The organism is Mesorhizobium sp. CNPSo 4688, from assembly GCF_057784295.1.
Map to the genome: position 1 here is coordinate 1 of NZ_JBWLUY010000029.1, position 41,814 is coordinate 41,814.

General features: G+C 60.8%; 39 protein-coding genes and 4 pseudogenes. 24 read left to right on the plus strand and 19 right to left on the minus strand.

The window, feature by feature from the left end; translation table 11 throughout:
- From AC04SH_RS31510 to AC04SH_RS31525, 4 genes and pseudogenes are all read left to right on the plus strand, one after another.
- Positions 1–133: pseudogene (locus AC04SH_RS31510) on the plus strand (5-aminolevulinate synthase); the annotation flags it as partial.
- A 123-nt stretch (positions 134–256) separates the two neighbouring features.
- On the plus strand, positions 257–691 hold the full coding sequence (locus tag AC04SH_RS31515; RefSeq protein WP_488577765.1) for a DUF2267 domain-containing protein: 435 nt from the start codon (positions 257–259) through the stop codon (positions 689–691).
- 3 nt (positions 692–694) lie between these two features.
- Positions 695–1,429, plus strand: a complete 735-nt coding sequence (locus tag AC04SH_RS31520; RefSeq protein WP_488577766.1) for a phosphoribosyltransferase — start codon at positions 695–697, stop codon at positions 1,427–1,429.
- An 11-nt stretch (positions 1,430–1,440) separates the two neighbouring features.
- Positions 1,441–1,887, plus strand: a complete 447-nt coding sequence (locus tag AC04SH_RS31525; RefSeq protein WP_488577767.1) for a pyridoxamine 5'-phosphate oxidase family protein — start codon at positions 1,441–1,443, stop codon at positions 1,885–1,887.
- Positions 1,888–1,964: 77 nt separating this feature from the next.
- On the opposite strand, the gene AC04SH_RS31530 is transcribed toward AC04SH_RS31525, so the two are convergent.
- Positions 1,965–2,801, minus strand: coding sequence for a universal stress protein (locus tag AC04SH_RS31530; protein WP_488577768.1), 837 nt, complete (start codon positions 2,799–2,801; stop codon positions 1,965–1,967).
- Between the two features lie 300 nt (positions 2,802–3,101).
- Here AC04SH_RS31530 and AC04SH_RS31535 point away from each other — a divergent pair, with 300 nt between their 5' ends.
- From AC04SH_RS31535 to AC04SH_RS31555, 5 genes are all read left to right on the plus strand, one after another.
- On the plus strand, positions 3,102–4,955 hold the full coding sequence (locus AC04SH_RS31535) for a heavy metal translocating P-type ATPase (protein ID WP_488577788.1): 1,854 nt from the start codon (positions 3,102–3,104) through the stop codon (positions 4,953–4,955).
- 28 nt (positions 4,956–4,983) lie between these two features.
- Complete coding sequence (gene trxC, locus AC04SH_RS31540; RefSeq protein WP_477237665.1) at positions 4,984–5,433, plus strand: thioredoxin TrxC; 450 nt, start codon at positions 4,984–4,986, stop codon at positions 5,431–5,433.
- Positions 5,434–5,445: 12 nt separating this feature from the next.
- Positions 5,446–6,699, plus strand: coding sequence for an MgtC/SapB family protein (locus AC04SH_RS31545; RefSeq protein ID WP_477237663.1), 1,254 nt, complete (start codon positions 5,446–5,448; stop codon positions 6,697–6,699).
- Between the two features lie 84 nt (positions 6,700–6,783).
- Complete coding sequence (locus AC04SH_RS31550; RefSeq protein WP_477237661.1) at positions 6,784–7,170, plus strand: hypothetical protein; 387 nt, start codon at positions 6,784–6,786, stop codon at positions 7,168–7,170.
- 32 nt (positions 7,171–7,202) lie between these two features.
- Entirely contained in the window at positions 7,203–7,793 is a 591-nt protein-coding gene (locus AC04SH_RS31555; protein ID WP_488577769.1) for an NAD(P)H-dependent oxidoreductase, read from the plus strand.
- Positions 7,794–7,823: 30 nt separating this feature from the next.
- Here AC04SH_RS31555 and AC04SH_RS31560 read toward each other — a convergent pair whose 3' ends face one another.
- The 3 genes from AC04SH_RS31560 to AC04SH_RS31570 all read right to left on the minus strand — a co-directional run bounded on the left by AC04SH_RS31560 (position 7,824) and on the right by AC04SH_RS31570 (position 10,333).
- Positions 7,824–9,233, minus strand: coding sequence for a protein kinase domain-containing protein (locus AC04SH_RS31560; protein ID WP_488577770.1), 1,410 nt, complete (start codon positions 9,231–9,233; stop codon positions 7,824–7,826).
- A gap of 20 nt (positions 9,234–9,253) precedes the next feature.
- Positions 9,254–9,997, minus strand: coding sequence for a metallophosphoesterase family protein (locus tag AC04SH_RS31565; RefSeq protein ID WP_488577771.1), 744 nt, complete (start codon positions 9,995–9,997; stop codon positions 9,254–9,256).
- A gap of 87 nt (positions 9,998–10,084) precedes the next feature.
- Positions 10,085–10,333: an exopolysaccharide production repressor protein gene (locus AC04SH_RS31570; RefSeq protein WP_488577772.1), complete on the minus strand. Its 249-nt coding sequence runs from the start codon at positions 10,331–10,333 to the stop codon at positions 10,085–10,087.
- 215 nt (positions 10,334–10,548) lie between these two features.
- Here AC04SH_RS31570 and AC04SH_RS31575 point away from each other — a divergent pair, with 215 nt between their 5' ends.
- Together AC04SH_RS31575 and AC04SH_RS31580 are read left to right on the plus strand one after the other, a co-directional pair.
- Positions 10,549–11,196, plus strand: a complete 648-nt coding sequence (locus tag AC04SH_RS31575; RefSeq protein WP_477237653.1) for a helix-turn-helix domain-containing protein — start codon at positions 10,549–10,551, stop codon at positions 11,194–11,196.
- Between the two features lie 71 nt (positions 11,197–11,267).
- Positions 11,268–11,783 (plus strand): GNAT family N-acetyltransferase, encoded by a 516-nt coding sequence (locus AC04SH_RS31580; RefSeq protein ID WP_488577789.1) that lies wholly within the window; start codon positions 11,268–11,270, stop codon positions 11,781–11,783.
- Positions 11,784–11,887: 104 nt separating this feature from the next.
- On the opposite strand, the gene AC04SH_RS31585 is transcribed toward AC04SH_RS31580, so the two are convergent.
- The 4 genes from AC04SH_RS31585 to AC04SH_RS31600 form a co-directional block, all read right to left on the minus strand.
- On the minus strand, positions 11,888–13,078 hold the full coding sequence (locus tag AC04SH_RS31585) for an acetate/propionate family kinase (protein ID WP_488577773.1): 1,191 nt from the start codon (positions 13,076–13,078) through the stop codon (positions 11,888–11,890).
- 51 nt (positions 13,079–13,129) lie between these two features.
- A complete protein-coding gene (locus AC04SH_RS31590) occupies positions 13,130–15,550 on the minus strand; it encodes a phosphoketolase family protein (RefSeq protein ID WP_488577774.1) in 2,421 nt (806 codons plus the stop codon).
- A gap of 122 nt (positions 15,551–15,672) precedes the next feature.
- Positions 15,673–17,274 (minus strand): MBL fold metallo-hydrolase, encoded by a 1,602-nt coding sequence (locus tag AC04SH_RS31595; protein WP_488577775.1) that lies wholly within the window; start codon positions 17,272–17,274, stop codon positions 15,673–15,675.
- A gap of 11 nt (positions 17,275–17,285) precedes the next feature.
- On the minus strand, positions 17,286–18,113 hold the full coding sequence (locus tag AC04SH_RS31600; RefSeq protein ID WP_488577790.1) for a universal stress protein: 828 nt from the start codon (positions 18,111–18,113) through the stop codon (positions 17,286–17,288).
- A 1,205-nt stretch (positions 18,114–19,318) separates the two neighbouring features.
- Here AC04SH_RS31600 and AC04SH_RS31605 point away from each other — a divergent pair.
- Positions 19,319–21,499 (plus strand): adenylate/guanylate cyclase domain-containing protein, encoded by a 2,181-nt coding sequence (locus AC04SH_RS31605; RefSeq protein WP_488577791.1) that lies wholly within the window; start codon positions 19,319–19,321, stop codon positions 21,497–21,499.
- Positions 21,500–21,817: 318 nt separating this feature from the next.
- On the opposite strand, the gene AC04SH_RS31610 is transcribed toward AC04SH_RS31605, so the two are convergent.
- The 6 genes and pseudogenes from AC04SH_RS31610 to AC04SH_RS31635 all read right to left on the minus strand — a co-directional run.
- The gene (locus tag AC04SH_RS31610; RefSeq protein WP_488577776.1) at positions 21,818–22,393 is read right to left on the minus strand and encodes a universal stress protein; all 576 of its coding nucleotides are present in this window, start codon (positions 22,391–22,393) and stop codon (positions 21,818–21,820) included.
- A 34-nt stretch (positions 22,394–22,427) separates the two neighbouring features.
- Complete coding sequence (locus tag AC04SH_RS31615) at positions 22,428–22,574, minus strand: hypothetical protein (RefSeq protein ID WP_488577777.1); 147 nt, start codon at positions 22,572–22,574, stop codon at positions 22,428–22,430.
- A gap of 126 nt (positions 22,575–22,700) precedes the next feature.
- Entirely contained in the window at positions 22,701–23,822 is a 1,122-nt protein-coding gene (locus AC04SH_RS31620; RefSeq protein WP_488577778.1) for an ABC transporter permease, read from the minus strand.
- A gap of 1 nt (position 23,823) precedes the next feature.
- Positions 23,824–25,749: an ATP-binding cassette domain-containing protein gene (locus tag AC04SH_RS31625; protein ID WP_488577779.1), complete on the minus strand. Its 1,926-nt coding sequence runs from the start codon at positions 25,747–25,749 to the stop codon at positions 23,824–23,826.
- A complete protein-coding gene (locus AC04SH_RS31630; protein ID WP_488577793.1) occupies positions 25,746–26,165 on the minus strand; it encodes a hypothetical protein in 420 nt (139 codons plus the stop codon). Before AC04SH_RS31630 ends, AC04SH_RS31625 begins: the two co-directional genes overlap by 4 nt.
- Positions 26,166–26,223: 58 nt before the next feature.
- Positions 26,224–26,544 (minus strand): annotated as a pseudogene (locus AC04SH_RS31635) (efflux transporter periplasmic adaptor subunit); the annotation flags it as partial.
- Positions 26,545–26,684: 140 nt separating this feature from the next.
- On the opposite strand from AC04SH_RS31635, the gene AC04SH_RS31640 reads away from it, so the two are divergent.
- From AC04SH_RS31640 to AC04SH_RS31650, 3 genes and pseudogenes are all read left to right on the plus strand, one after another.
- Complete coding sequence (locus AC04SH_RS31640; RefSeq protein WP_488577780.1) at positions 26,685–26,951, plus strand: hypothetical protein; 267 nt, start codon at positions 26,685–26,687, stop codon at positions 26,949–26,951.
- A gap of 123 nt (positions 26,952–27,074) precedes the next feature.
- Entirely contained in the window at positions 27,075–27,245 is a 171-nt protein-coding gene (locus AC04SH_RS31645; RefSeq protein WP_488577781.1) for a hypothetical protein, read from the plus strand.
- Positions 27,246–27,991: 746 nt separating this feature from the next.
- Positions 27,992–28,114, plus strand: a pseudogene (locus AC04SH_RS31650) (transposase domain-containing protein); the annotation flags it as partial.
- 148 nt (positions 28,115–28,262) lie between these two features.
- On the opposite strand, the gene AC04SH_RS31655 reads toward AC04SH_RS31650, so the two are convergent.
- A complete protein-coding gene (locus AC04SH_RS31655) occupies positions 28,263–29,009 on the minus strand; it encodes a spermidine synthase (protein WP_488577782.1) in 747 nt (248 codons plus the stop codon).
- 251 nt (positions 29,010–29,260) lie between these two features.
- On the opposite strand from AC04SH_RS31655, the gene AC04SH_RS31660 reads away from it, so the two are divergent.
- Genes AC04SH_RS31660 through AC04SH_RS31690 form a run of 7 tightly spaced genes read left to right on the plus strand, consistent with a single transcriptional unit; the run spans position 29,261 to position 36,701 of the window.
- On the plus strand, positions 29,261–29,572 hold the full coding sequence (locus AC04SH_RS31660; RefSeq protein ID WP_477237641.1) for a helix-turn-helix domain-containing protein: 312 nt from the start codon (positions 29,261–29,263) through the stop codon (positions 29,570–29,572).
- Positions 29,569–31,587: a hydrogenase 4 subunit B gene (hyfB, locus tag AC04SH_RS31665; RefSeq protein WP_477237639.1), complete on the plus strand. Its 2,019-nt coding sequence runs from the start codon at positions 29,569–29,571 to the stop codon at positions 31,585–31,587. The genes AC04SH_RS31660 and hyfB overlap by 4 nt, the downstream gene beginning before the upstream one ends.
- Positions 31,578–32,534: a respiratory chain complex I subunit 1 family protein gene (locus AC04SH_RS31670; protein WP_477237637.1), complete on the plus strand. Its 957-nt coding sequence runs from the start codon at positions 31,578–31,580 to the stop codon at positions 32,532–32,534. The genes hyfB and AC04SH_RS31670 overlap by 10 nt, the downstream gene beginning before the upstream one ends.
- Complete coding sequence (locus tag AC04SH_RS31675) at positions 32,534–33,196, plus strand: hypothetical protein (protein ID WP_006200993.1); 663 nt, start codon at positions 32,534–32,536, stop codon at positions 33,194–33,196. The genes AC04SH_RS31670 and AC04SH_RS31675 overlap by 1 nt, the downstream gene beginning before the upstream one ends.
- On the plus strand, positions 33,193–34,644 hold the full coding sequence (locus AC04SH_RS31680; RefSeq protein WP_488577783.1) for a hydrogenase 4 subunit F: 1,452 nt from the start codon (positions 33,193–33,195) through the stop codon (positions 34,642–34,644). Before AC04SH_RS31675 ends, AC04SH_RS31680 begins: the two co-directional genes overlap by 4 nt.
- Positions 34,645–34,664: 20 nt before the next feature.
- The gene (locus AC04SH_RS31685; RefSeq protein WP_488577792.1) at positions 34,665–36,179 is read left to right on the plus strand and encodes a hydrogenase large subunit; all 1,515 of its coding nucleotides are present in this window, start codon (positions 34,665–34,667) and stop codon (positions 36,177–36,179) included.
- Between the two features lie 12 nt (positions 36,180–36,191).
- Positions 36,192–36,701, plus strand: coding sequence for an NADH-quinone oxidoreductase subunit B family protein (locus AC04SH_RS31690; protein ID WP_488577784.1), 510 nt, complete (start codon positions 36,192–36,194; stop codon positions 36,699–36,701).
- Between the two features lie 40 nt (positions 36,702–36,741).
- Here the strand turns inward: AC04SH_RS31690 and AC04SH_RS31695 are convergent.
- The 3 genes and pseudogenes from AC04SH_RS31695 to AC04SH_RS31705 form a co-directional block, all read right to left on the minus strand.
- Positions 36,742–37,134 (minus strand): annotated as a pseudogene (locus tag AC04SH_RS31695) (Arm DNA-binding domain-containing protein); the annotation flags it as partial.
- 428 nt (positions 37,135–37,562) lie between these two features.
- Positions 37,563–37,958, minus strand: a complete 396-nt coding sequence (locus AC04SH_RS31700; protein ID WP_488577785.1) for a hypothetical protein — start codon at positions 37,956–37,958, stop codon at positions 37,563–37,565.
- A gap of 162 nt (positions 37,959–38,120) precedes the next feature.
- Positions 38,121–38,666 (minus strand): ATP-binding cassette domain-containing protein, encoded by a 546-nt coding sequence (locus AC04SH_RS31705; RefSeq protein ID WP_477345011.1) that lies wholly within the window; start codon positions 38,664–38,666, stop codon positions 38,121–38,123.
- Between the two features lie 619 nt (positions 38,667–39,285).
- Here AC04SH_RS31705 and AC04SH_RS31710 point away from each other — a divergent pair.
- Both AC04SH_RS31710 and AC04SH_RS31715 read left to right on the plus strand, forming a co-directional pair.
- Complete coding sequence (locus AC04SH_RS31710) at positions 39,286–40,362, plus strand: sensor histidine kinase (protein WP_488577786.1); 1,077 nt, start codon at positions 39,286–39,288, stop codon at positions 40,360–40,362.
- A gap of 563 nt (positions 40,363–40,925) precedes the next feature.
- On the plus strand, positions 40,926–41,378 hold the full coding sequence (locus AC04SH_RS31715) for a GFA family protein (RefSeq protein ID WP_488577787.1): 453 nt from the start codon (positions 40,926–40,928) through the stop codon (positions 41,376–41,378).
- 7 nt (positions 41,379–41,385) lie between these two features.
- Here the strand turns inward: AC04SH_RS31715 and AC04SH_RS31720 are convergent, their stop codons facing one another.
- Complete coding sequence (locus AC04SH_RS31720) at positions 41,386–41,526, minus strand: hypothetical protein (RefSeq protein ID WP_488577794.1); 141 nt, start codon at positions 41,524–41,526, stop codon at positions 41,386–41,388.
- Positions 41,527–41,814: the final 288 nt, after the last annotated feature.

The window sequence follows — 41,814 nt, forward strand, 5'->3', positions numbered from 1 at the left end:
GATTGCAGGACTGCAGGATGCGCTGGTCGAGACCTGGGATGCGCTCGGCATTCCCTACGGCTCCGCCGGACGGCCCGCTGTCGCCAAGAGCGACCGGATTGTTCCGCTGTTGGTGCCGAAGTCGGGCGGCTGAAGCCGCCGCCTGCTCAGCTCAAACAGTCTTCAGCCCCTTTTGCCTGAGCAATTTGATCCGGCTCAAGGCTCGAAGCTTTTCGACGCCTTAGGAATGGAACTCAAATCTTCGAGGAGCATCGCCATGGGTCATAGTTCACACACGTCCTTTGCTGACTTTACGCACGCTGCTCAACAGGCGCAGCAATGGGTCAGGGAACTCGCTGCGGACCTCTGCTGGAGCGAACCGAGCGCGTGCCGACTTCTGAGGTGCGTTTTGCACACGATCCGAGACTGGCTGCCGGAATCGGAAATGGCCGATCTTTCAGCGCAATTGCCTGTTCTGGTTCGCGGCATGTACTTCGAAGGCTGGAACCCGTCGGGGCCTAGTAGCGACCGCAAGAAACGCGATTTCGTTCTCAGTGTCAGAAGTTGCTTCGGCTATGATGACGACGTCGATTTCGATGTCGCGGTCAACGCCGTGTTCAAGCTTCTCGACCGTCACATTTCGAATGGCGAGGTCGTCCAGGTCAGAAACTCGATGAAGAAGTCGCTGCGAAAACTGTGGCCGGTGGATTGACCGATGTTCCGCGACCGGAAAGACGCTGGCGTGAAGCTTGGCGTGGAACTGAGCAGGTTGCAACTGCATCAGCCCATCGTGCTGGCATTGCCGCGTGGCGGGGTGCCTGTCGCAGTGGAGGTGGCCAAGGCCCTCGGCGCACCTCTTGATCTTCTTATCGTCCGCAAGGTCGGCGCTCCGGGCAATCCCGAGTTGGCTGTTGCCGCGATCGTCGATGGCGACCCTGGCGAGGTCGTCTTGAACCGTGAGATTGTCGAGACCTACGCGCTCGACGAAGGCCAGCTACGTGTCTTGATTGCAAATGAGCGACCAGAACTCGAACGCCAGCGCGCTGCCTATCGCGCGAAGACCAAACCGATCTCGATTGCGGGAAAAACCGCGATCATCGTCGATGACGGGGCCGCAACCGGTACGACCATGAAAATCGCGATCCGCGCCCTCAAGCGCCGGTCACCGAGGGAAATCGTCGTGGCAATTCCCGTTTCACCGCAAGAGACGGTCGTTGAACTGGCGCGGGAAGCGGATCGCGTGGTTTGCCTTAGTCAGCCAGGACATTTCCGTGCTCTGAGCTACCACTATTTGTGGTTTCCTCAGCTTACGGACAGCGAGGTCGTCGCTGCGATGGGCGAGGCCGTCCTGTCGCGATTGGGCCGGCAGGTCCGCGATGCGCAACACGCAGCCGGCCCCGGCCTGAATGCCGCCACGAAATCAATGCCACGGACCAACCGAGAGCAATAGGAGATGATGTCATGCTGATCCGCACGCTTTCAGCCTTGGAATGCACGAAAATCCTGATAGCCAATCGCGTTGGTCACCTGGCGTGCGCGAAGGACCGGCAACCTTATGTCGTGCCCTTCTACTACACCCATTCGGACGCTCACCTTTACGCGTTTTCCATGCCGGGCAAAAAGGTCGAGTGGATGCGAGCCAATCCGCTGGTGTCCGTCCAGGTTGACGAACATGGCCAGGGCAGAGAATGGAGAAGCGTCGTTGTCGACGGGCGATACGAAGAACTGCCTGACCGGGTCGGCCACAAGCTGCAGCGGGATCATGCCTGGTCAGTGCTGAGCAAACACGCCGACTGGTGGGAACCTGGCGCGCTCAAGCCCATCGTTCCTTTCACAGCCGACAATGAACCGCACGTTTTCTTTCGGATCCTGATCGAGCAGATGTCCGGACGGGAAGCGAGCGAGTAGTCGTCCCATCGGATCTCGCGAGAAATGGAAAAGGCCGGCGAAATCTGCACCGGCCCTTTTCTCCTTTCCTTGAATTGTTATCGCGCCATCAAGACCGGCAGCGACGAGCCCTCAAGCATCGACTTGGTCACCCCACCGAAGATCCGCTCGCGCAACCGGGAATGACCATAGGCGCCCATGACCAAAAGTTCGGCCGCAACGTCGCCGGCATGCTGACGGAGCACGTCCGCGACCGAATGGTTCGAACTCGGCAGCCGCTCGACCGTAACCCTCACACCGTGCCGGGCGAGATAGGCCGCGGCATCCGCACCTGGCTCCTCGCCATGATGGAATTCATTTTCAATGGGATCGACGATGACAAGGCGCACATCTTCGGCGCCTTTCAGCATATCGAGCGACTCGCGTACGGCCCGCGATGACTCAAGGTGGCCGTCCCATGCAACGAGGATGCGTTTCGGCTTCAGCGTCGGCCGCGAGCCCTGGGGAACGAGCAGAATGGGCTTTCCCGATGAGAACAGCGTGCCTTCGATGACTTTGTCCTTCAGCGTATGGCTTGCCAGCAAATCCGGTCCCAGAATGGTCAGATCGGCGTAGCGGGCACGCCTTCCGATAACGTCGTCCGCCCATCCCATGTCGGGATAATCGTCGCTCAGATCGGCGGACACGGCGCTCTGGGAAAGAAAGCCGGTGACGTCAGAAATTCGTTTCTCGAGCCTTTTCAGCTCGGCCTGTCGCTCCTCCAGCCAGGCTGGTGAGACAACGGCAGCATATTCGCCGCCTGAGGGCGGCGCGGCCAACTCGAGAACGAGCACGGAGAGATGGGCACCGATCTGTTCGCATAGCGAGGCGGCCAGCTTCAGATCGCCCTCGCCCTGGTCCGGCCCGGTAACCGTAAGCAGTGTCCTGAAAGCCACGGCAACAACTCCTCATTTCGAGTGAATCTTCAATCGTTGCTGAAGTGTAGGCGGGAGAGGCAGGCGCGTTCATTGCGCTGAATCAAACACCTTGCGTGCGGGCCGATGTTGTCGGAGACCACCTGGCCAAAGGAGCCGTCGTGCCTCCTGTTGGCGGCGATGATCGCCCGTCGATCCTGCCCGTTCGTTGCGTTGGATCAAAGCGTTCTGCGGTTCTCGCGATTAGCTGTTGCCCGAGTTCGACGCGCCGGTCGGCGCTGGCGGAATTTGGCGAGCATCGATCAGATCGGAAGGCATCGCATGAACGAGTCCACCCTGCGACGCGCATTGCTGGTCACTGCCATCCTGGGTCTCGCCTTTGGGATCGGAGTGTGGCGAACCGGGCTCGGCCCCCTTGAGGCCGACACGATCTGGACGCTGGCAACCTTGCCGGTGGTGGCTGCTCTCGCCCTCTCCATTCTGCGCGATTTCTGGATTGGCCGCTTCGGCGTCGATGCAATTGCACTGGTCTCGATGTCCGCTGCACTCTTGCTCGGACAACCCCTTGCAGCAGTGGTGGTCGCGATCATGTATGCCGGCGGTACTGTGCTAGAGGATTTCGCCCGCGGCCGCGCGGAACGGAACCTGAAGGCATTGACCGACCGGTCGCCGCGTGTCGCCCATCGGACGTCAACCCGGGGGACAGAGACCATCTCCGTCGAGGACGTAGCCGTCGGCGATGAGCTGTTGGTGCGTGCCGGCGAACTGCTTCCTGTCGACGGCACCCTGCTCGATCCTTCGGCCTCTCTCGACGAATCGGCAGTGAGTGGAGAACCCCTGCCGGAACGTCGGACAGCGGGCGACATGCTGCGCAGCGGCACGATCAATGCGGGCGAGCCCTTCAGCATGCGGGCTTCTGCCTTGGCGGGGCAGAGCACCTATGCCGCGATCGTACGCATGGTCGCCGCAGCGCAGACCGCGAAATCCCCGTTCATCCGCATGGCCGACCGCTTCGCCCTGTTCTTGCTGCCAGCAACTTTGCTGGTTTCCGGTGCCGCCTGGTACACTTCCGGCGATCCAATCCGGGCGCTGGCCGTGCTGGTGGTCGCTACACCTTGCCCGCTCATCCTCGCGGCACCGGTTGCCTTCATCGGCGGTGTGTCCCGCGCCGCGCGCGCCGGCATCCTGATGAAAGGCAGCACGGCTCTGGAGGCCCTTGCGCAAGTCCGAACCGCGATCTTCGACAAGACGGGGACCTTGACCATCGGCGGCGCCGAGCTCATCGAAATCGAAGCCGCACCCGGCCGTGACGCAAACCATTTGCTGCGGCTCTTGGCTTCCCTGGAACAGGCCTCGCACCATGTGCTCGCCGACTCGATCATCCGGGCGGCGCGCGGCAGACAGCTGATGCTTTCGCATCCGCGTGATGTCTGCGAGCATCGCGGCGCTGGCCTGAAGGGCCGGGTCGACAACATGGTGATCGCGGCGGGATCGCGCGCTCTCGTGCTCGCCGACAAGTCGCTGCCCGGCTGGGCGAAAGGCGGCGAAGAAAGATACCGGGACGAGCCGGTGCTCAGGGTTTTTATCGCACTCGCGGGAGAGCTTGCAGGTATTTTTACGTTCGGGGACGCCGTGCGTGTCGATGCGCGCGACACACTCGGCAAGCTGCGCTCAGCCGGCATTGCACGCATGGTCATGCTCACGGGCGACGACAGAGTGGCAGCCAAGCGCATCTCCACCTTGCTCGACCTTGACGCCATCGTCGCCGATGCGGCCCCTACTGAAAAAGTCGCGACGGTCGAAGCCGAGAAAGCCCTGGCGCCGACGATGATGATCGGCGACGGCATCAACGATGCCCCTGCCCTGGCGGCGGCAACGGTCGGTGTCGCCATGGGCGCACGTGGTGCGACCGCCTCCTCCGAGGCGGCGGATGTCATCGTGCTGACCGACAGGCTGCGGCCCATCGCCGATGCTGTCCGGATTGCACGGCGAACGCGGTCGATCGCCTTGCAAAGCATCATTGCCGGGCTGGCGCTGTCGGGACTGGCAATGATTGCAGCGGCCATGGGGCAGATCACCCCGGTTGCCGGAGCGCTGCTTCAGGAAGGGATTGACGTGGCGGTTATCCTGAACGCTTTGCGGACCCTTGGCGATGGCCATCTGTGGCGCGCATAGTGGTCGAGAGCAAAATGGGTGATAGGCCATGGCAGAGCAGCATCTGGTGGTTTGCAGCAAATGCGGTGGCGTCAACCGCCTGCCGCCGGGTCGCAATGCCACGGAGGCGAAATGTGGAAAGTGCGGAACCAGGCTGTTTTCGGGGCATCCAGGAGACGTCGACACCCGGGTGTTTGATTGTCAGATCGCGCGCAGCAGTCTTCCCGTTGTCGTCGACGTCTGGGCACCCTGGTGCGGCCCCTGCAAGATGATGGCTCCGGCCTATGAAGCGGCAGCAATTGAACTGGAGCCGCATGTTCGCCTGATCAAACTCAATTCCGACAATGAGCAGGCTGTTGCGGCCAGACTCGGCATTCGCAGCATCCCGACCATGATCCTCTTTCATGGCGGGCGCGAGATTGCGCGCACATCCGGCGCAATGACGGCAGGCCAGATCGTCAGGTGGATTCGCGACCACCTGCCAGCGGTCGCCGCCTGAGAGCCGCCGCCAATGGATCCGCTCATCGCTCGGCTGGGACTGGCCCTCGCAATAGGCCTGCTCGTCGGCTTGGAGCGCGGCTGGCAAGAGCGGGACGCGCCGGATCGCAGTCGCACGGCCGGCATCCGGACATTCGGCATATCCGGCTTGCTCGGCGGCGTGCTCGCCGCACTCGCCAACGCGCTCGGCGCGGTATCCGTGCTGGTCGGCGGCTTCATCGCCTTTGCGGCGATCTTCGCCTGGTACAAGGCGCGCGAGGCCGCCCATGACGAGGATTTCAGTGTCACGGGCGTGATCGCTGGCCTTGGCGTTTTCGCCCTTGGTGCGCTTTCCGTCGCCGGCGACTACCGGGCTGCTGCTGCCGGTGGAGCGGCATTGGCGGCAATCCTGGCCAGTCGCGAGGTCCTGCACGGTCTTTTGAAGCGACTGACCTGGATCGAACTGCGGTCAGCGCTGATCCTGGCCGTGATGACGGCGATCGTTCTGCCCCTGCTGCCAAACCGGACGATGGACCCCTGGGGCGGTTTCAATCCGTGGGAGGTCTGGTTCCTGACGGTGCTGATGGCCTCGATTTCGTTCGCCGGCTACGTGGCTGTTCGCATTCTGGGCAATACGCGTGGTCTGCTGGTCAGTTCGATCACCGGTGCAATCGTCTCTTCCACAGCGGTGACCTTGGCGCTTGCCCGCAATGCCGCGTCGGCAAGCAATCCGCTGCCGCTCGCCGGGGCGGCATCCTTGGCTGCAATGGTTTCGGTGCTCCGCGTCTGCGCCGTGGTTCTGATCGTCGAGCCAAGCGTGCTCGCATCGGTCGCCATTCCGGCGATTGCCGCAGCGCTTGCCTTCGCCGTCTGCGGCGCATTGCTGCTGACTCGTGACAGCGGGAACGGTGAAGGCAGCGCGATCACGCGCAATCCATTCGAACTGGGCCCGTTGCTGCTCTTCGCCTTGCTCTTTGCGATCGTCGCGACCGCAAGTGCCGGGCTGGCCGCTCAATTCGGTGGGCGCGGTCTGCTGGCGACTTCGGCGCTCGCCGGCTCATTCGATGTCGATGTCTCCGTGCTAGGCGCACTGCGCCTGGTCAAGCATTCCGTGTCCGTCGAGACCGTGGGCCAGGCCGTGCTCGCGGCGCTGGCAGCAAACGCCATCGGTCGCCTGTCGCTTGCTGTATTTGCCGGTCCGGTCAGGTTCTGGCTGCCACTGGCTGTCGCAACCCTGATCGCCGCGACCATGGGCATCTGCGCCCTCCTGTTGCTTGGTCCTGGATAGAAGTGGTGTTCTCAAGCCTTCTTGATGCGGATCAAGGGCCAGGTCCCGCCACCGCTCTATGAAACTCCGTGAAAGGAGTTCGCCATGACCACTTTGAAGGACCTCACCCCGAAATTCCGCCATGTCCGGCTGCTGCTTGCGCGTGAAAAGAGCCACCCGGAAGGCGACCGTGAAGAAGGCTATGACGTGCTGGCTCCATTGACCGGCGAAGGAAAGATCGATGCGGAAGAGTGGAAATCGCACAGGGCCTCTTGCCGTGTTCGCCGCTTTCGTACCGGCGAGGAAGACCTGATCGGCCGGCTGAGGCGCAAGCCCGGCGGACAGTGGTATTTCGACTACGCCGAAGGCGACCGCGATGACGAAATCGGCTTTCATCTCGGCGACGAACGGTTCGTGACCGGTGAGTACGTGTCGATCGAGCGCAACGGCGCCATGCACACCTACCAGGTGGCAAGGGTCGAGCGGCCCTGACGCGGCAGCGCCACGCTCGCCCGGAGTAGACCATGTCACGACGCATCCTGATTGTGGTCGGCCATCCCGACCCATCCCCGGACCGGCTCTGCCGCGGCCTTGCCAAGGCCTATGGTGAGGGCGCGGAAAAGGCGGGGCACGCCGTCCGCCGGGTCGATCTGGCAGTGCTTGAATTTCCGATGCTGCGGACGATGCAGGAGTTCGAACATGGCGCGCTGCCCGTCGAACTGAAGGATGCAGCCGAAGCGATCGTCTGGGCGGAGCACATCGTCTTTGTCTTCCCGCTGTGGCTCGGAACCATGCCGGCTCTGCTCAAGGCATTTCTGGAACAGGTGATGCGGCCAGGGACGGCCTTCGCCTACCCCGACACCGGCGGCGGCTTCACCAAGACGCTGCTTCGCGGCCGCTCTGCGCGCGTCGTGGTGACGATGGGCATGCCTTCCGTAGTCTACCGGTTATGGTTCCTCGGACACGGCATCGCCGGCATGAAGCGAAGCATTCTGCATTTTGTCGGGATCACTCCGGTACGCGAGACTTTGTTCGGCATGGTCGCTGGCGCCAGCGATGCGACCCGTGCGAAATGGGTCAGCCAGATGCGCAATCTCGGCGAGCGAGCGCTTTAGCGCAGCGATTTTGATACCGTTCGAAGCGCATCAAAGCTGCCGCCGTCCTTGTTCCTCGACTGCCTTCGAACGGACCACAGAAACCGAGCAAAGGGCCTGTGCCACGACCTTGGTCGAGACGCTGCCGAGGTGACGGCGGATTGCCGAGGACGCCCGCGCTCCAACCACGATATGCCCGACGTCATTGTGCTCGGCGTAGGTGAGGATCGCATCGGCAGGGCTGACAGCTTCAAGCACATGATAGCTGATGCGATCCTCCGGCATATGCAGTGGATGGGCCCAATCCTTGAGAGCTACGAGCCGCTTCAAATAGACCGAGCGCCCTGTCTCGTCGGTCGCCGGCGTCTCGCCGATGATTTCGGTCTTCAGGACCGTCACGCAGGCCAGCCACGAATCCTCTCGCGAGGCCAGCACGCGGGCGGTTTCGTTGCGAACCTCGCCCGCCAGCGCATCGCCGCCATTGGCCAGGTCGACAGCGGCAAGAACAATCGACGGTCCGGCCTGTGTCCTTGTCGAACTCGGCCTGCCAACGAGCGACCTGTCATCCGTCTTGCGAAACAGGCTGGTGATCGCACCCCACACACCCCCGTTCCGGGGCTTGCGTTTGGCAACGACCACCTGGTCAGGGCTCCTCAGATCGGACAGGATGTGTGCCGCCTCGACGTATCGTTGAGACCTGTCCACTTCCATGCATTTCAGAATGATGGCTTCCAGCCACCGCGGAATGGCGTCGTTGATACTCCGCGGCAATCTAGGCGCATGATAGAGCCTGCGCTTCATTCCCGCCAAAGTCGCCGGCCGCCCGAACGGCTCCTCACCCGTGGCCAGTTGATAGAGGATGCAACCCAGCGCGAACAGGTCACTTGCTGGATCGGATCGCTCCCCGAGCACCTGTTCGGGTGAGATATAGGCGGCGGTGCCCATTGGCACTGAGCTTTCCGCGCCGAGAAGATCGGGAAGCTCTGCATGTCGGGCGAGCCCGAAGTCGAGGAGCACCGCACCGCGCTTGGCGAGAATGACATTCTCTGGCTTGAGATCGAGATGAACGACTTTCTGCCGGTGCAAGGCAGCGAGTGCCGTCGCTATCTCGATGCCGATCCTTGCCACCTCGTCCCCAGGCAGAGGCGCGCTACCGACGATATCTGCAAGGCCCTTTCCGACCACGAACTCCATGGCTATGTAGGGAACCTGCGCCAGGCTGCCGGATGCAGCGAAACGCGGCACATGTGGTCCCGACAGGCGTTTCAGGATCAGCTCCTCCACCTCGAATCCAAGGATGACGGAAACATCCGCGCCCGGGTCGAGAAAGGGGATCTTCAAAACAAGCGAAAAATCGTATCGCGGGTTGGTCGCCCGCCAAAGCGAAGCCATGCCGCCGGAGGGAAGCTTTTCGACCAGCTCGAAACCATCGATGACCGCGCCTGCCTCAAACCGTCGCATCAAATAGGTCTCCTTGAAGCCTAGCGGCCAATCTTCAGCCGCATGCCAAGCCATCCAGGCAGGCCGGCGGCGTGGATCTTGCGGGCTGTTTCTTCGTGATCATAGGGAACACGAACCATCGTGACCTCTTGCCGCTGCGTGTCGACAAGAACAAAGCACGCCGCCGGGTTGCCGTCGCGCGGTTGGCCGATCGCGCCGGCGATCACCAGGTGCCGCCTTATCTCCAACAGGGGTGCAGCCACATTGTCATGCGGCTGAAAATGCATCGGTCGGCGACCGGGCAGCGCGTAGTAGATGGCGGGAATGTGGGTGTGGCCGCAGAAAACGAAGCGGGCGTCGCTTGCCGAGAGGCAGCGTTCCACTGCATCCAGGTCGCGTATATAGGGCCACTTCCCCGGTCGCTCCGCACTTGCGTGCACATAAAGGCGGTCTTCGGATTGCAGCGAAAGCGGCAATCGCGTCAGGAATTCAAGATGAGCCGGAGCGATGCGTTCGCGAGTCCACTGGACGGCGAAACGCGCGTTCTCAGTCATATTGGCTAGATTCAGCGCCACTGCCTCGTCGTGGTTGCCCATGATGCAAAGCGCGCCGTCAGCCATCAGATGGGCGGCCTTCTCGATCACATAGATGGGATCGGGACCGTAGCCGACCAGATCTCCCAGCAATACCAACTCGTCTGGACTGCCGCGTTCGTGAACAGCTTCCATGACCGCGTCAAATGCCTCGCGATTGGCATGGATGTCAGACAGGATTGCAATGCGCATTCAACCTTGTCCCAGAGTTTGGCAAAGAATGGCAAGGTGCGTGCCGCGAGTGATTTGATACGGCTGCGTCGCGATCATTTGGGACGGCTAAAGCAACGTGCCGTCTCTTTGGGGTGGCGCAACATGGCTGAGTGACGCCGAGTCTGCTTCAGCGTCTGCCGTCGCGCTTTTGGAAACCAGGCGTATGACAAAGACGACGTATCCAACCTGCAGAACGACCAAGTCGATAGTCGCCCAGCCCAATGCTGTCCAGACCGAGCCCGTTACCGTGTAGGTCCATACCGCGACGATGGTCGAGGTGACAAACATTCCGACCAGGAATTGCGGAAGATACATCGCTGCCCACCCAGCCGTTCCGATGCAAGATTTCGAAACGACTCCCTATTGCTACCGCCCAAAACGAAGGAGGACTTAAGCGACCGGCGCGCCTCGCCATTTGATGTGGATCAACAATCCGCGCGACTAGGTAGTTTCCCGTAGGGACAAAACCGAATTTCGCGACCCACGGATTCGCGCGATTGCTGTGTCACGGAACAACCGGGAAAACAGCCATGCACGCCTACACCGCCTCCAGAATTTCATTGCCGTCGCATTCTGCTCAGCCAAGCCTGCCAGCGGCCTTTGGCTCGGAAACGCAACAGCCCATCAGCTTCTTTCCCGCCGGTTCGGAGATTTATGCTCAAGGCGAGAAGGCCGGCGCCCTGTACCAGGTCGAATTCGGTGCCGTGCGCATCTATCGCCTGCTCGCAGACGGTCGCAGGCAGATCAGCGCCTTCCACCTCGCCGGAGAGACCTTCGGCTTCGAAGCCGGCACGACGCACCATTTCTTCGCCGAAGCGATCAACGCCACCGGGGTCCGCACCTTCCGCCTTGCTGCCGGAGCTGACATGTCCCGTGAGTTGCTGCCATTGGCGCTCAAGGGCCTGACCCGCGCGCAGGAACACCTCCTTGTCCTCGGTCGCCAGAACGCGATCGAACGCGTCGCTGCCTTCCTTGTCGACGTAGCTGAGCGGCAGGGCGGATTGCGGCAGGTTGAGTTGCCAATGTCGCGTATGGACATCGGTGACTATCTCGGCCTCACCATCGAGACCGTGTCGCGGGTCTTCACCCGGCTGAAGGATAAGGGTGTCATCCGCCTGCTCAACCTGCGGAGCATCGAAATCGTCAAGCAGGACGTATTGCAGGCGATGGGCGAATGACGGCGCCTACATGGGAAACCGAGACGACCATGACGTCGCAGAACCGGCCTCAGCTCAAGGAGCACACGACGATGGACAACGCACTTACCACCCATACCGGCTTTCGCTTCGAAGTGCGCCGCGCGCGCCCTGAAGATGAGCCAACGCTGGCCGAATTCTTCACCCATGTGACTCCGGAAGACCTGCGCTTCCGCTTTCTCGGCGTTGTGAAGGAAGTCTCTCATGAACGGCTGGTGGCCATGACGCGTTCAGATGACGCCCATGTCCATAATTTTCTAGCATTCTCGACCGACGGGATGCTCATCGCGGTTGCGACGCTGGCAAGCGATCGAGCCGATCGAAACGGCGAGGTTGCGATATGCATTCGCCAGGATCGCAAGCATCTGGGCGTTGGCTGGGAGCTGCTCGCCTATGTTGCGAAATATGCCGAAGAACTCGGCCTCAAAGCGATCGAGTCGATCGAGAGCCGTGAAAACCGTGCTGCGATCGAGGTCGAGCGCGACATGGGTTTTACCGTCACTACCGATCCCGACGATGCAACACTTGTGCTGGTTCGGCGGAAGCTGGGAGCGCGATCGGCCGCCTAGAGCAATTCCAGGAAAAGTGTAAAAACGGTTTTCCATCCGGAATAGCGTTGAAACTAAGCGTTAGAGCCGCTCGGCGTTTCCACGAAAACGGCGAGCTGCTGTAACTATCGCAGCGGCTCCCGGGCAGATCGAAAGACGAGCATCTCCGCGGCCACAGCGCTTTCTTCATCCGCTGGAATGACAAGGACATCGACGCGGGAAGTCGCAGCGCTGACCATCTTCTGACCTTCTCGGTTTCGCTCCTCGTCGAGACGGACTCCAAGCCAGGCAGCGGCAACGCAAATCCTCTCCCGGACCAACGGCGCATTTTCGCCAATGCCGGCGGTGAACACCAGTGTGTCCAGCCCCCCCATGGCAGCGGCCAGCGATCCTATCTCACGTCCGATGCGGTAGACGAAGAGGTCGACAGCCTCGGCGGCGGCAGGATCGTCTGAGGCCATCAGTGTTCGCATGTCACCCGATATTTGAGACACACCGAGCAGACCCGATTGCTCGTAGAGTAGCGTGACCAGTTCATCCGCAGACAGCCGCCGCTCCTGCAGCAAGTGAAGGATGACCCCCGGGTCGAGCGCGCCGCAACGCGTGCTCATCACCAGGCCGTCCAGGGTGGAAAACCCCATCGTCGTGGCGATGCTTCGTCCGGCGTCCATCGCGCACAGGCTGGCGCCGCTGCCGAGATGGGCGACGATCGTGCGGCCGCCGGCGAGCGCGCCGTAGCGATCACGCAGCTTCGCAGCGATATGGCTGTAGGACAGCCCATGAAAGCCGTAGGAAACGATGCCCGCCTCAGTCATCGCGCGCGGCAGCCCATAGAGTTTGGCAAGCTCCGGCCGGGTCGAATGAAACGCCGTGTCGAAGCAACCGATCTGGACGGCCTGCGGCAGGAGCTCAGTGGCCAGCGCGACAATCTCGAGATTGATCCGTTGGTGGATGGGCGCCATCGGCTCGAGCAGGCGCAGCGCTTCGAGCGTGTGTTCGTCGAGCAGTGTCGCTTCGGTGTAGTCACGCCCGCCGTGAACGATCCTGTGGCCGACCCTGTCGATGCGACGCAGGAATCCCCTATCGGCGAGCACGGAGGCCGCCGCAGCGAACGCCTTGTTCATATCGATCGGTGCGTCGCCTAGATTCCTGTCGATCTCTGACCTGCCAGCTGCAGCCTCGACGCGCAGCCGCGGTCGATGGCCGAGAGATGAGACACTGCCGCGCAGCAGCAGCGGTAGTTGCTCACGTCCCTCGAAGGCGGCGAACTTCAGGCTCGAAGAACCGCCGTTCAGGACAAGGATCGCACCGGTCATGAAGCCATCCGATATGTTGCCGTCCCCAGGCGTTTGCCGGCGGGCATCCGCTCAATCTGGACGCTTGGGCACCGCATCATCCTGGCCCCACTTCCAGTCAAGGATCTCCGGCATATCCTGCCCATGGGCGCGAATATAGGCCCGATGTTCTAGCAGCTTGCTGTCCATTGCCTGCTTTAACGCGAACCGGACGCTCTTGAGGCGCGGAACCCAGTCGAGGACGCTTTGGACGATATGAAAGCGGTCGAGGCCGTTCAGCACAGTCATGTCGAAGGGCGTCGTGGTCGTGCCCTCCTCGTTGTAGCCGCGCACATGGATGTTGTCATGGTTGGTGCGCCGATAGGTCAGGCGATGGATCGTCCAGGGATAGCCGTGATAGGCAAAGATGACCGGCTTGTCGGTGGTGAACAGCGCATCGAACTCGCGATCCGACAGCCCGTGCGGATGGTATTCCTTCGGCTGAAGAGTCATCAGGTCAACGACGTTGACCAACCTGATCCGGAGATCAGGAACTTGCTGCCTGAGGATTTGCACGGCGGCCAGCGTTTCGAGGGTCGGGACGTCGCCGGCGCAGGCCATCACGACGTCGGGCTCAGCCCCATCGTCCGTCGACGCCCAGTCCCAGATGCCGATCCCTGCCCGGCAGTGAACGATTGCCTTGTCCATCGACAGCCACTGCCACGATGGTGGCTTGCCGGCGACGATGATGTTGATGCGGTTCCAGGTCTGCAGCACATGATCGGTTACGCAGAGCAATGTGTTGGCGTCCGGTGGCAGGTAGACGCGGACAATATCGGCCTTCTTGTTGAGAGCGACATCGATGAAGCCGGGGTCCTGATGGCTGAAGCCGTTGTGTTCCTGATGCCAGACATGACTCGACAACAGATAATTCAGCGATGCGATCGGCCGCCGCCATGGGATGTCGCGGCAGGCATCCAACCATTTCGCATGCTGATTGAACATGGAATCGACGATGTGGATGAACGCTTCGTAGCAGGAAAACAGGCCGTGGCGCCCGGTGAGCAAGTAGCCTTCCAGCCAGCCCTGGCAGGTGTGCTCGGAAAGGATTTCGAGAACCCTGCCCTCGCGCCCGAGATGAACGTCTTCGGGCAGGATCTTTTCCATCCAGCCACGCTCCGTCACTTCGAACACGTCCTGAAGGCGGTTCGAGGCAGTCTCGTCAGGGCCGACGATGCGGAAGTTCTTCGCGGCCTCGTTCAACTGCATGACATCACGCAGGAAGCTGCCCATGACCCGCGTCGACTCGGTCTTGATGGCGCCGGGGTGCTCGACCGCAATGGCGTGTTCATGCAACCCCGGAAGGTCGAGAGATCTGCGCAGCAGGCCGCCATTGGCATGCGGGTTGGCGCTCATCCGTTTCGTTGCCTGGGGTGCCGTGGCGCGGATCGAAGCGACCGGAGCGCCGGTGGCGTCGAACAGCTCTTCGGGCCGGTAGCTTCTCAGCCACTCCTCGAGCAGCTTGAGATGCTCGGGGTTCTCCGCAAGGCCCGACAAGGGGACTTGATGCGAGCGCCAGAAGCCCTCGGTCTTCAGCCCGTCCACCTCTTTCGGACCGGTCCAACCCTTGGGGCTGCGCAGCACGATCATCGGCCATGTCGGTCGCGACACGGTCGCCGCAGATCCGTTGCGTGCGGCATGCTGGATAGAATGGATCCGATCAAGCGCATCGTCGAGCACGCTCGCCATCCGCTCATGCATCAGAGCTGGCTCGTGGCCTTCCACGAACAGCGGCTCATAGCCGTAGCCGGCAAACAGCGCGCGCAATTCGTCTTCGGGAATGCGGGCCAGAATGGTTGGATTGGCGATCTTGTAGCCGTTCAGATGCAGGATCGGCAGCACCGCCCCGTCGCGCGCCGGGTTGAGGAATTTGTTGGAGTGCCACGCGGCAGCCAGTGGCCCCGTTTCCGCCTCGCCGTCACCGACGACACAGGCGACCACAAGATCCGGATTGTCGAAGGCGGCGCCATAGGCGTGCGAAAGCGAGTAACCCAACTCGCCGCCTTCATGGATGGAGCCGGGCACATCGGGCGCGGCATGGCTCGGGATGCCGCCGGGGAATGAGAACTGCCGGAACAGCTTGCGCATTCCTTGCTCATCCATCGATATATCCGGATTGAACTCGCTGTAGGTGCCCTCGAGATAGGTATTGGCCACCATTGCCGGACCGCCATGGCCGGGGCCGCAAACATAGATCACATTTGCGTCCCTGAGCCGGATCGCGCGATTGAGATGCGCATAGATGAAGCTCAGCCCCGGCGACGTTCCCCAATGGCCGAGCAGGCGCGGTTTGACGTGCTCCAGCCGCAACGGTTCGCGCAGCAACGGATTGTCGAGCAGGTAGATCTGGCCGATCGTCAGATAGTTGGCAGCGCGCCAATAGGCGTCGATGTCATGCAGCTCGCGATCGGACAGCCGGCCACTGGAAGTTGGTATTGTCGTATGCTCTGTCATGTCTGGCTCCCATCGCCTGTTGGCGCCCTGTCGCCGGATTGCGATATGGGCTTGTGTTCGTCGATCTGCTGCGAATGGACACCAACGCGCTCTTGCGCTTTCAGTTCATCGCTTCGCAGTCTCTATGCGTCCTTGTCCTCGAGTGCCCTGCGCATGCGCCTGATCACCGCTGCGCGACTCCGTTCGTCAGCTGCGGCGCTGACCGCCTCGTTGACGTCCAGGAGAAGCTTTGAAAGGTCATTGTGCCAGTCGAGGCGGGCAATCTTTTCCGGCTTCAAACGGCGGGGCTCGTTGACCTCGACCGGCAAAGTGCGACCGCAGGTCAATTGGAAAGCATCGTCCAGCCTCGGGATGATGATCTTGTCGTCGGTTATCAGTCCTGCAAGCCTTCCACGCAGGCCGCCGAGCCCAGCCTCCTCTCCATGCGTCAGGAACACCTGCTGCTTCACCGGAGTTCGGGCCTTGAGCCAGGCGACCAGTTCGCTAGCGTCGGCGTGGCCGGAATAGAGCTCGAACAGGCTGATACGTGCCTTGACCTCGACTTCCTCACCCTGGATGCGTACCCGCCGAGCGCCGTCGAGCAGGATCCTGCCAAGTGACCCTTGGGCCTGGTATCCGGCCATCATCACGGTGGCGTTCCGGCGCCAGAGATTGGCCTTGAGATGATGGCGGATACGCCCCGCGTCGCACATGCCGCTGGCGGCGATCACCACGAAGAAGCCGCTCAGGCGGTTGATCGCCTTGCTCTGTTCCACCGTCTCGGTGAAGCGCAGTTCCTTCGAGTTGAGGGCCTGACGCAGCACGTCACCCTGTTCGATTTCACTGGCATGCCGCTCGAAAATCGCACTGGCGCGTGTTGCCAGCGGCGAGTCGACGAAGACCGGGGCTGACGGCACCTCCCCCGCTTTCATGAGCAAATACAGGTCGACCAGCAGTTCTTGCGTTCTCTCTACGGCGAAGGACGGAATGATGAGGGGGCCGCCGGCCCCGGCGGCGCCACGCACGATCTCACCGAGCTGGGATCGCCGCTGTTCGGGCGAGACGTCCGGCCGGTCACGGTCGCCATAGGTCGACTCGCAGATCAGATAGTCAACGTCGGAGGGGCCCTCGGGATCGGTCTGAAGCAGCTTGTGGCCTGGGCCGATGTCGCCCGAAAACATGATACGCAGCGGCCCATCATGTCGGTCGATCTCGAGCTCCACCGATGCCGAACCAAGCAGGTGGCCCGCGTTCCAGAAGCGGGCGCGAAGGCCATCGGCGACAGTGGTCCATTCGCCGTATTCCAGGGCGCGAAACAAGGTCATGCATGCGGCCGCATCCTGCAAGGTGTAGATCGGTTCAACCGGCGCACGGCCGCGCTGCGCATTGCGACGGTTGAGGTGCTCGACCTCCATTTCCTGGATATGCGCCGAATCCGGCAGCATGACCGAGCAAAGATCGATGGTGGCGCGGGTCGTATGGATGGGACCAGAAAAGCCCTGTTTGACCAGTTTCGGCAAAAGGCCGCTGTGATCGATATGCGCGTGCGTCAGGATGACAGCGTCAATCGCATCCGGTGGAAACGGGAACGCCCCGTAGTTCAATTCCCGTTCAGACTTCGACCCCTGGAACAGGCCGCAGTCGACAAGGATGCGCGAATGCAGCGTCTCGATCTCATAACATGAGCCGGTGACGCCGTGGGCTGCGCCGTGGAAACGCAGGATAGGATCCGTGCCACCTCTCATCTCGCCACGACCTAATGCGACAGGAGGACAGGCAGGCGCAGATCCGCGAGAATGCCTTCGGTGGCGCCGCCAAGCACGAAGTCCCTGACGCGGGAGTGGCCGTATCCGCCCATGACAAGCAGGTTGCCGCCGACCTTCAGAGCATGCTCCTGAAGCGCTGTTGCGATTGAAGTGTCCCCTGCCTGGATAGATACAGCCTCGGCCACCAGACCACGCGTCCTCAAGCCCAGTGCAAGGCGTTCGCCGATGCCCTGCCCCGGAAGCGGCTTTTCGTCGGTCACGGTCACAACGGTGATCGTCGAGGCACGTTCGAGAAAAGCCCGCGCGTCGGCAACAGCCCTTGCGGCCACTCGGCTGCCGTCCCAAGCGATAACGACATGTCCAAGCACCCCAACGTCCGTGGAGTCGGGAAGAAGCAGGGTCGGTCGGCCCGAGCCGAACAGGATCGCCTCGGCTAACATCCGCGCCGTCTGGTTGGACGCCGCCGAGCCGACTAGGCTGATATCGAAATAGCGGGAATGCTTCGCGGCAACATCACCCATCAAGGCCGGTGGTGCTGTCAATTCCTGCGTGCTGAGGGTCACACCGCCACGTGCGGCTTCCTGGATAATTGCCTCAAGTAGAGCTTTGCCATGCTTGCGGCTTGTCGCCTCAACCTCCGCTATCTTGTAGGGGAGATCGAGCAAATAGGTTGAGAGCGGGTTCGAAACGTCGGGAATGTCGACATTAATGGCGACGGCATGAAGCGCTGCGTCGATTCGCTTGACGGCGGCAACCGCGTTTGCCGCGACCTTCAAGGAGTTGGCGTCTGGATAGGTCCCCAAGGATAGAGATGCCATCAGCTTCACTAGGATCGTCTCCATTGTCCAACGGCCAGCTGCCATCCTGCAACATCTTGTAGTCACAGTGGACGAGACGAGCTTTGATTCATCGCAAATGCGTCTCGAGCCTGAGGAGTGGCCAAGCGCTTGGGCAGGAGCAGCCCTTCACCAGCCGTTGTGATCCGGATAGCTCTGCCGCCAAACCCGAACGTGGCAACGACAGCCCCTTGTTCGGGCCTGTTATGACCAGCCTATTTGCACGCCACCGTACGCCATGGCCCTCTGCGGAGCTGAGCGGGATTTACTTCCGAAGCGCCGACGTATCTGATTGGCCAAACGGTCAGAAAGGAGCGCAGGAACGGTTGAAGACATCTGGTGAGCACTAAAAAGAGGAGGAGATAGGGCTGCCGAACGCCGCTACTGACGCCGCCCCCTATTCCCACTCGATTGTTTCCAGCCCAGCTAGGTCGTTGATCTAGCTGGGTTTTTTCTTGCCTGCGGCACTGAAAGCCGACGCATGGTCCGCCAAAAAGTTACGCTTTTGATTTTAAAGGGAAATCGCCGCAGAAAAATATTCTGAGGTTTCACCAACTATCGGGACCAATCGAACGATTTTTTGCACATTACGGCGTCCGACGGCGTGCCCAAGCCGTCTCGAAAAGTACCGTCACCGCTTCAACTAGCGCATTTTTTCGGCGCAAGATCAATGGTCATGGTGGGTCCGGATGGACCTCGCCTTTTCAACAAAATCAAGCAGTTACGGGGTGGTTCGCCAAGCCATATCCTTCGTATGTTCTCGTATGGTCTGGCGAACCTAAGGAGGACGAACGAGATTAACTACTAGCTTCGAGATATCGATGCTGTGTTTGCGGGTCGCCAGGAACTTCCTCCCACTGAATGACCGAAATTGGGCCGTTAGCGGAATGGCGGCTTTTGGCGTCGGAAGAACGATAGCGGACGCAACTGTGAGAAGAACTGATGCCTTGGCCTGACCCAAACGAGCCATTCCGGCAGGCAAGCTCGAATGTCTCGAATGTGGTGAATACGACATTGACAAAACCTCAGCCGTCGAGGAAAGCGCGGAAAGAAGGGATTTGCTGAGCGCCGGTGAGGTCGGTTTCCTTTCAGAACAACTGATACTATGATCCTGCGGGGCCAGGCCAACAATGGACCGCAAGCTTGCCGCGATTCTCGCCGCCGATGTCGTGGGCTATTCGGCTCTGATGGAGCGCGATGAGGCCGGCACGTTCGAGCGCCTTCGCGCCGGGCGCAAGGAACTGTTTGAACCCGAAATTGCACGCCACCACGGCCATATCTTCAAGCTGATGGGCGACGGGATGTTGGCCGAGTTCGGCAGCGTCATCGATGCCGTCGAATGTGCGGCGTCGCTGCAGCGCGGGCTTGGCGAGCGCAACGCTTCGCTTCCCGAAACCGAGCAGATTCACGTGCGGATCGGCATCAACCTCGGCGAGGTGATCGTCGAGGGCGAGGACCGGTATGGTGGCGGGGTCAACATCGCAGCCAGGCTTCAGCAACTGGCGGAACCCGGCGGCATCTGCGTGTCGGGAAAAGTGGCCAAGGAGGTGGAGAGGAAACTGGCTTTCGCCTTCGAGCCGATGGGCGAGCAGAGGGTCAAGAACATTGCCGAACCAGTTCAGACCTATCGCGTGGTGCTTGATCCAGCGGCAGCGGGCACGACCCTCAAAGCTCGCCGCCGGCCGCGCGCCTGGCGCCTTCCGGTAGCGGCGGCTGTTCTCATCCTGGCCCTCGGCCTTGCGGCGGCATGGTGGCAGCCGTGGGAGAGGCCTGCGCAGCCTGCTGCGCCCGCGGCCAGCGAGGCGGTAGATGCCCGGCCGTCGCTTGTAGTCCTGCCCTTCGACAGTCTCAGCGACGACAAGCAACAGGAATATCTCGCCAACGGCTTCACCGAGGACCTGACGACCGAACTGGCGCGCGTGCCCGGCCTTTTCGTCGTCTCCCGCAACGCGGCCTTTGCCTACAAGGACAAGGACACGAAGCCGGCGGAGATTGCTGCAGCATTGGGCGTCCGCTATCTGCTGGAGGGTTCGATTCGCCGCGTCGGCGACGACATGCGCATCAATGCGCAACTGATCGACAGCTCGACATCCGGACATCTCTGGGCGGAGCGCTTCGACGGCCGGTGGGCGGACGTGTTCGCGCTGCAGGACAAGGTCGTCGGCAGCATTGCCGGCGCGCTCCAGCTCCACCTGTTGAGCGTCGCGCCGCCCGCCCGCGCGGGAGGCACAAACAATCCCGAGGCCTATGATGTCTATCTCAAAGGGATGGACATCTATAACCACGTCAACACCCCCGAGGAGTTTGCGCAGGCTGTGAAGCATTTCCAGAACGCGGTGCAACTCGACCCCGATTTCGGCGCGGCTCATGCCCAACTCGCCTGGGCCTATTGGGACGCGGACATCGACCGGGCCGTGGTGATGGGGCTCACGCGAGCCGAGGCCTATGACAAAGTCCACGAAACCCTGAAGCTCGCCGCCCGACATCCTTCGCCGGGTTATTATCAACTGGTCGCCGAGTTGATGGTCAGGGAGCACAACTCGGACGAAGCAGTCAGCGTTCTTCTGAAATCGGTGGCGCTCGATCCTAGCGATTCCTGGAATTATCTCTCGCTGGCCAATGCCCTGAATTTCAACGGCCGGCCGAAGGAAGCGCTGAGCTATCTCGATGCGGCTGCGCGCGTCGACCCGATCTCGTGGATGGACTACAGGCGCTACCAGGCCGGACTGGCCGAGTTCGGTCAAGGGAAATTCGAGGGCGCGGTTCGCTCCATCGGGAAGATGGACCTTGCTTCGCCCGATCCACCGGCCAACTTCTATGCCCTGCAAGTCCTTGTTTCGGCCTATGGGCATCTTGGGCGCACCGACCAGGCCGCAGCCGCCTTGGAAATGTTTAGGAAGGTTGTTGCGCGCAGAATGGAATACGGGGCGAGCCAGTTGATCACCCAGGACTACATGGTGTTCAAGAATGCGGCCGATATCGAACGCCTTTTGGCCGGCCTGACCAAGGCAGGTGTGCCCGATCTGCCGGCATTGGCAAGTGCAGGCATGAATCCGAAGGACCGGCTCACAGGCGCGGAAATAAGGTCTCTCGTGTTCGGCCACGAAACGCGCGGAAGATTGGCGTTTGACAAGTTCCTGCCTATGCAGCGCACGACCTCCGTCGACGGCGCCGTCAGCGAGACCATTGGCCAAAGGACCCGCTCAGGAACCTCGTGGGTGCAAGGCAATTTCTTGTGCAATGCCTTTCCGGTAGAGCTGACAAGCTGTGGAGCAATTTATCGCAATGTGTTCAGGACGCCGGGGCGCGACGACGAATACAAGGCCGTTTACCGCTGGGACCAGTTCGAATTTTCCGTCGTCAAGTGAACTCCCAAATGCCGCGAAGGCCGAAAGTCTGCTTGCGGGATACACATGCGACCTTGTTCGCCATAACCGCAAACGACCGGAATTGGCGCAAAGCTGCCTGTGGCCTCTGCACGAGCGATGACCGCTTTTGGTGAATGGACGGGATCGTGGGAAAGACTGCCATAAGGCGCAAAGCTGCCGTTCAAAACGTAGAACACCGGGGTTCGTGCTAATGCGCACGGTCGATTTCGGAAGTGGCTCGACCTGACAGGCCGTACCGACCGCTCCCGTCATCCGCTTGCTTGCGATGGCCCGACCTTTGCCGAGTTGGGTTCGTAGTCAGTGCGAGACGAACACCGGCAGGGAGAATTGCTCAAGCAGGGACTTGGTCATCCCGCCGAACAAGGCCTCACGGATTCGCGAATGGCTGTAGGCGCCGGCAACGATAAGGTCTGCCTCTTCTATTGCGCGCGAAGCAAATAGCGCCTCGATTGCCGATAGATCACCGCTGTCCGTCCAGCGATCGGTCTCGGCTTTGACGCCATGTATACGCAAATGGTCGCGCAGCAGGTCGACATCCGCATCCTTTGCGTCGGCCGGGGGAGCGAAGACGAATACCGTGACCTTTCGCGCCTGGGTCAGGATGGGCATCGCATCGTGCACCGCACGCGCGGCTTGCCCGCTTGGTGACCAGGCAATCACGATCTCTTCTCCAACGGGCGTCGGCCGCCAGTCCCGCGGCAGCAGGATCATCGGCACGCCCGCGGACATAAGCAAATCCCTTGGCACTTCGGGTAGGATCCGGTCGGCAACCTCCGGATTGGGCTGGGTAGCGATCACCAGATCCGCGTAGGGCGTATAGTAGTTCTTCCAGTCCGCCGAGCTCCGCTCTGCGACCTTGAAGCGGACGTCCACGCCGAACCGTTCGGCACTTGCGTGAAATGTTTCTTCAAGCGATTTTTTTATCCGGCAGGGTCGAACTGCGCGATGCGTCTAATGGCAGTCCGGTTTTCTCCGTTTCCGCGCCGGCTGAAAAAGGCAGCGACGCTGCCAGCTCGATAGCACAGATCGTCTTTTCCAAAGACGGATCACTCATTGCGTTTGCTATGTGCCGGATGGCGCTGAGCAATGACTCTCACTCGTTCGTGGTCCGGGGTCAGTCGCCGAGGTTTTTCTTTTCGGGTGATTGACCAGCGCCGGCCCGATCATGCGGAGCCGGCTGTCACTGCATGCTGAGCAGAGCCTTGCGGAAGCGCAACGAGGCGAGCACGACAAACGCGACGCCTATGATGGCGAGTGCTGCCATCTGCGGCCAGACGATTGCAAGGCCGGCGCCACGATAAAGGACCGCCTGCGACAGGGCGACGAAATGCGGCGACGGCGAAACCATCATCGCCTCCTGAAGCCAGGCCGGCATGCTCTCCATCGGCGTCGTGCTGCCGGACAGAAGGTTCATGACGATAAGCACCGGCATGACGATCAGGCCGAACTGTGCCATGGAGGTCGAGACCGTGGCGATGAGGATGCCGAGCGCGGTGGTCGAGAAGAGATAGAGCACGGCGGCGCTCACGAAGAGCGGCAGCGAACCCGCCACCGGGACGCCCAGAAGACGCTCGACGACGACCAACAGGGACAAGATCGCGGCCACCACGATCACCAGTCCATTTGCCCAAATCTTGGCGAGCATGATCTCGATCGGCCTGACCGGCATGACAAGAAGATGTTCGATCGTGCCATGTTCCCGCTCGCGGATGAGGGCCGCACCCGCCAGGATCACCGACAGCATGGTGATATTGTTGATCACCTGCATGACGGCGGTAAACCACTCGGATTTGAGGTTGGGATTGAACTTGGCGCGCATCACGAGGTCGATCGGCTCGGCCTGTACTGTAGTGGGCATTGCGGCAAGCACCTCCTGAAGGAGAATGTTCTGGATATAGGATGCGCCATTGCCGGCTTGCGACATGGCGGTGGCGTCGATGTCGAGGCCGATCTCGGGATGCCGCCGGGCAATCACGTCCTGCTCGAATTTGGGCGGAATCTCGACGACGAAGACGAAGCGCCCGGAATCCATCGCCTGGTCGACGTCGTCGGCATCGATCAGCACAGGCTCCTTGAAGAAGGGCTTCAGCAGCGCATCGTGCAAGCGGGTGGAAAGCATGGAATGGTCTTCGTCGACGACCGCGACGGACGTGTTCTCGACCTCGAACTTCGCACCCGTCGAGACGGCGTAGATGGCGAAGGTGAAGGTGTAGACGATCAGCAGCATCAGGACCGAATCGGACCACAGGCTGCGGAGTTCCTTGATGCCAAGGCGTAAGATTGTGACGAGGGACGCGGCCATGTCAGGCTCCCTGCTTGCGCAGTGCGACGACCGAAGCAGTGATGAAGCCGAGGCCGAAAAGGACGAGCACGGCAAGATTAGGCCACAAATCCGCGAAGCCGAGCCCCTTGGCGAAGACGCCGACGCTGATCGGCTGATACCAAGCGGCCGGGAAGGCAAGGCCGAGCAGGCGCCCGCTGCCCGAAAGCGACGAGACGGGTACCAGCAGGCCGGAAAAGTTGACTGCCGGAAAAAGTGCCGGTCCGAGAAAAGCAAAGACCAGACGCGCCGGATCCCGCAGGATTTCCAGTGTCTCTCGCCATGCATAGGCCCAAAGCCGGCGCGGATCGACAGCCCTTGGCTTCGAAGCCTTCTCCTGGCTGGCGGGCGCGGACAACGTCGCCTGTCCGGCGTCACTGCCCATCCCCGCCTCTTCGAGCACTGCGACGAAGACGTCCTCCAGCATCTCCTTCCCGCGTTGCTTTTTCAACTCGGCCGGACTGCCGAGCGCCAGCACCTTACCCTCGTGCATCAAGGAGATGCGGTCACAGCGTTCCGCCTCGTTCATGAAGTGTGTGGATAGGAAGATGGTGACGCCGTCCTCGCGCGACAGCGCGATGAGAAAGCGCCAGAAGCCGTCGCGGGCGACCGGATCGACTCCGGAGGTCGGCTCGTCGAGGATGAGCACCTCGGGTCTGTGGATGACGGCGACCGCAAGCTGCAGGCGCTGGCGAATGCCGAGTGGCAGGCTTTCCGGCTTGCTGTCGGCGACGCTGCCAAGATCGAAACGGCCCAGCATCTCTTCAATGCGCGGCTCGATCTCTTTGTGCGTGATGCCGAACAGTTGCGCGTGCAGCACGAGATTCTGCCGCACGGTCAGTTCACCATAGAGCGAGAAGGATTGCGACATGTAGCCGACGCGCCGTCGGGTCTCCATGTCGCCCGCATTGAGCGGTTGGCCGAAAAGCGCGGCCTTGCCCTCGGTGGCGGGCAGGAGACCAGTCAGCATCTTCATGGTCGTGCTCTTGCCGCTGCCGTTGGAACCGAGGAAACCGAAAATCTCGCCCTTCTCGATACGGAAGCTGACATGATCGACGGCCGTAAAGGCACCGAAGCGGCGGGTGAGACCATCCGCTTGGATCGCGGGAACACCGTCGTGGAGGATGCGCGGCGTGACCAGCAAAGGCGTATCGGCCTGGCGCACCTCTTTCGGCATGAGCGCGACGAAGGCGCGCTCCAGCGTAGCCTCCCCGGCCTTTTCCCGGATTTCAGCCGGACTGCCGGTCGCGATCACCTGGCCGCCATGCATGGCGGCCAGCCAGTCGAAGCGCTCGGCTTCTTCCATGTAGGCCGTCGCGACAAGAACGCTCATGCCCGGGCGACGCTCACGCATGCGAGCGATAAGGTCCCAGAACTGGCGGCGTGATAGCGGGTCGATACCGGTCGTTGGCTCGTCGAGGATGAGCAGGTCGGGATCGTGGATCAGCGCCGCGCAGATGCCGAGCTTCTGCTTCATTCCACCCGAGAGCTTGCCGACCGGCCGGTCGCGGAACGGGGCGAGGCCGGTGGCGGCGAGAAGCTCGTCGATGCGGGCATGGCGCTCCGCGCTCCCCTGCCCGAACAGCCGGCCGAAGAAGTCGAGGTTCTCTGCGACGCCGAGCGTGGGGTAAAGATTGCGGCCGAGCCCCTGCGGCATATAGGCAATGCGTGCGCCGACCGAACGGCGCTCGCCCGCAACCGTCATGTCACCGCCGAGCACACGGACCTGTCCTTGCTGAACCCGAGTGACACCGGCGGCAATTCCGAGCAAGGTCGACTTGCCCACGCCATCCGGACCGATAAGACCGGCCATGGGACCCGCGGGGATGACCATGTCGACATTGTCAAGCGCCGGCGTCTTGCCGTAGCGGTGAACGACATGCCGGAAGTCGAGAACGGCACCGATCATTGCGGAAGCTTCACGGCAAGCTCGGTGGGCCAGGCCGCTGTCTGATCTGTCCGCACGTAGGACACGCCCCGCACGCCGATCTTCACTCGCGACTCGTACTGCTTGAGCAGGCTCGAAGCGATCTGCAGCTTGACGCGGAACATCAGCTTCTCGCGCTCGTCCTGGGTCTCCACGGTCTTGGGCGTGAACTGTGCGTCGGACGCCACGAATGAAACCGTGACCGGAATCACATATTCGGGGGCAGGATCGAGGATGATCCGCGCCTCATCACCGATCGCAAGGCGGCCGACGGTCTGCGCCGGCAGGAAAACGGTCATGTAGACGTTCGACAGGTCGAGCAGCGTGACGATCGGTGCGCCGGCGGCGACCACCTCGCCCGACTGCACGAGCTTGTATTGACGCGTCGGTTGCCGCATGTGCCTCGTCCAGTCCTGCTTCGGCGGCGATGCGTGCGGCCTGCGCCGCTGTGAGCTGGCTTTTGCGCAGATCGAGATCCTGCCTGCTGCCATAGCCGCGCGCGTTCAACGTGGATGCGCGGTCATACTCTTGCTGGCCGAGCACAAGCTCGCTATTGCGCTGCGCGATCAGAGCTTCCGCTTCGGCTGCTGCCTTTTCAGCCCGCCGGACCTGCGCTTGCGCGCCGGCCATCTGGGCCCGCAGATCGGCCGTATCCATGCGTGCCACCACGGTAGCGGCGTCGATGGTCTGGCCCTCGTCCACCATAACGTCCGAGACGCGACCGGCAAGCTTGGCCGAAACCAGCACTTCCTCTGCCTCGATGCGTCCGTTGGTCATGGCAATGTTGGCGGGGAGCTGCTTGCCTCCCAGCCGATCCCACAGCGTATGAATCCTGTCGCTGAAGCTCGGCTGATCGGCTGGAAAAACAGGTCCAGCGCTCAAGGTGATGCTTGTCGTCAAGGCAGCGGCGAAAAGGGATGATCGAAAATACGACAAAAGACAGCTCCAACGAATGTTTGACCGGGAAAGAACCTGTCCCGGCCCCACACCACTATCGCAGCGCCATCGATCCGACTTTGACGCAGATCATACGCAGCCCAATGGTCTTTTATGTCGGCCCTCAAATGGAATTGAACCGGGCGGCAGGGAGGCTCGCCATTGGCAGCTCAATCTCGTCCTTGCGATATGCCACCTGCCGCCTCTCGACTATTCGCAGCATGATGCCTGTAGACAACACACTGTGATCAAACCCAGACAATTCGCATCCCGCTCCTGACAATTTCGGCGCTCGGATTTGACGCGCATCAAAGCCTTCCAGACGCATCCGACACATTCTCCTGGGGCCCAGAACCCGCGGGAGACCCGCTATGGCCGCCACCGAAATTTCCACATCAGCCGTGCCGGCCGCTTCGATATTGGTAGGATCAAGCAACAAGCTGCGCCTTGGCGCGCTCACCGCCCTTCTCATCGGTTCGATGGTGGGCTCGGGCGTCTTCAGTCTGCCGCGGAACATGAGCGCGGCGTTCGCTACGCGCTGAACGCCACAGTCACCAATCTGGATTTCGGCGGGAATGGTCAGACCGGAACTGTCGAGCGTGTCCTCTATGAGCAGGACGGACGAAAGCGCCGAAGACCCCGACCAGATCCTGATGCATCGACCCGTGGTCAGGCCCGAGCCTGTCGATTAGCGCCTGGATATCGAGCTTTGTCGATTTGTAGCACATCGGATGCCCGCAATTGACATACATGGGTTCGCGGGCGGCTAAGGTGTCAGCGAGGGTCTTTTGGTGCATGGCGAACTCCATTGAAGGGGTCGCCTCCTGATGGCCGCTCCTCCGCCAAGAGCCATTGGCGGGAAATGTCCCCGCAAGGTTTTGTTGCAGAGTTTCTAATATTATGGTCGGCTTTAGCCGGCTTGCCCCCAAAAGCCCCAAGCCGGTCAGGCCCGGCGGTCAGTCGAACACACCCCAACGGACCGTCGGGCCGCTAAACTGGACCTGTAGGGTTTAGATCATTCGCTGCTGCCGATGCCGGGCTTGCCTCGGCGCCTTTCGATGCCCGTTCATAGATCAAGCTGACGACCAGACCGACATACCCAAGTTGCAATATGACCAAGGCAAGGATGGCCCATCCAAGCGCCGTCCAGACGGCACCCGTTTCCATGTCAGCCCAGATCGCCACGATGAACGACGTCGCGAACATGCCGACCAAAAATTGCGGAAGATACATCGTTGCCCCGCACCCGTTAAAAGAGCCCGCCGCTCCATTTGCGAAGCGGCGCAACGGTGTCGATCCTTACGCATACATCGCCGACGTTCTCGAGCGCATGGTCGACCGGCACCCGGTCAACCGCCTCGACGAACTCCTCCCATGGGCATGGAAAGCGGGAAATCCTGTCAAGAGCTGACGCCATGTGCAGCAACCGGACGCTTACGGTCGTGTGGTCGTGTCTAGTCTGGCAACGAAGATCGCTCAGCACTAGCAGCGAAGCCTGAACTGGCAGTTCGAGGAGTGTGGGAAGCCTTCTGGTTGTCGCGCCAGATGACCCCCAGCCGTCATGCTTTTCGGCGGCGTAAATGCCAAGGCCTGAACGCCAGTAGACTTAGGTCTCGCGCGATCTCATCCGCTCCGACCGACGGCGGCATGTGCAAGGCTGGTTGTACGAGATTACGCACCTTGCCGGCCATGACAATCGCGTTGCGATCCGACATGCCGCGAACATCGAGCAGCCTTACGTCAGCCCAGACATTGTTCAATTTTGCTGCGACGCGATCGGGCATCAGGTCAAGATCATGACCCGCATGAACATTGGCGAACAAACAGCCGGAAGCATTTTTCAGGCGTGTCTGAACAAGGCCGAAAAATGTCTCGGCGCATAGGTGGTCTGGAATGCGTCTTCCGGAATATGCATCGAGGACAATTGCGTCGTAGCGATGCCGGTCGCTACGCAGGAAATTGCGCCCGTCAGCAACATGACAATCGACCTCGCGAGGAAGCCCGAAATACTTGTGAGCGATCCGGAAGGCGCTTGGATTGATGTCAACTATCGTCACGCGCACACCGGCTCTGTCCAACATGGTGCCCAGGCTGCCGCCACCGCAACCGATCATCAACACATCCGATGCTTGCATTTGCGCGAGAAGGCCAAAGATCGCGTGTATGTAAGGCACCACACTTACGCCATCTGGGTCGCACTCGCTTTGGAAGCAGCCACCTTGACGGTAGATGAACGAGCCGGTGTCCTTCGCGCGAAGAACTTCGATATTGCCGAAATCACTGTGATATTTTGCTATCCGGATCATGATTTAGCCATCGTAGCCAGGGTTCCAAATCCTGAAGTTCCACCAAGCATGGGCTTGATCTTGAGGACGACTTTTGAGGGCTGAGGTCCTTCAAGGTGCGCTCCGGTTTGCGCCATCAGCCTGGGATAGCCGGCCATGAACGGCTGACATCAAAAGATGATATCTAAAACATCATTTATTGACTGTAACACATTTCAATGTATGCTGCAACGCGTAGAGCTTATGTCTCAAAGCTGAAAAAGGGGCGATTTGTGATAACTGCTCCGCAGTTGCGCGCCGCCAGGGCGCTGCTCGGCATCGATCAGCGCAGACTTGCCGAATTGTCCGGCCTTTCGGTGCCGACAATTCAGCGCATGGAAGCCAGCGAGTGGATGATCCGGGGTAATGTCGATTCCCTGATGAAATTGATCGCAGCGCTTGAGGTCGCCGGCATCGAGTTGATCGGGGAAGGTGCGACCAGCCAGGCTGGTGGGCGTGGGGTGCGGCTCAAGGTGGGCTTCAACCCAGCCAGGATTTCCGGCGCCGACGATGCGGAGACCGGCTCCGGCGAGAGCCTGCCGTGACGCCGATCGTTGCCCTTCCCTTGTGCGGCGTCGCCGCGCTTCTCGGAACCGCCATAGGGGCTGTCGCGGTCAGCCGACGTGGTTCGGCGACACGTCTGGTCTATGGCGCAACGCTTGGCATATCGGCCGCCCTGTTCGTGATCGTCACAAGCGCGCTGGCAGGCGATCCTGCCGGCATCTCAACCGTCACGCTGCCACTTGGACTGCCCTGGATCGGCGCTCATTTCCGTTTGGATGCGCTCTCGACTTTCTTCCTCGTCGTCGTCAACTTCGGCGGCGCCATGGCCAGTCTTTATGGCCTCGGCTACGGCAGGCATGAATCCGCGCCGCATCGGGTGCTGCCGTTCTACCCGGCCTTCCTCGCTGGAATGAACCTTGTCGTGCTGGCCGACGACGCCTTCACTTTTCTGCTGTCCTGGGAGTTCATGTCGCTCGCCTCCTGGGCGCTCGTCATGGCGCACCATCGCGAACAGGACAATACGCGGGCAGGTTACATCTATCTGGTGATGGCAAGCTTCGGCACGTTGGCGCTGCTGCTCGCCTTCGGTCTGCTGGCCGGACCGGCCGGAACCTACACATTCGACGCGATGCGTGCCGGCGAGCCAAGCCGGTTCGTCGCCGCCGCAGTCCTTGGCCTCATGCTGCTCGGCGCCGGCTCCAAGGCCGGCCTTGTCCCTTTGCATGTCTGGCTGCCGCTCGCCCATCCGGCGGCACCGAGCCATGTCTCCGCCCTGATGAGCGGCGTCATGACCAAGGTCGCCGTCTATGGCTTCATACGCGTCGTTTTCGACCTACTCGGCGAGCCGGCCTGGTGGGCGGGCGTCGTAGTGCTCTTCCTCGGCGGTCTGACCGCGGTTCTCGGCATCCTCTACGCATTGATGGAAAAGGATCTCAAGCGGCTCCTCGCCTACAGCACGATCGAAAACATCGGCGTCATCTTCGTCAGCCTTGGCCTCGCGCTTGCCTTCAAGGCGAACGCCATGCCGTTGGCTGCGGCACTGGCGCTCACCGCCGCTCTGTTCCACGTTCTCAACCATTCCTTGTTCAAGAGCCTGCTGTTTTTCGGCGCTGGCGCCGTGCTCACAGCGACCGGCGAGCGCAACATGGAGAAACTGGGCGGTCTTATCCACCGCATGCCGCTGACCAGTTTTGTCGTTCTCGTCGGCTGCGTTTCGATCTCCGCGCTTCCGCCCTTCAACGGCTTCGTCTCCGAATGGCTGGCCTTCCAAGCCATATTGCAGAGCCCTGACCTGCCGCAGTGGGGTCTGAAGGTCATGGTGCCTGCCGTTGGTGGCCTGCTGGCATTGTCGGCGGCGCTGGCGGCGGCCTGTTTCGTGAAGGCGTTCGGAATTACATTTCTCGGCCGGCCCCGGACCGCCGTGGTGGAACGTGCGCACGAGGTCGATCGCTATTCGCTGGCGGCAATGTTCATCCTCGCGGCACTTTGCCTGCTTGCCGGCATTCTGCCGGGCCTCGTCATAGACGGCCTTTCACCGGTGACGCTTTCGCTCATCGGCAACCGCATGCCGGTGCAGATGGCGCAGCCCTGGCTGTCGATCGTACCGATCGCCGAGAGCCGCAGCTCCTACAATGGCCTGCTGGTGTTCCTTTTCATCGCTGCTTCCGCATCGCTCGCGGCAGTCGTGATCCACCGCTTCGCCTCGCATGCGCTCCGCTGGAGCCCCGCCTGGGGCTGTGGTTTGCCGGACGTTACGCCGGTCGCGCAATACACGGCAGTCAGCTTCGCGCAGCCCATTCGCCGCGTCTTCGGCACATTCGCGTTCCGGGCCAGGGAAACGGTAGAGATGCCACCGCCCGGCGCGACTGGCCCGGCGCGTTTGACTGTCGAAATGCACGATGTGGTCTGGGAGGCTTTTTATCAGCCGATCGCTGGCGCCATCGATTTTGCAACCCTGAAGTTGAACCGCCTGCAGTTCCTGACCATTCGGCGCTATCTGACTCTCGTTTTCCTCTATCTCGTCACCTTGCTCACGGTGCTCGCGCTATGGCCCTGATCCTTCAGTTGGCTGTCCAGGGCGCACAGATGATGCTGGTGCTTTTGCTTGCACCGCTGCTGACCGGCTTCGTGCGCAAGGTGAAGGCGAGACTGCTGCGGCGCCAGGGGCCTTCCCTGATCCAGCCCTACCGGGATCTGTTGCGGCTTATGCGCAAGGAAGTCGTCCTGGCGGACAACGCATCCTGGCTGTTTCGCGTCATACCCTACCTGATCTTCGCCGCCACCTGGGTCGCTGCCGCGCTCATCCCGACGTTCGCAACCGGCCTTACCTTCAGCTGGACCGCCGATCTGATAGCCATCGTTGCGCTGCTCGGCAGCGCCCGCTTCTTTCTTGCGCTGGCGGGGATGGATGTCGGCACGAGTTTTGGCGGCATCGGTTCAAGTCGCGAGGTCATGATCGCTTCATTGGCTGAGCCCGCCATGCTTCTGATCGTGTTCAGCCTCGCGCTCGTCGCCGGAGCGACGCAGCTCTCCACCGTCGCCGCCTTCATGGCTTCGCCCGATGTCGGTCTGCGGGTGTCGCTCGGCATGTCGCTCATCGCTCTCGTCATCGTGGCGATCGCCGAAAACGCCCGCGTGCCGGTGGACAATCCGGCAACCCATCTGGAGCTCACGATGGTTCACGAGGCGATGGTGCTGGAATATTCCGGCCGCCATCTGGCGATGATCGAGTTTGCCGCTTTCCTGAAGCTGCTGCTCTATGTCTCGCTGATTTCCTGCGTCTTCGTTCCCTGGGGACTGGTGACTGCCCAGGCCGGGCCGGCTTCCTACGGTCTGGGCGTCGTCGCCTATGTCAGCAAGCTTGCCGTCTGCGGCATTCTCCTTGCCGTATTCGAAACCGCCATCGCCAAGATGCGTGTCTTCCGTGTTCCGGATTTCCTCGGGGCGGCGCTCATGCTGGCCCTGCTCGGCACACTCTTGCTGTTCGTCTCACGGAGCCTTTGATGAACGGTCTCACCTTCGACATCGCCCATCTGCTTGCCGGTGGCCTGGTGCTGGTTAGTTTCATGATGCTGTATCAGGATCGCCTCTTTGCGCTGATCAACGTGTTTGCATTGCATGCGGTCGTCCTCGCTCTGTCCGTGGCCTGGCAGGCATACATCCAGGACGCCCATCATCTCTACGTGACCGCCGCGATCGCCCTCGTGTTCAAGGCGATCGTCATTCCCGTCGGGCTTCATCGCATCATTCAGCGGCTCGGCATCCATCGCGACATCGAGACCGCCGTGGGCATCGGTCCGACCATGCTGGCGGGAATTGGTCTGGTGACGCTCTCCATGGTCCTGATGCTGCGGGTCACCCCTGAGGCCGATCCGCTGGCGCGCGAGGATCTGGCCTTCGCGCTGTCCATCATTCTGCTCGGGCTGCTGGTGATGGTCACCCGCCGAAATGCCGTCAGCCAGGTTGTCGGCTTCATGTCGCTCGAGAACGGCCTGGTGCTGGCCGCCACGGGCGCCAAGGGCATGCCGCTGGTCGTCGAGATCAGCGTCGCCTTCTCGATCCTGATCGCCTTCATCGTCATCGGCGTCTTCCTGTTCCGCATCCGCGAAAGGTTCGACTCGGTGGATGTCGGTGCGCTCGACGACTACAGGGGAGAACGCCGTTGACCGGGTTTTCCTTCGATGCGGTGGCCGCCATTTTGCTGATACCGCCAGCGGCTGCGGCACTCATGGCCGTGCTGCCGAACTATCGGGTGACGGCACGACTGAATGTCTTCGCCAGCTTCCTGACCTTGCTTGCCGCGCTGTCGCTTCTTGTCACCGACCGGCCGCAGCCGGGGCAGTATCTGCTGGTCGACGATCTCAACATCGTCTTCATCGTGCTCAACACATTCGTCGGCTTCACCACCAGTGTGTTCAGTGCCTCCTACATTGCGCACGAGCTCGACACCGGCCGGCTGACCGCACCGAATTTGCGGTTCTACCACGCCATGTACCAGATCATGATGTTCGGCATGAACCTCGCATTCGTCTCGAACAATATCGGCTTGATGTGGGTGGCGGTGGAGCTTGCCACGCTGACCACCGTGCTCATGGTCGGCATCTATCGCACCCATGAAGCGCTGGAAGCCGCCTGGAAATATTTCATTCTGGGAAGCGTCGGCATTGCGCTCGCCCTCTTCGGCACCATCCTCGTCTACATGGCCGCCCAACCGGTGGTCGGCGCGGGCACGAATGCCATGGTGTGGACCGCGCTGATCGAACATGCCGCGCGTTTCGACCCGGCTTTGCTCAACGTCGCCTTCGTCTTTCTGCTGCTCGGCTACGGCACCAAGGTCGGCCTTGCCCCCTTGCATGCCTGGCTGCCCGACGCGCATGCGGAAGGCCCAACGCCGATTTCCGCGGTGCTGTCGGGTCTGCTTTTGAATGTCGCGCTCTATGCCGTGCTGCGCTTCAAGCTGCTGCTGGCCGCAAGTCCGCAGGCGATACCCCCGGGACCGTTGATGGTCACGATGGGGCTCACCTCCCTCATCTTCGCCGCCTTCATGCTCTACCGCCGCCGCGACATCAAACGCCTGTTCGCCTACTCTTCGATCGAACATATGGGCATCATCGTCTTCGCTTTTGGCATGGGTGGTCCGCTCGCGAACTTTGCCGGCCTGCTGCATATGGTCATGCACAGCCTGACCAAGTCGGCGATCTTCTTTGCGGTCGGCCACATCGCGCAGGTCAAGGGGACGCAAAAGATCGCCGACATAAGAGGGCTGACGGAAACTCATCCGGGGCTTGGCTGGGCGCTGGTCATCGGTGTCATCGCCATCGCCGGCCTGCCGCCGCTCGGCATCTTCATGAGCGAATTCCTGGTCGTGAGTTCGACTTTTGCCAGGCAACCGCTTCTGGCGATCCCGTTGGTGTTCGGGCTTCTGCTCGCCTTCGGCGCCCTGCTGCTGCGGCTGATCGGCGTCGCCTTCGGCGAGCCGCGCGGCAGCACCGCACCCGTCGAGGCATCCTACGTGCCGATGTATTCCCATCTGGCGTTGGTATTTGGCGCCGGCGTATATCTGCCATCGCCCTTGGTCACGTGGTTCCAGCATGTCGCGGCCATTCTGGGATGAAGCGGATGAGCAAAAGAAGCATGCCGGCGCTGGTCGACCTCATCGAGGCCGGCCGTCCTGCCGAACATCACGCGCCTTCGAGGCGCGCCGTGGTGGCTCCGAAAATCTGGAGCCTTGCCGTCGAGCAACTCGCTGAGGGCCGCTGGAGCCTGCTCGGCCTCTGGGGGGAGCCGAACACCGTCCACATGGCGCTTCTCGACGAGGTTCGAGACATCGGCGTCATCAGTCTGCAATGCCCTGGCGGTCGCTACCCATCTGTCGGCCAGCGGCATCCGCCCGCTTTGCGGCTTGAGCGTGCTGCCGCTGACCTTTTCGGGTTGCTGCCGCAGGGGCTTCCCGATACCCGTCGCTGGCTTGACCATGGCCATTGGGGGAGCAGCCATCCCCTGGCGACGCGGCCACAGCCTCCAGCCGTGGCGTCTTCCTACCGCTTCCTTGCCGCGGAAGGCGACAGCCTCCACCAGATTCCGGTCGGGCCCGTGCATGCCGGCATCATCGAGCCTGGGCATTTCCGATTCACCGCAAGCGGCGAAACGGTGGTGCGGCTGGAAGAGCGTCTCGGCTATGTTCACAAGGGCATAGAAGGTTTGATGGCGGGTTCGCCCATCGATCGCGCAGCCGGACTGGCAGGCAGGACCTCCGGCGACAGCACAGTGGCCTATTCGCTTGCCTTTGCCCGCGCGGTCGAAGCAGCGCTCGGTGTCGAGGTCCCGCCGCGTGCCCTCTGGCTGCGGGCACTGATGGCCGAGGTGGAGCGGCTTGCCAACCATCTCGGCGATATCGGCGCCATCTGCAACGACGCGGCCTTCGCACTCATGCACGCCCATTGCGGCGTGCTGCGCGAACGCGTTTTGCGCGCCAGCGATGCCGCCTTCGGCCATCGTTTGATGCGCGATTGCATCGTGCCTGGAGGGGTGGCAAGCAACCTGCGCGAAGAGGGAGAGCGCGCGGTTCGGTCGGTGATCGCGGAGATCAGGCAACGCTTTCCTCGCCTGATTGAACTCTACGACAACACCGCCTCGCTACAGGACCGCACCGTCGGAACCGGCCGCCTCAAGCTGGAGCTTGCCCGGCAATACGCAGCCGGCGGCTATGTCGGCCGAGCCTCCGGCCGTCACTTCGATGCGCGGCGCAGTCCGGGCTACCCCCCTTACGACGAACTCACTTTCGACGTACCTGTCCTTGAGGAGGGCGACGTGAATGCCCGCGTCTGGATCCGCATTCGCGAAGTCGAGCAGAGCTTGTTGCTGGTCGAACAGATCCTGCAACGGCTGCCGGGTGGCGACGCGGCGCGCGCCAATGTCCCCCCTACGAACGGCCCGCGTGAAGGTATGGCGCTGGTCGAAGGATTCCGCGGCGATATCCTGGCCTGGCTGCGCATCGGCGAAGGCGGCCTGGTCGAGCGCTGCCACTTGCGTGACCCGTCATGGTTTCAATGGCCGCTTCTTGAAGCAGCGATCGAAGGCAACATCGTTGCCGACTTTCCGCTCTGTAACAAGTCGTTCAACTGCTCCTATTCCGGCCATGATCTCTAAAGGCACGCCATCATGCGCAAGCTCCTCTTCGAAAGCCTGACACGACCCCCGCTCACCGAGCCCCCACCCTTGGCACGCGAAGCCGCGATCGACGAGCTCGCCCACGCCCTTGATGGTGCCGCTCGCAAACGGCTGGGACGTAGCCTATCGATCCGCGCAGTCGACGCCGGTTCCTGCAACGGTTGTGAACTCGAAATGCACGCGCTCAACAACGCTTTCTACGACATCGAGCGCTTTGGATTCCGTTTCGTCGCGTCGCCGCGCCATGCCGATGTGCTGCTTGTCACAGGGCCGGTCACAAAGAACATGCGCGAGGCGTTGAAGAGTACCTGGGATGCGACACCCAACCCCAAATGGGTAGTCGCACTCGGCGACTGCGCCAGGAACGGCGGCTGTTTCGCCGGCAGCTATGCCGTTGTGGGCGGGGTGTCGGAGGTGCTGCCTGTCGATCTGCATATTCCAGGCTGCCCGCCGCCCCCAATCGAAATTCTGAAGGGCCTGCTCGCCTTGATTGAGGGGTGAATGCAACGACTGGTGCTCCCCGGTTGAATGTCGATGCTGTCGCTTTTTGGGTCAGCCTTCCATCCGATGCCATCGGCGCGGCTTTCAGCCATTTCTCGCCGAATTCGCCAAAACTCTTTGCCTCTTTCAGGCGGCGCTTGTCGCGCTGCTTCTCGATCGCCGGCGATCGCCCTTCGCCAATGGCGCGCTTCGCGTCGAGGCACTTCTCTCGGGCCAACGCGAGCGAGATGCCGTCTCTGCCATATCTGCCGAGATAGACCGTCTCGCGGCGTCCATTCAGCCTATAGTCCAGCCGAAACGAGATCGCGCCACTGGGCATGACGCGGACATACATCCCGTCACGGTCAGCAATCTTGTAGATTTTCTCTCCTGGTTTCAGTGCCTTAAGGGTGGCGTCCGTCAGTACCCATTGCCTCCTGAAAAGTACCGTCAGTACGATTTCGAGCTCCGCGGCAGGAAATTCCTTTTCCTTCAATGCCTTAAGGTACAAAAAAGTACCGTCACGAGCCTCATTCGCTCCGACGGTACTTAGAAAAATTCGGGTGGGCAATATGCGGAAGGTCCGTCAAGCGGTCCGTCAAAGCCAATCTCTGCGTACCGATTGTCGCTGATTGTTCCTGGAAGGATTTATTTTTGTCTTCAGTATGTTACGTCGCACATTGGCGTATTTCCGCGGCGTTTGAGTGGGTCTGAATCATTCCCACTCGATTGTTCAAATGGCATATAACTCATTGAAAATACTGTGAAATATTTTTCATATCCGCGAAAAGTCCGGCATCGGAGCCGTCAAAAAATTACGCTTTTGATTTTAAAGGGAAAATCGCCACAAAAAATATTTTGAGGTTTCACCAACTATCGGGATCAATCGGGCGATTTTTGCACTTTTCGGCGTTCGACGGCGTGCCCAAGTTGCCTCGAAAAAGTACCGTCACCGCTCCAACTAGTACATTTTTTCGTCGCAAAATCAATGGTCATGGTAGGGCCCGGAGGGCGTCCGAAGACTGTTGATTTTATTGGGTTTTTCGTGGGCCAAAGTGAGAAAGCTTCCCGTATCGTTCCATATGGTTCCGCGACCACTTTCGGGCGACCAAACAGATCGAGATCGTAGAATTTACCCGAACCAAAGCCGTCGGCGGCCAGTGAATGGGAGGGCACCGGGGCCTCGTTCGGCAGCTCGAATTCGAAAATGCGGATCGGACAATTGGTCGCGAGCGATGAATTTTTGTCGAGATCTTCGTTCTCTTCCTGAGGGGCCATCGGATCCTGAGGGGCCATCGGAAAGATCGAACGAGATATTTAGCGACCTTTCTGTTTGCGAAAACCACGTGCGCCAATATCCAAACGTCTGGCAGTTCGTGCGACGAGTTAAAGGCGGAACAGGTCGTTCGCCATTTGATGCGCCCGGGGACCCGGTGATCGTCAGATCCGCCGCTCCGACGCCGCCGAAAAGAAGGATGCCTTGGTCATGTTAAAGCAGAGGCCGACGTCCGGATGCATCGCCCGTGCTTCGTTCACACCAAGCCGAACACTGAACCGCTTGCCCAGGCATTCGAACCAACCGAGCGCGTCCGCGCCCAGCAGTTCGGTAAACGCCAGCGTTCCGGGAATACTTTCGGGCGTCCCCTGATCCACCACGCTTATATCCTCACTGCGGATGCCAAGCACCACATCGCGCTCTCGCGATGAATCTTCGAAACCGTAGCCTGACGTGTCGATCCCAACATCGCCAACCTGGAGCCTGCCCGCGTGGTCCAATCGACCTTGCAGAAAGTTCATCGCCGGCGAACCGACGAAGCCTGCGACGAACAGGCTGGCTGGCTTTTCGTAGATCGATTGCGGGTGGGCATGAAGCATCGACACCATCGGCGTCAGCCCGACGCCGCCGCTGAGCACCAGAGCAACGATGACAAGCGTTGCCAGAATCCCTGCAGCGATCCAGAACCTTTTTGACTTCGGCACGGTCATCCACCCCCGCCGCCGGAGCGGCTTTGCATCGCCTCGAGGATGACCTCGAATATGCTCCCGACCTCTTCGCTGATCTCGTCGGCGCTGATACCTGGTCGGCTGCCTTCATGGCCTTGTCGGCAAGATCGGAGATGGCCGCCGGATCATCGGTGAAGGCATTCGCAGGTGTTCAGCCATCCATTTATCGAGGAAGTCTCCGCCGCGTTTGAGCGGGTTTATTAGACAACGCGCATTGTCAATGCGACAACGCCTGGGCAGCCCAGGAAGCAACGGAACGCAGTGTCACCTTACGCACAAACGAGCCTGTGTGGATTCGAGTCACCGACGAAAACCGCGGTCACCTTTTCGAGTACAGCTTCACTTTGTGAACCGTCTGTTCGAGCGGGGAAGCGAGGCAACGTTGGCGAAGCCGATGACAAGCACAGATCCGAATTCGGACATCTGCCCTTATGACCTCGAATATTTCATGCAAGCACGGGCTTTCTAAGGATGCCGCCGAGTTCACAGCAACGGCCGATGATGCGACTACGACGCCGAAGCCTTGTCGCTGCCCCGTTCGCCGGTGGCGGATGAGGCCGATCGCTGATATTGATCTGATCCACTCCATCAAGGCGCGCATATGACATCCGATTCAGATAAGGCCGAAGCGGTCGAGCAGTTGCTCGACACGCCTGACCTTGCCACAGCGTTGGAAAGCGAACAATTCAAGAAGTTCCTTGACCAGGTTCCGATCGCGATTGCTGTTTCCGATCTGAACGCGAATGAGCGTGTCGTGTATGTCAACCCGGAATTTGAGAAGCTCTCGGGCCTGAAAGCCGCCAGTTTGGCACGCAGGAACTGGGCAGCGCTTTCCGGAGTAGGTCTCCATGAGCAGCAGGACAGTGCGCTGGCTGATAGCATTGTAACAGATACCGATTTCGTGGGAACTTTTCGCCTGGAGCGCGGCGTCGACGAACCGACTGTGGTTGATGCATACTCGAATGTGATCGTAGACGACAACGGCAAGGCTTGCTTTCGACTTGTTGCCCTTGTGGACGTAACGATCCATGGTGGAGCAGCGCCCACGGTTGATGAGCTTGTCCGCGAAAAGGATACTCTGCTGCGCGAGCTCCAGCACAGGGTAAAAAATAACCTCCAGATGATAACCGCACTCATCCGGCTGGAAACCCGCAACGCAGCAGAGCCTGATCAGAAACGTTTCGAGCGGCTGGCGGGGCGCGTTGATGCTCTGGCCATCCTCTATCAAACGCTCTCGGCTGACGAGCAGAAGGACGACGTCGATCTCGGCATCTATCTGAGCCAAATAGCCTCAGCAGTCATGGCCTCGCATGCCGTTGAGGGCATACGCCTGGACATGAAGGTGGATACCTATCCGGTGTCGATCAACGTTGCTATGCCGACCGGCCTGGTTGTGAACGAACTGCTGACCAACGCACTCAAACACGGCTTTAAGGGACGCGAAGGCGGAACGATAACACTTCACAGCGTTGTCGACGGTGACGGTTGCCGAATCATCGTCGCGGATGACGGGGTTGGTTTACCCGATGGAGAGACCTGGCCCAAGCCGGGCAAACTCGGCGCACTAATCGCGCGTTCATTAACTGAGAACGCCAAGGCCTCGTTTGACGTGGTCTCCAGTTCAGCTGAAGGCACGAAAGTTACCATTATGTTCAAACGATCGACGGCCGCGGGCTAAGGAATGCCGCTACGTCCTTTAGCCATTGCATAAAGTTTGCCAGATGTAGCCACCGTCCTGTTCGACGCCTCGGGGTCGCCAAAAGATGACGGTTGCCTCAATGCATAAGCGCGAAGTCGCCATTCAAATTGGGGCCGGAAATCGGGTTCATTACCTCCCTGTAGCCACAGATTCACCGACGGGATTGGATTACCATGGTTGAATCGTCCTTAAACGAGACGAGACTTTCGCTTTCGGGCAGTGGCCAAACAAGAACGCCCCAGCCCGGAGCGTACGGTCGTAGAACGCGGCCCGACCAAGAAATGAGAGTCTTTGGCAGCAGCGGGAATAGCTGCGTCCAAGTTCAACCGAGAAAATATCGTCGCAATTCACCCGCCAGAACGGCGATGCCGAGCCGGCAGAGGGGGTGATAACGCGATGTCTTCCTGATGATGGAGCAGGATCCCCTTTCGGCCAGTCGCTTGCGCCTCTGTTCGCGGAAGGCAGTCATCCCATAATTGCAGACCTTCGTCGTATGATTTGATGTATACTGAACGAACGGTGTCATCAGATCGATTGGCGGTATGATCGAAGGTGGCTGTCTTTGTAGGGCGATTCGATACCGATCAATGAAGGCCCCGACTGCGGGAGCCTTCTGCCATTGTCGGATTTGTCAAAAGGCCTATGGCGGTCCGCATAGGGCCGGTCTTCGCTTTGACGACGGCGTAGAATTCACACAAGGAACGCCCTCCTATTTTCGATCAAGTGAAGTGGCACAACGCGGATTTTGTACTGGATGTGGTTCCCCGCTCGTGTTCGTCTACGACAAAGCTCCTGACATGTGGATAATGATTGGGTCGCTCGACCATCCCGAGGATTGGCCGATGACCGCAGACGCCTGGTGGGGACAGGTCGTTCACACTCAGACTAACTACAAAATCGAATGGGAGGTTTCGAATGACGGACTCCCACAGGTAAAGAGTCCGTTTCGCGACGCTACGGATGCTTTATTGTGTCGTTTGAAGATCCTGCCCTGATGCCCTGCTATCTTCCCGTCGACCAGTTCGCGCCGATCTTGAAAGCCGAAAGTGCTCCGCCCTCGTCGAGAGCCATTAGCCTGGAGTAGCCAACCACGTCGGCAGCGAGGATGGCAGCCAAACGACGCTGCACTGGTCCCTCGGTCATGCTCGGTATGACCTCTCTTCGGGTGGTAGCTCTGTCTGGAGCTGAATTCGCTTCACCATAGCAAGCAAACAATGCGCGGTCTTGGTTCACGTTCGCGTACATCGCGACCAACGCCTCCCTCGCGCCGCTAGTGTCTTAGTTGAATTCCGGCTTATGACGACCCATCCTCGACGTTCCGGCTCGTGGACTCGGCCGGCGGTCGCCCGTACAATCCTTGTCCTGTTGTGAAGGCAATGCGCTACATGACCGAAGGAAGCGTCCAACGTCGCCTCGCGGCCATCTTTGCCG

Coding starts and splice junctions, on each gene's coding strand:
- AC04SH_RS31515 (WP_488577765.1), top strand. CDS start 257: ATGGGTCATAGTTCACACACGTCCTTTGCTGACTTTACGCACGCTGCT.
- AC04SH_RS31520 (WP_488577766.1), top strand. CDS start 695: ATGTTCCGCGACCGGAAAGACGCTGGCGTGAAGCTTGGCGTGGAACTG.
- AC04SH_RS31525 (WP_488577767.1), top strand. CDS start 1,441: ATGCTGATCCGCACGCTTTCAGCCTTGGAATGCACGAAAATCCTGATA.
- AC04SH_RS31535 (WP_488577788.1), top strand. CDS start 3,102: ATGAACGAGTCCACCCTGCGACGCGCATTGCTGGTCACTGCCATCCTG.
- trxC (WP_477237665.1), top strand. CDS start 4,984: ATGGCAGAGCAGCATCTGGTGGTTTGCAGCAAATGCGGTGGCGTCAAC.
- AC04SH_RS31545 (WP_477237663.1), top strand. CDS start 5,446: ATGGATCCGCTCATCGCTCGGCTGGGACTGGCCCTCGCAATAGGCCTG.
- AC04SH_RS31550 (WP_477237661.1), top strand. CDS start 6,784: ATGACCACTTTGAAGGACCTCACCCCGAAATTCCGCCATGTCCGGCTG.
- AC04SH_RS31555 (WP_488577769.1), top strand. CDS start 7,203: ATGTCACGACGCATCCTGATTGTGGTCGGCCATCCCGACCCATCCCCG.
- AC04SH_RS31560 (WP_488577770.1), bottom strand. CDS start 9,233: ATGCGACGGTTTGAGGCAGGCGCGGTCATCGATGGTTTCGAGCTGGTC.
- AC04SH_RS31565 (WP_488577771.1), bottom strand. CDS start 9,997: ATGCGCATTGCAATCCTGTCTGACATCCATGCCAATCGCGAGGCATTT.
- AC04SH_RS31570 (WP_488577772.1), bottom strand. CDS start 10,333: ATGTATCTTCCGCAATTCCTGGTCGGAATGTTTGTCACCTCGACCATC.
- AC04SH_RS31575 (WP_477237653.1), top strand. CDS start 10,549: ATGCACGCCTACACCGCCTCCAGAATTTCATTGCCGTCGCATTCTGCT.
- AC04SH_RS31580 (WP_488577789.1), top strand. CDS start 11,268: ATGGACAACGCACTTACCACCCATACCGGCTTTCGCTTCGAAGTGCGC.
- AC04SH_RS31585 (WP_488577773.1), bottom strand. CDS start 13,078: ATGACCGGTGCGATCCTTGTCCTGAACGGCGGTTCTTCGAGCCTGAAG.
- AC04SH_RS31590 (WP_488577774.1), bottom strand. CDS start 15,550: ATGACAGAGCATACGACAATACCAACTTCCAGTGGCCGGCTGTCCGAT.
- AC04SH_RS31595 (WP_488577775.1), bottom strand. CDS start 17,274: ATGAGAGGTGGCACGGATCCTATCCTGCGTTTCCACGGCGCAGCCCAC.
- AC04SH_RS31600 (WP_488577790.1), bottom strand. CDS start 18,113: ATGGCATCTCTATCCTTGGGGACCTATCCAGACGCCAACTCCTTGAAG.
- AC04SH_RS31605 (WP_488577791.1), top strand. CDS start 19,319: ATGGAGCGCGATGAGGCCGGCACGTTCGAGCGCCTTCGCGCCGGGCGC.
- AC04SH_RS31615 (WP_488577777.1), bottom strand. CDS start 22,574: ATGAGTGATCCGTCTTTGGAAAAGACGATCTGTGCTATCGAGCTGGCA.
- AC04SH_RS31620 (WP_488577778.1), bottom strand. CDS start 23,822: ATGGCCGCGTCCCTCGTCACAATCTTACGCCTTGGCATCAAGGAACTC.
- AC04SH_RS31625 (WP_488577779.1), bottom strand. CDS start 25,749: ATGATCGGTGCCGTTCTCGACTTCCGGCATGTCGTTCACCGCTACGGC.
- AC04SH_RS31630 (WP_488577793.1), bottom strand. CDS start 26,165: ATGCGGCAACCGACGCGTCAATACAAGCTCGTGCAGTCGGGCGAGGTG.
- AC04SH_RS31640 (WP_488577780.1), top strand. CDS start 26,685: ATGATCGAAAATACGACAAAAGACAGCTCCAACGAATGTTTGACCGGG.
- AC04SH_RS31645 (WP_488577781.1), top strand. CDS start 27,075: ATGGCCGCCACCGAAATTTCCACATCAGCCGTGCCGGCCGCTTCGATA.
- AC04SH_RS31655 (WP_488577782.1), bottom strand. CDS start 29,009: ATGATCCGGATAGCAAAATATCACAGTGATTTCGGCAATATCGAAGTT.
- AC04SH_RS31670 (WP_477237637.1), top strand. CDS start 31,578: ATGGCCCTGATCCTTCAGTTGGCTGTCCAGGGCGCACAGATGATGCTG.
- AC04SH_RS31675 (WP_006200993.1), top strand. CDS start 32,534: ATGAACGGTCTCACCTTCGACATCGCCCATCTGCTTGCCGGTGGCCTG.
- AC04SH_RS31685 (WP_488577792.1), top strand. CDS start 34,665: ATGCCGGCGCTGGTCGACCTCATCGAGGCCGGCCGTCCTGCCGAACAT.
- AC04SH_RS31690 (WP_488577784.1), top strand. CDS start 36,192: ATGCGCAAGCTCCTCTTCGAAAGCCTGACACGACCCCCGCTCACCGAG.
- AC04SH_RS31700 (WP_488577785.1), bottom strand. CDS start 37,958: ATGGCCCCTCAGGAAGAGAACGAAGATCTCGACAAAAATTCATCGCTC.
- AC04SH_RS31705 (WP_477345011.1), bottom strand. CDS start 38,666: ATGACCGTGCCGAAGTCAAAAAGGTTCTGGATCGCTGCAGGGATTCTG.
- AC04SH_RS31710 (WP_488577786.1), top strand. CDS start 39,286: ATGACATCCGATTCAGATAAGGCCGAAGCGGTCGAGCAGTTGCTCGAC.
- AC04SH_RS31715 (WP_488577787.1), top strand. CDS start 40,926: ATGATCGAAGGTGGCTGTCTTTGTAGGGCGATTCGATACCGATCAATG.
- AC04SH_RS31720 (WP_488577794.1), bottom strand. CDS start 41,526: ATGACCGAGGGACCAGTGCAGCGTCGTTTGGCTGCCATCCTCGCTGCC.